General features: G+C 64.6%; 59 protein-coding genes, 1 tRNA gene and 1 riboswitch (1 of these 61 only partly in view). Of the genes, 40 read left to right on the forward strand and 20 right to left on the reverse strand.

All coding sequences use genetic code 11. The features are described 5' to 3' along the window. Nucleotides 1-255: 255 nt before the first annotated feature. From dgoD to RSO41_RS14705, 3 genes are read left to right on the forward strand one after another with little or no spacing between them, the layout of a single operon-like run. Entirely contained in the window at nucleotides 256-1404 is a 1149-nt protein-coding gene (gene dgoD / locus RSO41_RS14695; protein ID WP_315619915.1) for a galactonate dehydratase, read from the forward strand. A 10-nt stretch (nucleotides 1405-1414) separates the two neighbouring features. Further along, a complete protein-coding gene (locus RSO41_RS14700) occupies nucleotides 1415-2074 on the forward strand; it encodes a 2-dehydro-3-deoxy-6-phosphogalactonate aldolase (protein ID WP_315619916.1) in 660 nt (219 codons plus the stop codon). Next, complete coding sequence (locus tag RSO41_RS14705; RefSeq protein ID WP_315619917.1) at nucleotides 2071-2973, forward strand: 2-dehydro-3-deoxygalactonokinase; 903 nt, start codon at nucleotides 2071-2073, stop codon at nucleotides 2971-2973. Before RSO41_RS14700 ends, RSO41_RS14705 begins: the two co-directional genes overlap by 4 nt. A gap of 105 nt (nucleotides 2974-3078) precedes the next feature. On the opposite strand, the gene RSO41_RS14710 is transcribed toward RSO41_RS14705, so the two are convergent. The 6 genes from RSO41_RS14710 to RSO41_RS14735 form a co-directional block, all read right to left on the reverse strand. After that, a complete protein-coding gene (locus tag RSO41_RS14710) occupies nucleotides 3079-3591 on the reverse strand; it encodes a gluconokinase (RefSeq protein WP_315619918.1) in 513 nt (170 codons plus the stop codon). Nucleotides 3592-3700: 109 nt separating this feature from the next. After that, a complete protein-coding gene (locus tag RSO41_RS14715) occupies nucleotides 3701-4543 on the reverse strand; it encodes a nitrilase-related carbon-nitrogen hydrolase (protein WP_315619919.1) in 843 nt (280 codons plus the stop codon). Nucleotides 4544-4704: 161 nt separating this feature from the next. Further along, nucleotides 4705-5586: a glycine betaine ABC transporter substrate-binding protein gene (locus tag RSO41_RS14720; protein WP_315619920.1), complete on the reverse strand. Its 882-nt coding sequence runs from the start codon at nucleotides 5584-5586 to the stop codon at nucleotides 4705-4707. A gap of 69 nt (nucleotides 5587-5655) precedes the next feature. Beyond that, nucleotides 5656-6387 carry an ABC transporter permease gene (locus RSO41_RS14725; protein WP_315619921.1) on the reverse strand — a complete coding sequence of 244 codons (732 nt, stop codon included), beginning with the start codon at nucleotides 6385-6387 and terminating at the stop codon, nucleotides 5656-5658. A 4-nt stretch (nucleotides 6388-6391) separates the two neighbouring features. Next, nucleotides 6392-7552 (reverse strand): ABC transporter ATP-binding protein, encoded by a 1161-nt coding sequence (locus RSO41_RS14730; RefSeq protein ID WP_315619922.1) that lies wholly within the window; start codon nucleotides 7550-7552, stop codon nucleotides 6392-6394. A gap of 44 nt (nucleotides 7553-7596) precedes the next feature. Beyond that, complete coding sequence (locus tag RSO41_RS14735; RefSeq protein WP_315619923.1) at nucleotides 7597-8262, reverse strand: ABC transporter permease; 666 nt, start codon at nucleotides 8260-8262, stop codon at nucleotides 7597-7599. A gap of 380 nt (nucleotides 8263-8642) precedes the next feature. Between RSO41_RS14735 and RSO41_RS14740 the strand changes: the two genes are divergently transcribed. The 7 genes from RSO41_RS14740 to RSO41_RS14770 all read left to right on the forward strand — a co-directional run bounded on the left by RSO41_RS14740 (nucleotide 8643) and on the right by RSO41_RS14770 (nucleotide 15669). Then, the gene (locus RSO41_RS14740) at nucleotides 8643-9104 is read left to right on the forward strand and encodes an SUF system Fe-S cluster assembly regulator (RefSeq protein WP_315619924.1); all 462 of its coding nucleotides are present in this window, start codon (nucleotides 8643-8645) and stop codon (nucleotides 9102-9104) included. A gap of 71 nt (nucleotides 9105-9175) precedes the next feature. Beyond that, entirely contained in the window at nucleotides 9176-10618 is a 1443-nt protein-coding gene (sufB, locus tag RSO41_RS14745; RefSeq protein ID WP_315619925.1) for a Fe-S cluster assembly protein SufB, read from the forward strand. A gap of 250 nt (nucleotides 10619-10868) precedes the next feature. Next, nucleotides 10869-11621, forward strand: coding sequence for a Fe-S cluster assembly ATPase SufC (gene sufC, locus RSO41_RS14750; RefSeq protein WP_149322359.1), 753 nt, complete (start codon nucleotides 10869-10871; stop codon nucleotides 11619-11621). Beyond that, nucleotides 11618-12964, forward strand: coding sequence for a Fe-S cluster assembly protein SufD (gene sufD / locus RSO41_RS14755; protein ID WP_315619926.1), 1347 nt, complete (start codon nucleotides 11618-11620; stop codon nucleotides 12962-12964). Before sufC ends, sufD begins: the two co-directional genes overlap by 4 nt. A 3-nt stretch (nucleotides 12965-12967) precedes the next feature. Continuing rightward, nucleotides 12968-14209 (forward strand): cysteine desulfurase, encoded by a 1242-nt coding sequence (locus RSO41_RS14760; RefSeq protein ID WP_315619927.1) that lies wholly within the window; start codon nucleotides 12968-12970, stop codon nucleotides 14207-14209. A gap of 19 nt (nucleotides 14210-14228) precedes the next feature. After that, nucleotides 14229-14801 carry a putative Fe-S cluster assembly protein SufT gene (gene sufT, locus RSO41_RS14765; RefSeq protein ID WP_315619928.1) on the forward strand — a complete coding sequence of 191 codons (573 nt, stop codon included), beginning with the start codon at nucleotides 14229-14231 and terminating at the stop codon, nucleotides 14799-14801. Between the two features lie 109 nt (nucleotides 14802-14910). Beyond that, nucleotides 14911-15669: a vancomycin high temperature exclusion protein gene (locus RSO41_RS14770; protein WP_315619930.1), complete on the forward strand. Its 759-nt coding sequence runs from the start codon at nucleotides 14911-14913 to the stop codon at nucleotides 15667-15669. On the opposite strand, the gene RSO41_RS14775 is transcribed toward RSO41_RS14770, so the two are convergent. From RSO41_RS14775 to RSO41_RS14790, 4 genes are all read right to left on the reverse strand, one after another. After that, nucleotides 15590-16036: a hypothetical protein gene (locus tag RSO41_RS14775; RefSeq protein ID WP_315619931.1), complete on the reverse strand. Its 447-nt coding sequence runs from the start codon at nucleotides 16034-16036 to the stop codon at nucleotides 15590-15592. The two genes, RSO41_RS14770 and RSO41_RS14775, sit on opposite strands and share 80 nt — an antisense overlap. Nucleotides 16037-16124: 88 nt before the next feature. Then, a complete protein-coding gene (gene rimK / locus RSO41_RS14780; protein WP_315619932.1) occupies nucleotides 16125-17033 on the reverse strand; it encodes a 30S ribosomal protein S6--L-glutamate ligase in 909 nt (302 codons plus the stop codon). A 40-nt stretch (nucleotides 17034-17073) separates the two neighbouring features. Further along, nucleotides 17074-17511 (reverse strand): ATP-dependent zinc protease, encoded by a 438-nt coding sequence (locus RSO41_RS14785; RefSeq protein WP_315619933.1) that lies wholly within the window; start codon nucleotides 17509-17511, stop codon nucleotides 17074-17076. Between the two features lie 22 nt (nucleotides 17512-17533). Next, a complete protein-coding gene (locus tag RSO41_RS14790) occupies nucleotides 17534-18559 on the reverse strand; it encodes a DUF3549 family protein (RefSeq protein WP_315619934.1) in 1026 nt (341 codons plus the stop codon). Nucleotides 18560-18892: 333 nt separating this feature from the next. On the opposite strand from RSO41_RS14790, the gene RSO41_RS14795 reads away from it, so the two are divergent. From RSO41_RS14795 to RSO41_RS14815, 5 genes are all read left to right on the forward strand, one after another. Then, entirely contained in the window at nucleotides 18893-19669 is a 777-nt protein-coding gene (locus tag RSO41_RS14795; protein ID WP_315619935.1) for an amino acid ABC transporter substrate-binding protein, read from the forward strand. 18 nt (nucleotides 19670-19687) lie between these two features. After that, nucleotides 19688-20362: an amino acid ABC transporter permease gene (locus RSO41_RS14800; RefSeq protein WP_315619936.1), complete on the forward strand. Its 675-nt coding sequence runs from the start codon at nucleotides 19688-19690 to the stop codon at nucleotides 20360-20362. Further along, nucleotides 20359-21117: an amino acid ABC transporter ATP-binding protein gene (locus RSO41_RS14805; protein ID WP_315619938.1), complete on the forward strand. Its 759-nt coding sequence runs from the start codon at nucleotides 20359-20361 to the stop codon at nucleotides 21115-21117. The genes RSO41_RS14800 and RSO41_RS14805 overlap by 4 nt, the downstream gene beginning before the upstream one ends. Before the next feature lie 67 nt (nucleotides 21118-21184). Beyond that, entirely contained in the window at nucleotides 21185-21517 is a 333-nt protein-coding gene (locus RSO41_RS14810) for a YqcC family protein (protein ID WP_315619939.1), read from the forward strand. A 5-nt stretch (nucleotides 21518-21522) separates the two neighbouring features. Continuing rightward, the gene (locus tag RSO41_RS14815) at nucleotides 21523-22023 is read left to right on the forward strand and encodes a gamma-glutamylcyclotransferase family protein (RefSeq protein WP_315619940.1); all 501 of its coding nucleotides are present in this window, start codon (nucleotides 21523-21525) and stop codon (nucleotides 22021-22023) included. A 120-nt stretch (nucleotides 22024-22143) separates the two neighbouring features. On the opposite strand, the gene RSO41_RS14820 is transcribed toward RSO41_RS14815, so the two are convergent. Further along, complete coding sequence (locus tag RSO41_RS14820; protein ID WP_315619941.1) at nucleotides 22144-22737, reverse strand: OmpW/AlkL family protein; 594 nt, start codon at nucleotides 22735-22737, stop codon at nucleotides 22144-22146. 270 nt (nucleotides 22738-23007) lie between these two features. Between RSO41_RS14820 and RSO41_RS14825 the strand changes: the two genes are divergently transcribed. Then, nucleotides 23008-23301 (forward strand): hypothetical protein, encoded by a 294-nt coding sequence (locus RSO41_RS14825; protein ID WP_315619942.1) that lies wholly within the window; start codon nucleotides 23008-23010, stop codon nucleotides 23299-23301. A gap of 55 nt (nucleotides 23302-23356) precedes the next feature. On the opposite strand, the gene putP is transcribed toward RSO41_RS14825, so the two are convergent. The 8 genes from putP to RSO41_RS14865 all read right to left on the reverse strand — a co-directional run bounded on the left by putP (nucleotide 23357) and on the right by RSO41_RS14865 (nucleotide 32243). Further along, nucleotides 23357-24847, reverse strand: a complete 1491-nt coding sequence (gene putP, locus RSO41_RS14830) for a sodium/proline symporter PutP (protein WP_315619943.1) — start codon at nucleotides 24845-24847, stop codon at nucleotides 23357-23359. 17 nt (nucleotides 24848-24864) lie between these two features. Next, entirely contained in the window at nucleotides 24865-24987 is a 123-nt protein-coding gene (locus tag RSO41_RS14835) for a hypothetical protein (protein WP_315619944.1), read from the reverse strand. A 160-nt stretch (nucleotides 24988-25147) separates the two neighbouring features. Next, nucleotides 25148-26635, reverse strand: coding sequence for a Na+/H+ antiporter NhaC (gene nhaC, locus RSO41_RS14840; protein ID WP_315619945.1), 1488 nt, complete (start codon nucleotides 26633-26635; stop codon nucleotides 25148-25150). 180 nt (nucleotides 26636-26815) lie between these two features. Further along, nucleotides 26816-30007 (reverse strand): bifunctional proline dehydrogenase/L-glutamate gamma-semialdehyde dehydrogenase PutA, encoded by a 3192-nt coding sequence (gene putA / locus RSO41_RS14845; protein ID WP_315619946.1) that lies wholly within the window; start codon nucleotides 30005-30007, stop codon nucleotides 26816-26818. Between the two features lie 187 nt (nucleotides 30008-30194). Next, a complete protein-coding gene (locus RSO41_RS14850) occupies nucleotides 30195-30995 on the reverse strand; it encodes an AraC family transcriptional regulator (protein WP_315619947.1) in 801 nt (266 codons plus the stop codon). 66 nt (nucleotides 30996-31061) lie between these two features. After that, nucleotides 31062-31433, reverse strand: a complete 372-nt coding sequence (locus tag RSO41_RS14855) for a hypothetical protein (protein ID WP_315619948.1) — start codon at nucleotides 31431-31433, stop codon at nucleotides 31062-31064. Between the two features lie 40 nt (nucleotides 31434-31473). Next, nucleotides 31474-31547: transfer RNA gene (locus tag RSO41_RS14860), tRNA-Gly, on the reverse strand. Nucleotides 31548-31835: 288 nt separating this feature from the next. Next, nucleotides 31836-32243, reverse strand: a complete 408-nt coding sequence (locus tag RSO41_RS14865) for a CBS domain-containing protein (protein ID WP_315619949.1) — start codon at nucleotides 32241-32243, stop codon at nucleotides 31836-31838. Between the two features lie 247 nt (nucleotides 32244-32490). Between RSO41_RS14865 and RSO41_RS14870 the strand changes: the two genes are divergently transcribed. The 9 genes from RSO41_RS14870 (at nucleotide 32491) to RSO41_RS14910 (ending at nucleotide 39919) form a co-directional block, all read left to right on the forward strand. Then, nucleotides 32491-33051, forward strand: coding sequence for a YqaE/Pmp3 family membrane protein (locus tag RSO41_RS14870; RefSeq protein ID WP_315619950.1), 561 nt, complete (start codon nucleotides 32491-32493; stop codon nucleotides 33049-33051). A gap of 141 nt (nucleotides 33052-33192) precedes the next feature. After that, the gene (locus tag RSO41_RS14875; protein WP_315619951.1) at nucleotides 33193-34059 is read left to right on the forward strand and encodes a carboxylate/amino acid/amine transporter; all 867 of its coding nucleotides are present in this window, start codon (nucleotides 33193-33195) and stop codon (nucleotides 34057-34059) included. A gap of 63 nt (nucleotides 34060-34122) precedes the next feature. Next, a complete protein-coding gene (locus tag RSO41_RS14880; RefSeq protein ID WP_315619952.1) occupies nucleotides 34123-35019 on the forward strand; it encodes an NAD(+) kinase in 897 nt (298 codons plus the stop codon). 1 nt (nucleotide 35020) lies between these two features. After that, the gene (locus RSO41_RS14885) at nucleotides 35021-36025 is read left to right on the forward strand and encodes a metallophosphoesterase (RefSeq protein WP_315619953.1); all 1005 of its coding nucleotides are present in this window, start codon (nucleotides 35021-35023) and stop codon (nucleotides 36023-36025) included. Between the two features lie 177 nt (nucleotides 36026-36202). Continuing rightward, a complete protein-coding gene (locus RSO41_RS14890; RefSeq protein ID WP_315619954.1) occupies nucleotides 36203-37051 on the forward strand; it encodes a rhomboid family intramembrane serine protease in 849 nt (282 codons plus the stop codon). 93 nt (nucleotides 37052-37144) lie between these two features. Then, the gene (locus tag RSO41_RS14895) at nucleotides 37145-37429 is read left to right on the forward strand and encodes a YeaC family protein (protein ID WP_315619955.1); all 285 of its coding nucleotides are present in this window, start codon (nucleotides 37145-37147) and stop codon (nucleotides 37427-37429) included. Next, nucleotides 37413-38258 carry a DUF2797 domain-containing protein gene (locus tag RSO41_RS14900; RefSeq protein WP_315619956.1) on the forward strand — a complete coding sequence of 282 codons (846 nt, stop codon included), beginning with the start codon at nucleotides 37413-37415 and terminating at the stop codon, nucleotides 38256-38258. Before RSO41_RS14895 ends, RSO41_RS14900 begins: the two co-directional genes overlap by 17 nt. A 53-nt stretch (nucleotides 38259-38311) precedes the next feature. Further along, nucleotides 38312-38998: a glutathione S-transferase family protein gene (locus RSO41_RS14905; RefSeq protein WP_315619957.1), complete on the forward strand. Its 687-nt coding sequence runs from the start codon at nucleotides 38312-38314 to the stop codon at nucleotides 38996-38998. Nucleotides 38999-39025: 27 nt separating this feature from the next. Then, nucleotides 39026-39919 carry a protein phosphatase 2C domain-containing protein gene (locus tag RSO41_RS14910; protein WP_315619958.1) on the forward strand — a complete coding sequence of 298 codons (894 nt, stop codon included), beginning with the start codon at nucleotides 39026-39028 and terminating at the stop codon, nucleotides 39917-39919. A 21-nt stretch (nucleotides 39920-39940) separates the two neighbouring features. Here the strand turns inward: RSO41_RS14910 and RSO41_RS14915 are convergent, their stop codons facing one another. Continuing rightward, nucleotides 39941-40999 carry a PA0069 family radical SAM protein gene (locus RSO41_RS14915; protein WP_315619959.1) on the reverse strand — a complete coding sequence of 353 codons (1059 nt, stop codon included), beginning with the start codon at nucleotides 40997-40999 and terminating at the stop codon, nucleotides 39941-39943. Between the two features lie 137 nt (nucleotides 41000-41136). Between RSO41_RS14915 and RSO41_RS14920 the strand changes: the two genes are divergently transcribed. The 15 genes from RSO41_RS14920 to RSO41_RS14990 all read left to right on the forward strand — a co-directional run. Then, complete coding sequence (locus RSO41_RS14920; protein ID WP_315619960.1) at nucleotides 41137-42738, forward strand: glucan biosynthesis protein D; 1602 nt, start codon at nucleotides 41137-41139, stop codon at nucleotides 42736-42738. 143 nt (nucleotides 42739-42881) lie between these two features. After that, nucleotides 42882-43919: a nicotinate-nucleotide--dimethylbenzimidazole phosphoribosyltransferase gene (cobT, locus tag RSO41_RS14925; protein WP_315620009.1), complete on the forward strand. Its 1038-nt coding sequence runs from the start codon at nucleotides 42882-42884 to the stop codon at nucleotides 43917-43919. Beyond that, the gene (locus RSO41_RS14930) at nucleotides 43919-44704 is read left to right on the forward strand and encodes an adenosylcobinamide amidohydrolase (RefSeq protein WP_315619961.1); all 786 of its coding nucleotides are present in this window, start codon (nucleotides 43919-43921) and stop codon (nucleotides 44702-44704) included. Before cobT ends, RSO41_RS14930 begins: the two co-directional genes overlap by 1 nt. Further along, nucleotides 44701-45681, forward strand: coding sequence for an adenosylcobinamide-phosphate synthase CbiB (gene cbiB, locus RSO41_RS14935; RefSeq protein WP_315619962.1), 981 nt, complete (start codon nucleotides 44701-44703; stop codon nucleotides 45679-45681). Before RSO41_RS14930 ends, cbiB begins: the two co-directional genes overlap by 4 nt. Next, entirely contained in the window at nucleotides 45678-46784 is a 1107-nt protein-coding gene (cobD, locus tag RSO41_RS14940; RefSeq protein ID WP_315619963.1) for a threonine-phosphate decarboxylase CobD, read from the forward strand. The genes cbiB and cobD overlap by 4 nt, the downstream gene beginning before the upstream one ends. After that, a complete protein-coding gene (locus tag RSO41_RS14945; protein ID WP_315619964.1) occupies nucleotides 46781-47317 on the forward strand; it encodes a bifunctional adenosylcobinamide kinase/adenosylcobinamide-phosphate guanylyltransferase in 537 nt (178 codons plus the stop codon). The genes cobD and RSO41_RS14945 overlap by 4 nt, the downstream gene beginning before the upstream one ends. Further along, a complete protein-coding gene (cobS, locus tag RSO41_RS14950; RefSeq protein WP_315619965.1) occupies nucleotides 47314-48072 on the forward strand; it encodes an adenosylcobinamide-GDP ribazoletransferase in 759 nt (252 codons plus the stop codon). Before RSO41_RS14945 ends, cobS begins: the two co-directional genes overlap by 4 nt. 31 nt (nucleotides 48073-48103) lie before the next feature. Then, nucleotides 48104-48760 carry a histidine phosphatase family protein gene (locus RSO41_RS14955; RefSeq protein WP_315619966.1) on the forward strand — a complete coding sequence of 219 codons (657 nt, stop codon included), beginning with the start codon at nucleotides 48104-48106 and terminating at the stop codon, nucleotides 48758-48760. Continuing rightward, nucleotides 48712-49134, forward strand: a complete 423-nt coding sequence (locus RSO41_RS14960; RefSeq protein ID WP_315619967.1) for a bifunctional adenosylcobinamide kinase/adenosylcobinamide-phosphate guanylyltransferase — start codon at nucleotides 48712-48714, stop codon at nucleotides 49132-49134. Before RSO41_RS14955 ends, RSO41_RS14960 begins: the two co-directional genes overlap by 49 nt. A 69-nt stretch (nucleotides 49135-49203) precedes the next feature. After that, nucleotides 49204-49424, forward strand: a riboswitch (cobalamin riboswitch). Nucleotides 49425-49550: 126 nt separating this feature from the next. Beyond that, entirely contained in the window at nucleotides 49551-51380 is a 1830-nt protein-coding gene (locus RSO41_RS14965) for a TonB-dependent receptor domain-containing protein (protein ID WP_315619968.1), read from the forward strand. 84 nt (nucleotides 51381-51464) lie between these two features. Then, nucleotides 51465-52340, forward strand: a complete 876-nt coding sequence (locus RSO41_RS14970) for a cobalamin-binding protein (RefSeq protein ID WP_410000342.1) — start codon at nucleotides 51465-51467, stop codon at nucleotides 52338-52340. After that, entirely contained in the window at nucleotides 52327-53325 is a 999-nt protein-coding gene (locus RSO41_RS14975) for an iron ABC transporter permease (RefSeq protein WP_315619971.1), read from the forward strand. Before RSO41_RS14970 ends, RSO41_RS14975 begins: the two co-directional genes overlap by 14 nt. Further along, the gene (locus RSO41_RS14980) at nucleotides 53325-54116 is read left to right on the forward strand and encodes an ABC transporter ATP-binding protein (RefSeq protein WP_315619972.1); all 792 of its coding nucleotides are present in this window, start codon (nucleotides 53325-53327) and stop codon (nucleotides 54114-54116) included. Before RSO41_RS14975 ends, RSO41_RS14980 begins: the two co-directional genes overlap by 1 nt. Continuing rightward, nucleotides 54113-54718 carry a cob(I)yrinic acid a,c-diamide adenosyltransferase gene (gene cobO / locus RSO41_RS14985; protein WP_315619974.1) on the forward strand — a complete coding sequence of 202 codons (606 nt, stop codon included), beginning with the start codon at nucleotides 54113-54115 and terminating at the stop codon, nucleotides 54716-54718. Before RSO41_RS14980 ends, cobO begins: the two co-directional genes overlap by 4 nt. 3 nt (nucleotides 54719-54721) lie before the next feature. Then, nucleotides 54722-54777, forward strand: the 5' end (the start) of a protein-coding gene (locus tag RSO41_RS14990; protein ID WP_315619975.1) for a cobyric acid synthase. Its footprint extends 1399 nt past the window's final position; the window shows 56 of its 1455 coding nt (coding positions 1-56); the start codon lies at nucleotides 54722-54724; its stop codon lies beyond the right edge, outside the window.

Below are 54777 nucleotides of genomic sequence, written 5' to 3' on the forward strand. Positions count from 1 at the left end.
GCCGTTCATCGCCCTGCAGCTGTGCGTGCTGTTCGCGCTGTTGTTCTGGCCGAACCTGGCGATGTGGCTGGTGGGGTGATTGGCATGGCTGCGCAGGCGAATGACGTCGTTATTCGGTGCTCGAAATCCTCACATACCGCTCAGTATGCTCCGGTTTCTGTGCGCCGAATGCCTTGTCCTTCGCTCTGCTCGCCGATGCCTGAAACGACGGTGCGGTATCGGCCCGCTTTTCGACGTGACAATGGATAGTGTTCTATGAAAATTACCCGACTCAAGACCTGGCAGGTGCCGCCGCGCTGGTTGTTCCTCAAGATCGAAACCGATGAAGGTGCCTATGGCTGGGGCGAACCCGTGGTCGAGGGGCGTGCGGCCACTGTCGAGGCGGCGGTGCATGAGTTGTCCGACTATCTGGTCGGCCAGGACCCGCATCGCATCGAGCATCTGTGGAACACGCTGTACCGTGCTGGCTTCTATCGCGGCGGGCCGATCCTGATGAGTGCCATCGCCGGTATCGACCAGGCGCTGTGGGATCTGAAGGGACGAGATCTCGGCGTGCCCGTCCATCAGCTGCTGGGTGGACGAGTCCGCGACCGGATGCGCATGTACGCCTGGACCGGCGGCGACCGTCCGCAGGATGTGGGAGCGGGTGCCAGGGCGCTGGTCGATCAGGGCTTCACGGCTTTCAAGATGAACGGGACGCCGGAGCTGGCGATCGTCGACTCGCATCGCAAGGTCGACGAGGCGGTGGCGCGGGTCGCCGAGGCCCGGGATGCCGTCGGTCCCGATGTGGGCATCGGCATCGATTTCCATGGCCGCGTTCACCGGCCGATGGCCAAGGCGCTGCTGCGCGAACTGGAGCCCTATCACCCGATGTTCGTCGAGGAACCGGTGGCTCCGGAGCACCTGCCGTGCCTGGCGAACATCGCCGGTGGGCTGGGCTATCCGCTGGCCACCGGTGAGCGGCTGCACACCCGCTTCGAGTTCCGCGACCTGTTGGCGCAGGGCATGATCGATGTGGTCCAGCCGGACCTCTCGCACTGCGGCGGCATCAGCGAGGGCATGAAGATCGCCAGCCTGGCGTCCTGCCACGATGTGGCGCTGGCGCCGCACTGTCCGCTGGGGCCGCTGACGCTGGCGGCTTCGCTGCATGTGGATGCGGTGAATCACAATGCCTTCATTCAGGAGCAGAGCATGGGGATTCACTATAACCGCGACAATGACGTGCTCGACTATCTGGTCGATACGTCGGCGCTGGCCATCGAGGACGGATTCTGCGCGATTCCCGAGGGGCCCGGTCTTGGGGTAGAAATCGACGAGGCCTTCGTCGAGGAGCGGTCGAAGGTCGGCCATCGCTGGCGCAATCCGGTATGGACCCACGAGGACGGCTCGATCGCGGAGTGGTGAAGAGGGCAACATGAACGAGACACAACGCAAGACGCTGGACGAGTCTCTGGAGACGCTGCCGCTGGTGGCGATCCTGCGCGGTATCACGCCCGAGGAAGTAGAGGGCGTGTGCGAGGCGCTGGTTGGCGCCGGTTTCCGGATGATCGAAATTCCGCTCAACTCGCCGCGTTCCTGGGAGAGTATCGAACGGGCAGTGGCGCATTGCCCGGCGTCGGTGCTGGTCGGGGCGGGTACCGTGCTGGACGGCGCCGATGCCGAGCGGCTGGCACGGCTCGGCGCTCCCCTCATGGTCACGCCCAACAGTGACGCTGACGTGATCCGCGCCGGCGTCGATCATGGGCTGGCCCCCATGATCGGTTGCATGACGCCCACCGAGGCATTGTCCGCGGTGCGCAGCGGTGCCCGGGCGCTCAAGCTGTTTCCCGCGGCTCGGCTCGGCACCGGGTACTTCAAGGATATCAACGCCATTCTGCCGTCGGATCTGCCGGTGCTGGCGGTGGGCGGTATCGAGCGCGGCAACATGGCCGAGTGGCATGCCGTGGGCGTGCGTGGTTTCGGTTTCGGCAGCAACCTCTACAAGCCCGGTCGCGGCAACGACGAGATCGCCGATATCGCCGCCGACCTGGTCGCCGAGTGGCACCGGCTCGAGGGTCGGGGGAGCGAGGGATGAGCGAGCGGCTGATCGCCATCGACTGGGGCACCAGTAATTTCCGCGCCTTCCTGGTCGATCGGGCAAGCGGCGAGTGTCTCGACAGCCATCGCTCGGATGCCGGTCTGAGGTCGCTGTCCAGTGAGGAATTCCCGCACTACTGCGAGGCTCAGGTCGGAGGCTGGCGCGAGGGTGACCGAGTGCCGGTCTATCTGTCCGGCATGGTCGGTTCGGCCCGAGGCTGGTGCGAGGCGCCGCAACTGAACGTGCCGGCTTCCGCCGCGGAGCTTGCCGCTGGATTGATGGCGGCACCCGGGCTGTCCAATGCCTGGATCGTGCCGGGGCTCAAGGTGATACGCGACGATCACGTCGATGTGATGCGTGGCGAAGAAGTCCAGGCCTTCGGCGCGCTGGCCTTGCGTGAAGTGACCTCGGGGCTGTGCTGCCTGCCAGGCACGCACAGCAAGTGGGTGCATCTGGAAGGGGAACGTCTGACCGACTTCACCACCGTCATGACCGGTGAACTCTTCCATGCCGTGCGCTTTCACACACTGCCCGGTGAGCCTGCCCGGGAACGCGCCGCGTTCGACGAGGTGGGCTTTCGCCAGGGGCTTCACGCCGCGACGCATCCCGATGGGCCGCTGCATGCGATTTTTGAGGCACGCAGTCGACACTTGTATGCCGGCTTGTCTGCCGAGGCGGTCGGGGGCTTCATTTCCGGCGTGCTGATCGGTAGCGAGGTGCTTTCACAGCGCAAGAGATGGCAGGACACTTCGGTGACATTGATCGGTTCGACTTCCTTGAATTCCCTGTATCGAATGGCGCTTGAGTGGGCCGGGGGAAGCGTCGTTGAAATATCGAGTGACGATGCGACCCTTGCCGGGCTTTGTGCATTGGCGAAGCGCCATGAGGAGCGTTGATCAATGATATGGAAATCGTAAGAGCGTTATCTGTCATGAAAGAAAAAAGGCGGCCTTTTCAGGTCGCCTTTTCGATCGGTGATGACGTCGTATCCAGCCTCAACTCTACCTCGTGTCGAGGTGTTCCAGAAAGGCATTGACGATATCGCGAGGCGTGTCGCGGATATCGCCGCGGAATGCCTCGTCGCGGGAGGGGGCTTCCAGAGTGGCAAGCTGGCTGTCCAGCATGTGGGAACCGGTGAAGAAGTGTTCACTTCGCCGCTCTAGCCGGCTCATCAGAACATCCCGGTCGCCATGCAGGTAGAGGATATCCAGCCTGGGGGTGGCGGTGCGAAGCTGGTCGCGGTAACGATGTTTCAATGCCGAGCAGCCGATCACCAGAGATATGTTCTTTGCCTGGTACTCCCGATAGAGATCAGCGAGAGTTGCCAGCCAGGCTTCCCGATCACCATCATTGAGGGGCTGGCCACGCGACATCTTGGCAATATTTCCGGGGCTGTGATAGTCGTCACCATCGAGAAAGGTCGCATCCATGGCGGCTGCCACCTGGCGGCCGACATGTGACTTTCCCGAACCGGAAACTCCCATTACCAGAATGCTTTTCGCCTTGGTTTTCATGCGGAAATCGCTTTGTTTTCGAGCCTTTGAACAGGCCCGATTCTAGCACCTTTTTCAGTGGCAATGGGAGCCATTGTCGAGGCTGGAGTCGGCCGCTTTCAGGATGTCGTCAGCGGTGGCCGGCCATCAGATCGCGGATAAGGGGCGTGTCGGCATCACGGTGTGTGGGGAGCTCGAAGCGAGCCTTGGCGATGGCGGTGCGTGACAGGTGCGCTTCGATCAGGGTTTCACGGTCGTCTGCCTCGGCGAGCGGCTCACCCCTCGGGCCGAGGATGCGCGAGCCGCCCCAGAAGTGGCTGGCGCCTTCGGGACCGAATCGATTGGCCATGATCACCGGCGTGCCATAGGTCATGGCGTAGAAACGCACGTTCAGGGCCCAGTTCTGCTCGTTGGAGAAGTCGTCACTGACGATGCCCGAGGCCGAGTTGATCGGGGCGCACAGGATGGTGGGGCGGGGCAGCAGGGCGGCATGGACGAGCGCCGGATTCCACAGGTCGGCGCAGATCAGCTGGGTGGCTGACCAGCCCGGGCGCACGGGGGTGTGGGTGAGGGCATCGCCATGCGTGAACCACTTGCCTTCCTCGAGGCCACCGTAAGTGGGCAGGTTGAGTTTGCGATGCACGGCGACCAGTTCGCCATGCTGCATGATGGCCAGGGCGTTGTAGTACTCGCCGGGGCTTGCCTCCTCGACGAAGCCGACCACCGTCTGGATATCGCCGACGGCTCGGGCCAGGCGCATCAGGCGAGGGTCCTCCAGCGGCATGGCGACGCGCATGACATCGGCACCGAGTCCATAGCCGGTCAGCGACAGTTCGGGAAAGACCAGCAGCTCAATACCGGCCCGGCTGGCCTCTTCGAGGCACTCGAGATGGCGCTCGAGGTTGGCGTCGACCGCACCGAGCTCGGCGTTGATCTGGGCGGCGGCAACGTGGAGATCGTCCTGGTAGTGCATCCTGACCTCAATGGCGTCTGGCGGGGCATGACGATGATGCTCCCGGCACGGCCGGGAGGCGACAAACTCTGTCGTGTCGGCCGTGCCGATGGAAACATTCGGTGGCCCACCGCCAGCCGTACAGGGGGATACGGGGCCACGCCGCTTGACCCCGAGACAGCTTACCGCAGGTCGTTGTCGGCCAGGAAGTCGGCCGCGACATCCTCGATGGTCTCGCGTTCCACGTCGACCCGGGCGTTCAGGGTCGCCATGGTCTGGTCGTCGAGCAGCGAGGAGAGCGCGTTCATCTGCTCGGCGAGGTCGGGGTGGGCGTCCAGCGCCTCTTGACGGACCACCGGGGTCAGGGCATAAGCCGGGAAGAAGTTCTGGTCGTCCTCCAATACCTGGAAATCGAAGGCGGGAATGCGGCCATCGGTGGCGAACACCAGGCCGACGTCGACCTGGCCGTCGCGTAAGGCCTGATAGACCAGCCCTGAATCCATGCGCTTGACGTCGCCGCGGCCCACCCGGAAGTCATAGGCTTGTTGCAGCGGGCGCCAGCCATCTTCACGGGCGTAGAACTCGGCGTTCATGGCGAACGACAGTTCCTTGCCGTCATTGACGGCCTCGGCCAGCCTGGAAAGCGAGTCGATGCCGGTTTCCTCGACGCTTTCCTCGCGCATGGCCAGGGCGTAGGTGTTGTTGGCCTCGGAGGGTTCCAGCCACACCAGGCCCTTCTCGCCGTCGAGCGCCTTGACGCGCTGATAGGTTTCGTCCGGGGACAAGGACTCCGTGACGTCGTTGTAGTTGATCAGCGAGGTGCCGGTGTATTCCCAGTAGAGGTCGATCTGGCCGTTTTCTTGGGCCTGGCGCAGCACGGCCGACCCCATGCCGGCGCGACTTTCCACCTCGTGACCCAGCCCCTCGAGGTACTGGGCGGTCATGCTGGCGAGAATCTGTTGTTCGGTGAAGTTCTTGCCGCCGACCACGATTTCCTGGGCCTGGGCGCCGGCCATGGTGCCCGCCAGGGCCAGGCCGGTAAGTGTCGTCATCAAACGCTTCATGAAGTTCTCCTTTGGGGGACGGTGACGAAGCCGCCATCCGGCCGCCCCGTCATGGGCTTGCGGGGTGGCTCAGGCGCGGGAGGGGTTGACCCCGCGTGGCACCACGACAAAGGCGATGATGGCAATCAGGGCGTCGACCACGATCGCCAGCAAAGCCGTGGGAATGGCCCCGGACAGCATCATTACCGGGTCGTAGAGATCGATGCCGGTGAAGATCAACTCGCCGAGCCCGCCGGCGCCTATCAGGAAGGCCAGCGGCACGGTGCCGACATTGATCGTCAAGGCGGTGCGGATACCGGCGAAGATCACATAGAGCGCATTGGGGAGTTCTACCTTGAACAGGCGTTGCGTCGGTGACATGCCGATCCCTGCGGCGGCCTCCATCAAGGCCGGCGAGACCCCCTTGAGGCCGGCATAGGTATTGCGGGTGATCGGCAGCAGGGTGGCCACGAACAGGCCGAATACGGCCGGTACAATGCCGATGCCTAGAAAGCTCATCGACAGGGCCAGTACCGCCAGCGTCGGAATGGTGGTGCCGACGTTGAGGACCTGCATCAGGGACTCGGCCGCTCGTGCCATGCTGGGCCGGGACAGCACCACGCCCAGTGGAATGGCCACCAGGATGGCCAGGCCGCCGGAAAGTGTGGTCAGCCACAGGTGTTGCGCGGCCAGGTACTGCACGTCCGGCAGATAGAAGATGAAATCGTCGATGACCCCGCTGGACTGACTCCATACGCCAGTGAAGAAGATGACGGCGAGCAGCAGCAGGCGCAGGACACCTTTCAGACTCTGTATGGGCATCGGCTCACTCCTCGGTCGCGGCGTCGGACGGTCGTTCGTCGCTCGAGCGGGGGCGGAAACGCGAGCCCAGGTGACGGGTCATGGCACGTTGAGTGATCTGGCCGCAGACGCGTCCTTGTTGGTCCACGCAGGGCAGCCAGGTGGTGTCCTGGGCGAACATCAGCGAGGCGACCTTGCGCAGATCATCGTCCAGCGACACCGTGTCCGGCACGCTCTGGAAGTGGTCTCGGCAATAGCCTCTGGTGGTGCGCGCCAGGGCGCGTGTGATCAGGCCGACCGGCTGGCGCTTGTCGTTGGTCATCAGGATGGAGTTCTGATAGCCGAAATCGTCGATACGTGCCAGGGCCGTCTCCAGGGTGTCGCCGGGGGATACCGTGCCGATCTCGTCGCTGACCACGTCGCGCACCTGGACCAGGTTGAGGCGCTTCAATGCGCGGTCCTCGCCGAGGAAGGACTCGACGAAGGCATCGCGGGGAGCCGCCAGCAGGTCATCGGGTGATGAGTGCTGGACGAGTTTGCCCTCGCGGAAGACCGCGACGCTGTCGCCCATCTTGATCGCCTCGTCGATGTCATGGCTGACGAACATGATGGTCTTCTTGAGTTCCTGCTGCATCTTGAGGAACTCGTCCTGGATCACCGCCCGGTTGATCGGGTCGATGGCACCGAAGGGCTCGTCCATCAGCATGACCGGCGGGTCCGCAGCCAGTGCCCGGGCCACGCCGATGCGCTGCTGTTGGCCACCGGAAAGCTCGCTAGGATAGCGCTTGAGAAAGGCATCGGGGTCGAGGGCGATCATCGCCATCAGCTCGCGGGCCCGTTCCCGGTACCTCGCCTTGTCCCAGCCGAGCAGCCTGGGCACCACCGAAATGTTCTCTTCGATGGTCATGTTGGGAAACAGGCCGATCTGCTGGATGACATAGCCGATGTTGCGGCGCAGGTCCTGAGTATCCAGGCCGGTGGTGTCTTCGCCGTTGATGAAGACCTTTCCCGAGGTGGGCCGGATGATGCGGTTGATCATCTTCAGGGTGGTGGTCTTGCCGCAGCCGGAGGGGCCGAGCAGAATGCAGATCTCCCCGGCCGGGACCTCCATGTTGATGTGGTCGGCGGCGGTCACGGCCCCCTTGGGCGTGTCGAAGACCTTGGTCAGGTTATCCAGTCGAATCATTTACGGTTCCTTGAGCGATGAGCCGGGTGACGACGGTCGAGGGGTCAAACCGTCTCGGCGGCGCGTTCCATACCCAGGGGTGTCAGGCGTTTCTGCAACGCCAGCAGCCCGTAGTCGACGATGATCGCCAGCAGGCTGACCGCCACGGCGCCGACGATCAGCTGGCGCGGGTCGGACTGGGAAATTCCGCGGCTGATGAAGGTCCCGAGGCCGCCGGCACCGATATAGGCGGCGATGGCCATCACCCCGATGTTGAGCACCACGGCGGTGCGTACACCGGCCATGATCACCGGCACCGCCAGCGGAATCTCGACCATGCGAAGGCGCTGGTTCTGGCTCATGCCGATGCCGCGAGCCGCCTCGCGCAGTGCCGGGTCGACATTGTTGATGGCGGTATAGGTGTTGCGGATGATCGGCAACTGCGAGTAGAGCAGCACGGCGATCACTGCCGGCAGATAGCCGATGCCCTGGCCGATCAGCGACAGGACCGGAATCATGATCCCGAACAGCGCGATAGAGGGAATCGTGACGATGATGGAGGCGGCGTAGAGCACGGTCCTGGCCAGGCGCTCGTTCTTGGTGATGGCGATACCGATGGGGACGCCGGTAATGGTGGCGATGCCCACGGCCACGCCCACCAGAGCAATGTGCTCGAGGGTTCTCGAAGCCAGCAGATCGAGGTTGTCCAGTGCGTATTGCAACAGTTCCAAAGGCGTTCTCCTTGCGGCGACGAGTTCCGGTCAAGCATAGACCCGGCGCGCGTTGACGGCGTGTCATCGGCGGCACCGAAGGCGTGATGCCGGGCGTGTGTCATGAAGGCGTAGCTTAGCAAAGCGTTGTTTTTCCGTGGATGACGATGCGCAATGGCGGGAATTGCGAGCCGTGATGCATGACGACGAGCGACGAGAGGCATGATGATAGCTGTTGGTAATGAGAATGATTGGCTTTTTTGATGCTATCGGTAGTGAACGTGTCGCTAACCGACCGATTCTTGCTCGGTAACGTCCGGTGAGGCTTCACATCGAAACCATACAGGACTAAAATGGTCCGCAATCGATCACCTGAGGGGAAGGCCCCGGGGAGTCAGGCAGTGTTGAAGCTTTCCAGACTGACCGATTATGCGGCGGTGGTGATGGCCCAAATCGCCCGACATCCCGAGCAGCCGCATGCGGCGGCCGAACTTGCCGAGGCGGTGTCGCTGCCGCATCCGACGGTCAGCAAGACCCTGAAGATGCTGGTGCGCGCCGGACTTCTGGAATCCCGCCGTGGCGCTCAGGGTGGCTATTCCCTGGCGCGGCCGGCCTCGCACATTTCCGCCAGCGATATTATCTCGGCCATCGAGGGGCCGGTGGCGATGACCGAATGCAGCCAGGCGGAAGGCGACTGTGATCTGGTGGCGGTCTGTGGCGTGTCGGACAACTGGCAGCGGGTGTCACTGGCGGTACGCGCCCTGCTCGACAGCGTGACCCTGGCGCATCTGGCCGATACCACACCGATCAAGCTGCCCGTTCAGCTACCCATACAGAGCGTGAGCCTGGCCGCCGAGGCCTGACCACCCGCGACTTCAATACCCGAGGCGAGCCCCGCTCGCCGACCCAATCAGCCCGGGGAGGGGACAACATCATGGCAAGTCAGGAAATGGAAGAGCTCGTCCGTCGCGAATACAAGGAAGGGTTCGTGACCGACATCGAGAGCGAGACGGTACCGCCGGGTCTGGACGAAGACACCATCGCCTTCATCTCCAGAAAGAAAGGCGAGCCGGACTGGATGCTGGAGTGGCGCCTCAAAGCCTACCACCAGTGGTTGAAGATGACGTCCCCCTCCTGGGCGCATCTGGATTATCCGCCCATCGACTATCAGGCGATTTCCTACTACAGCGCGCCCAAGCGCGACGAGGACAAGCCCCAGAGCCTCGACGAGGTCGATCCCAAGCTGCTCGAAACCTATGAAAAGCTGGGCATTCCGCTGCACGAGCGGGCCGCGCTGGCCGGCGTGGCGGTGGACGCGGTGTTCGACTCGGTCTCGGTGACCACGACGTTCAAGGAAAAGCTGCATGAAGCCGGTGTGATCTTCTGCTCCATCTCCGAGGCGATTCGCGATTATCCAGAGCTGGTCCAGGAGTACCTCGGCAGCGTGGTACCCCAGGGCGACAACTATTTCGCCGCGCTCAACTCGGCGGTCTTCACCGACGGTTCCTTCGTCTTCGTGCCGGAGGGCGTGACCTGCCCCATGGAGCTGTCGACCTATTTCCGGATCAACGCTGCCAATACCGGCCAGTTTGAGCGGACCCTGATCATCTGCGAGAGCCGTGCCGAGGTGTCGTATCTCGAAGGCTGCACCGCGCCGCAGCGTGACGAGAACCAGTTGCATGCCGCCGTGGTGGAACTGGTGGCGCTGGATGACGCCAAGATCAAGTATTCCACCGTGCAGAACTGGTATCCCGGCGACGAGGATGGCAAGGGCGGCATCTACAACTTCGTCACCAAGCGCGGTGACTGCCGGGGCGATCGCTCCCACATCAGCTGGACTCAGGTCGAGACTGGTTCGGCGATCACCTGGAAGTATCCGTCCTGCATGTTGCGCGGCAAGGACAGCGTCGGCGAATTCTACTCGGTGGCGGTGACCAATGGCCGCCAGCAGGCTGACACCGGCACCAAGATGATCCATATCGGCGAAGGCACTCGTTCCACCATCGTCTCCAAGGGCATCGCCGCTGGTCGCTCCGACCAGTCCTACCGTGGTCTGGTCAAGGTTGGTCCCCGCGCCAAGGGAGCGCGCAATTTCACCCAGTGCGACTCCTTGCTGATCGGTGATACCTGTGGTGCCCATACCTTCCCGTATCAGGAAATCGGCAACAGTTCCGCCAAGGTGGAACACGAGGCGACCACCTCGAAGATCGGCGAGGACCAGCTGTTCTATTGCCAGAGCCGCGGGATCGGCGAGGAAGATGCGGTGAACATGATCGTCAACGGCTTCTGCAAGGATGTCTTCCAGGAGCTGCCGATGGAGTTTGCCGTGGAGGCCGAGGCGCTCTTGAACGTGACCCTGGAAGGCGCTGTGGGTTAAGAAACGGCTGCGCGACGCCTGCACGGCGTTGGAAGCAGGCTCGAGAATGCTCATTTACGATCGTAAACTCCGCTTCTCTCACCCGCTTCCGCCTTGTTCAGGCGCCGCTCGCGCGTTTCTCCGGCTGCGCGAATGAGGTCAAAACATTAGAGGCGTCGCGCCTGCGGCTCATGACGCGTCCAGAGCGCGCTGGAAACGAATCAACTTATGCGAGCCGCCGCGGCGGCTGATAGCTCAAAAGGTAGTCAACATGCTCGAAGTCAAGGATCTGCACGTCACGGTCGAGGGGTCCGAGATCCTCAAGGGCCTGAACCTGACCATCGGTGCCGGTGAAGTCCACGCCCTCATGGGTCCCAACGGGGCCGGCAAGTCCACGCTCTCTGCCGTCATCGCCGGCAAGGACGGTTATGAGGTGACGAGCGGGTCGATCACCTTCGAGGGGCGGGACGTGCTGGAGATGGAAATCGAGGAGCGTGCCCAGGCGGGCCTGCTGCTGGGTTTCCAATATCCGGTGGAGATCCCCGGTGTGAAGAATATCTATCTGCTCAAGGCCGCCCTCAACGCCCAGCGTGCCGCACGGGGCGAGGACGAGATACCGGCACCGGAATTCATGAAGCTGGTCAAGGAGAAGGTCGGCTTCATGAAGATGGATGCCAGCTTCCTCCAGCGTGCCGTCAACGAAGGGTTCTCCGGCGGCGAGAAGAAACGCAACGAGATTCTGCAGATGCTGGTCCTGCAGCCGAAACTCGCCATGCTCGACGAGATCGACTCCGGTCTCGACATCGATGCCATGAAAGTGGTGGCCGATGGCGTCAATTCACTGCGAGGCGAGGACAAGGGCATCCTGTTGGTGACCCACTATCAGCGTCTGCTGGATTACATCGTGCCCGACCATGTCCATGTGCTGGTCGATGGTCGCATCGTCAAGAGCGGCGATGCCGACCTGGCGCGTGAGCTCGAATCCCGTGGCTATGACTGGGTCGTGGAGGACTCTGCTGCATGAGTGATGAACAGCGCTTTCTCGACCGCCTGGCCGAGCGTAATGCCCAGCGCGGGGACGAGCCGACCTGGATCGCCGCGCGTCGCCAGGCGGGGGCGGCACGTTTCGAGGCACTCGGCTTTCCGCATCGCCGCATCGAAGAGTGGAAATACACCAACGTGCGAGACATCGCCCGGGGGGATTTTGCCCTGGCCACCGATGCCGACTTCTCGCCGGCCACCGCGGCGGCCTTGACGCTGCCGCTGGATGCCTATCGGCTGACCTTCGTCGATGGTGTGTTCGCGCCGGCGTTGTCGGATCTCGGGTCGCTGCCCGAGGGCGTGCAGGTGATGCCGCTGTCGCGTGCCCTGGAAGAGAATCACGAGGCCGTAGGCGGGCCGCTCGGTCGCCTCACCGGCGTCGACTTCTCGTCCTTCGCGGCACTCAATACCGCCTTCATGGAAGAGGGTGCGGTGGTACGGTTGGCTCCACGGACCGTGGTGGACAAGCCGATCGTGCTGCAATTCCTGTCACGGGCCGGGCAGCAGGAGGTGATGAGCCATCCGCGTATCCTGGTCGAGGCCGGCGGGCGTAGCGAGGCCACTCTGATCGAGCACCACGTGGGCGATGCCGAGGCGGCCAACTTCACCAACCTGGTGGAGGAGATCATCCTCGAACGTGGTGCCATCCTGAGCCACTACAAGCTTCAGGAGGCGCCGCTCAAGGATCGCCACATTGCCAGCATTCACGTCGAGCAGGCTCGCGACAGCCGTTATGTCTCCTTCAACCTCAACCTGGGGGGCGGCCTGGTGCGCAACGACCTGGTCAGCGACCTCAATGGCGAGGGGGCCGAGGCGATCTACAATGGTCTGTTCTACGGCCAGGGCCGTCAGCACGTGGACAACCACACCCTGGTCAATCACAACGCGCCCCGGACGTTCTCCAGGGAAAACTACAAGGGCATCCTCGATGATCGCGCCCATGGCGTGTTCAACGGCAAGGTGATCGTCAAGCGTGATAGCCAGCAGATCGAGGCCGACCAGAGCAATGCCAACCTGCTGCTCTCGGATCGTGCCGAGATCGACACCAAGCCGGAGCTCGAGATCTACGCCGATGACGTCAAGTGTGCCCATGGCGCGACGACCGGCCAGCTCGACGAGGAGGCCGTCTTTGCCCTGCGTACGCGTGGCATCGACGAACAGACTGCCCGTGGGCTGTTGACGCTGGCGTTTGCCGGCGAGGTCATGGATCGGGTCGACCTGGATGCGGTGTCCGAGCGGGTCGAGCTGACCGTGGCCGGCAAGCTGCCGGAGCGCTTCAACCTGGCCGGCCTGGTGGAAACCGCTTCGGCCTTCAACGAGGGGTGAGTCATGGCCGATTTCAGTGATCTCCAGCTGGACGTAGCCCGGGTCCGCCGTGATTTTCCGATCCTCGATCGCGAGGTGCATGGCAAGCCACTGGTCTATCTCGACAATGCGGCGACCTGCCAGACGCCGCGTCAGGTCATCGAGGTCTTCGACGACTACTACCGGCGCTACAACGCCAATATCCATCGTGGCCTGCACACCCTGGCCGATGAGGCCACCGCGGCCTTCGAAGGGACTCGGGAGACGGTGAGAGCCTTTCTGGGAGCCGCCGAGGCTCGGGAGATCGTCTTCACGCGCGGCACGACCGAGGCAATCAACCTGGTGGCCGGCAGCTGGGGGCGAGCCAATCTCGGTCCCGGCGACGAGGTCCTGATATCTCGCCTGGAGCATCACTCCAATATTGTGCCCTGGCAACTGCTGGCCGGCGAGCTGGGGTTTGCCATCAAGGTGATTCCGGTGGACGAGCGTGGCGTGCTGGACCAGGCTGCCTATCGCGACCTGATCGGCGAGCGCACCCGGCTGGTGGCGGTGAATCACATCTCCAACGCGTTGGGGACGGTCAACCCGGTGGCCGAGATGGCGCGCCTGGCCCATGAACATGATGCGTTGATCATGGTCGACGGCGCCCAGGCCGCGCCGCACCAGCCCATCGATGTCCAGGCCCTCGGTGTCGATTTCTACGCCTTCTCCGGCCACAAGGTCTATGGCCCCACCGGTGTCGGGGTCCTGTACGGCCGCGCCGATCTGCTCGAGGCCATGGCACCCTGGCAGGGCGGTGGCGAGATGATCAAGACCGTCTCCTTCGAGACGCCCACGACCTTTGCCGACATTCCCCACAAGTTCGAAGCGGGAACGCCGGCGATCGCCGAGGTGATCGCGCTGGGGCGCGCCCTGGCGTGGGTGAACGAGATCGGCCTGGAGCTGATCCAGGCCTGGGAGACGCGTCTGCTCGAGCATGCCACAGAGGGCGTGGCCTCGATCGATGGCCTGCGCATCCTCGGCACGTCGCCCGACAAGGCGGCCGTACTGTCTTTCGTCGTCGATGGTGCTCATGCCCAGGACATCGGACTGCTGATCGATCAGTTGGGCGTGGCGATACGCACTGGACACCACTGTGCCCAGCCGTTGTTGTCGCACTTCGGAGTCGATGCCACTTGCCGTGCCTCCTTCGCTGCCTATAACACGCCCGAGGAAATCGACATCTTCGTCGAGGGGCTCGAACGGGTCGTGGGCATGCTGCGTTGAGAGGAAGTCGAGGAGCGATATGAGTGATATCGACGTACTGTCCGGCGTGACCAAGGGACAGGTGTTGCCACTTCAGCGTGACGTGGAAGCGATCTCCATTCCCTTCGGCAAGACGGAAACGTTGGCCGAAGACAACGAGGTCACGGTCATGCAGGCCAAGGGCGGTACCGTCAGTGTGGGGTTCGAGGGGCGCATGTACCTGATCGAAGGTAGCGAGCTGGATGCCCTGGGGCTCGATGCAGTGCCGCGGCCGACCCTGCCGGAAGACGCCTCGGAAGAGGATATCGAGGCGTTCGTCTGGGATCAGCTGCGAACCTGCTTCGATCCGGAGATCCCGGTCAATATCGTTGAACTGGGATTGGTCTATGGTTGTCGTATCGAGCGCTTGATTACCGGCGAGCGACTCGTCACCATCCGTATGACGCTGACCGCACCGGGTTGCGGCATGGGCGATGTGATTGCCGCCGATGCGCGCAACAAGATTCTGGGGGCTCCTCAGATCAGCAAGGTGCATACCGAGATCGTCTTCGATCCGCCCTGGCGTCGCGAGATGATGAGCGACGAGGCCAAGCTCGAGCTCGGCATGTTTTGAGCTCGGCATGTTCCGAGGATGTGCCGACATCGTCCATGCGCTGCATCGAACGCCACAGTGTCGGCGAGCCGAGGCGATGCCCTAGTCGTCGCCATGACCGAGGAAATCGATGCCCTCGCTACCGTGGAAAACCTTCCGGATCCTGTTGATGTCGCTGGGCGGGGGCACCCTGCTGGCGATCCTGCTGTTTCTGGCTGCCAACCTGTGGATGCTGACGAACACCCGCAGCCGTATCGAGCTCGAGGTATCTCAGTGCCGGCCCGAGCGGGTCGGTATCGTCTTCGGTACATCGCACTGGACCCGCAGCGGCGCGCGGAACCCCCATTTCGAGGGGCGCATGCGAGCGGCGGCGAGCCTGGTGCATGACGGGCGGGTCGAACATCTGTTGCTGTCGGGTGACAACAGCACGCGCTACTACAACGAGCCGGTGACCATGTGGAAGGATCTGCGCGGTCGCGACATCCCGGATGCGGTCATGACGCTCGATTATGCCGGTTTCAGTACCTTCGATACCCTTGCCCGGGCCCGTGACGTCTTCGCGGTGAAACGCGCTCTACTGGTCACCCAGGCCTGGCATCTGCCCAGGGCCCTGTTCATTGCCGATGCCCTGGGTATCGAGGCACGAGGCTGCGCGGCACCGGAGCGGCCATCGGAGGGCACCCTGCGACTGAGGGCGCGGGAGTGGGTCGCGCGAGTGGCGACACTGGGGGATCTCTACGTTTGGGGCCGCGAGCCGCATTTTCTGGGGCCGGTGGAGCCCCTGGAAATCATGCCGCGTCGCGGTCCGGTCAACGCTTATGACGCTGCTTCTGCAGGCGGTACAGCTCGCGAATCAGCGAACGGCAGTTCCGCCAACATTCCTCGATGACCGGCTCGATGGCATCGGGCAGCGGATGAGTGAGCAGGGTCGAGAGTGCCTGCATCAACACCCGCTCCTGTTCGAGCAGCTCGTTGATCAGGACCTGACTGTCATTGCCGACGAAGCTCTTCAGTCGACTCCATAACCACATGTAGTCGTCACGTTCGACGTCGGCATCGCGGGGGAGAAGGTCGAGGTGACGTCGGGCCAGTGACTGCAGCTCGCGCATCAGCCTGCCACGTTCCTCGAAATGGGGCTCGAGTGCGTCGCGCAGGGTCGGCCGCAAACGCTCGAGGTTATCCTGGAAATAGTCGATGCTGTCGGCCAGCGCTTCGAGGGCACTGTCCATCGCCACCTGGCGATTATCAAGAAACATGCGCGTTCACCTCCTCCGGTGACGCAGATTGTGGGGGTGTCGTGGTACTTTTGCCACCCCCATTTACCATTAAATCCTCTTTTCGGGATTAGCCTTTAGGCTTGGGGGGTGTCTTGCGTTTCGGTGCCGAGCTTTTTTCCAGGTGATCGATGATCTGTCCGGCAATGTCCTTGCCGGTAGCGCTCTCGATGCCGCGCAGTCCCGGCGATGAGTTCACTTCCATGATCACCGGCCCGTGGTTGGAGCGCAGCAGGTCGACGCCGGCCACCTTCAGGCCCATGGCCTTGGCGGCCCGTATTGCCGTGGAACGTTCCTCGGGCGTGATGCGAATGATGCTGGCGCTGCCGCCGCGGTGCAGGTTGGAGCGAAATTCGCCATCGGCGGCCTGGCGTTTCATGGAGGCCACGACCTTGTCGCCGATGACCAGGCAGCGGATGTCGGCGCCCTTGGCCTCCTTGATGTATTCCTGGACCATGATATTGGCCTTCATGCCCATGAAGGCCTGGATCACCGACTCGGCAGCCTGGTTGGTCTCGGCCAGCACCACGCCGATCCCCTGGGTGCCCTCCAGCAACTTGATGACCAGGGGGGCGCCGCGGACCATGGTGATCAGGTCCGGGATATCGTCGGGCGAATGGGCGAAGCCGGTCACCGGCAGGCCGATGCCCTTGCGCGAGAGTAGCTGCAACGAACGCAGCTTGTCACGCGAACGGGTGATCGAGACGCTGTCGTTGAGCACCTGGGTTCCCATCATCTCGAACTGACGAAGCACCGCGCAGCCGTAGAAGGTGATGGAGGCACCGATACGGGGAATCACCGCGTCGAAGGGCTCGAGTTCCTGCCCCTTGTAGTGAATAGAGGGATGATGAGAGGCAATGCTCATGTAGCACCGCAGGGTGTCGACGACCCGAGCGCTATGGCCGCGGGCCTCGGCGGCCTCCATCAGGCGACGCGTGGAGTAGAGATTGCGATTACGTGACAGCAACGCGATGTGCATGGTGGATTCTCCGTTATCCGGTGCGGAGAGAGGGTGAGCCTCAGGGCTCACCATGCAGAAAACCGGCGCCGGGCGCCACCAGTAGCCGTCGCAGGGCGCGTCGGCCCAGCAGCATGGGGTGTCGCATGTCGCGTCGGTCGGTAAGGGTCAACTCGACCGGGAATTCCAGTTCGCCCAGTTGCATCAGTGTGCGGATGACGTAACGCCACTCGGCCTGACCATTGGAACTGGTGACCCGACGCCGATCATGGAGCGGCAGACATTGTTCGTGGGCCGGGCTGGCCGGGCCTCCACCGCGCGTGGTGAATCGTACCCAGGGGTGGTTGTCATGCTCGAAGGTTTCGATGTCCTCGGCGTGGAGTGCCGATGTGCGGGCGCCGGTGTCGGCCTTGGCGCACAGTGTCAGGTTCAGCGCTGGCAGGGTGACCATCTCGCGGCGGCCGATGACCGCCTTGGCCTGGTAGGGCAGCTCCTTCATGGCGCTTGGTGCCTCCTGTGGATCAACGGGAAAGGCCGGCCAGGCGGCGACCGATGGCGGATGTCGGCTCGGCGTCGCGCAGCGTCATCAATACGGGCAGGCGCAGGCGAGGGATCAGCGCCAGGTCGCGTGCTACGGCGGTGAAGTCGGCCCGAGGTTCGTCCGCCAGGCGGGCCAGGAAGCGCGGGAGTCGCTCTCCATCTTCCAGGTGACGCCAGCCACGCCCTGCCATGGCGGCCAACAGGTCGGGGCCACAGCTCGTCGCGTCGGCCAGAAGGGCATCGTACCAGTCGCCGGCTCGCGTGCCATCGGCACCGCTGACGGCGCGCACGCAGGCGCAGAAACCTTCGATATCGCCAGCCTCGGCGGCCTGCTCACCGCGTTGGCGGAGCGCGTCGGCGAGGCTGTCGTCAATGCCGACATGTTCCAGACAGTAACATAGCGATACCAGGACCTCATCGGGCAGAGACGCGAGTGTGTCAGCCAGCCGGTGCTGCTGGTCAGCGTCCATGCGCGACACGAAGTCGGCGAGCCCTTGAAGGCCAAGGGCCCGCCAGTCGAGCGTCTGCTGCCCCTCCAGGTAGGCTTCCGCCGGTTCCAGGTGCTGGCTCGCCGGGCGGCCGAGGTCGTGGCTCGCCCGGGCGTGCAGCATGGCCAGAAAGGTCGTTGAAGGTGTGAAGGCGAGGGGGTTGTCCTTCATCAGGTTGTCGATCTCGCGACTTTCCTCACGGCCGAGCCCCTGGACATTGCGGCCCAGGGTTTCCAGCAGGCGCTGCAGGAAGGCATCCCGGGGGGCCGGGTCGAGCTTGCCCTGTTCATCCAGCGGCAGAGCCAGGAACCAGATGAGGGGGTCGTCGAGATCTCCCACCCGGAACACCATCGCCAGCCTGGCCTGCGCTTGCCAGGGAATCGGCCAGGGGCGCTCGTCGTTTTCAAGGCCGCGCAAGGCGTCGCGCGGACAGGGTTCGACACGACGGCCAAGATGATAGAGCCTCACCTCGGCACCGGTGCGGACGAAGAAGTCATGTAGGCTGTCGATCGATTGCATGCGGTCCCCCTGGCTCGAAGCGTGCACTTTACATCGACACCCGAATTCTGTCAGCCAACGCTGCATTGGGGATTCGGGGATTGATCATTCATTGATCAATGGCTCGGAAAGCCCATGAGGTCTCGGCAGGCGCGACCTGTTCAGTGGTTATCCACAGGGACGTTCAGGTCTTCTGTGCATGACATGACTGTGTCACGAGGCTATGACAGGCATAATCAACGGCTATTGGCCGCCGTGAGGGATTTTTCCTACGGTTTGTGTCAAAATGGAATATAGATCAAGGCTTCTTATTCCTGAATTCTCTTTGTGACGTGTAATGACAGGAGGCTCATCATGTTGCGCTTTCCAGGCTTGGTACGAAACATCGCTCTGACCCTGATTCCCGTTGGTGCCATCGCTTTCGCCGGGACTCTCCAGGCCGAGGACGAACCTCTCAAGGTCGGCATGTCCGGCGGCTATTTCCCCTTCACCTTCGTCGAACAGGACACCCTCAAGGGGTTCGAGGTCGATGTGATGGAGGCCGTGGCCGAGGAAATGAATACCGAGGTGTCGTTCGTGACCGCCAACTTCTCCGGACTCTTCGGCATGCTCGAGTCCGGGCGCATCGACACCATCGCCAACCAGATCACGATTACCGAAGAGCGTCAGGCCAAGTATGTCTTCACCGAACCCTATGTCTACGATGGTGCTCAGGTCGTGGTCAAGGAGGGCAACGAAGCGGTCTCCGGCGTCGAGGATCTGCGTGGCAAAAGTGTAGCGGTGAACCTGGGCTCCAACTATGAACAACTGTTGCGTGAGCTGCCCTATGCCGACGAGATCGATATTCGTACCTACGAGAGCAATATCGAGCAGGACACCGCCCTGGGCCGTGTCGATGCCTTCGTCATGGACCGGGTGAGTGCCAGCCAGGTGATCAAGGAGAAGCCGTTGCCGCTCGAGCTGGCCGGCAAGCCTTTCTCGGAAATCCGCAATGCGTTGCCGTTCCGCGATACCGAAGAGGACCGCGCACTGCGCGACCGGGTCGGCAAGGCGCTCGCCGCCTTGCGTGAGGATGGCACTCTGACGGACATCTCCGAGCGCTGGTTCGGCACCGATATCACCCGTCCCTGATCCGGCGCTGCTTTCATCATGAGCGTTCTCGATTTCGACTACATGCTGGGGCTGGTACCCATCCTGTTGAGTTATCTGCCGCTGACCCTCGAGATGGCGGCGGCCGGGATGGTGCTGGCTCTGGCCCTGGCCTGCGGGCTGGCGGTGATCCGGGTGCTGAGGATTCCGGGGTTGAACGCGGCGACGATGCTGTTCATCTCCTTCTTTCGCGGTACCCCGCTGCTGGTGCAACTCTTCCTGTTTTATTACGGTCTGCCGCAACTGCTGGCTTTCCTGACCCAGATCAATGGTGTTACGGCCACCATCATGGGGCTGACGCTGCACTTTTCTGCCTATATGGCAGAGTCGATCCGGGCCGCCATCGTCGGTGTCGATCGCAGCCAGACCGAAGCCGCGCTGTCCATCGGCATGACCAACGGACAGTTGATGCGGCGCATCGTGCTGCCTCAGGCGACCCGGGTCGCGGTACCTACCCTGATGAACTACTTCATCGACATGATCAAGGCCACTTCACTGGCCTTTACCCTGGGCGTCACCGAACTGATGGGGGCGACCCAGAAGGAAGCGGCCGGCAGTTTTCTGTATTTCGAGGCCTTTCTCACTGTGGCGGTGATCTACTGGATCATTGTCGAGTTGCTGGCCTGGGGCCAGCGCCGGCTGGAGACACGGCTCAACAAGGCGTATCGCAGATGATCAAGATAGCCAACCTGGTCAAGCGGTTCGGTGGCGCACCCGTGCTCGACGGTATCGATCTCGCCATCGAGCGAGGCGAGATCATTGTGGTAATCGGCCCGTCGGGTACCGGCAAGTCGACCCTGCTGCGCTGCCTGAACTTCCTCGAGACCCCGGACGCCGGGCAGTTGACCCTGGGGGACCTGAAGATCGACGTCACCCGTGCCAGTCGGGCCGACATCCTGGCGGCGCGACGACGCACGGCCTTCGTCTTCCAGAACTATGCACTGTTCGCCAACAAGACCGCATTGGAGAACATCGCCGAGGGATTGATCGTGGTCAATCGCTGGTCGAAGGAGAAGGCGCACGCCCGGGCCCGGGAGATTCTCGAGCGCATCGGGCTGGCCGACAAGGCGGATGCCTACCCGGCATCGCTCTCCGGAGGACAGCAGCAGCGTGTGGGAATCGGTCGTGCCATGGCGGCACAGGCCGATATCATTCTCTTCGACGAGCCGACGTCATCGCTCGACCCGGAGTGGGTCGAGGAGGTTCTGGCCCTGATGAAGCAGTTGGCCACCGAGCGTCAGACCATGCTGGTGGTGACCCATGAAATGGGGTTTGCCCGGGATGTGGCCGATAGAGTGGTGTTCATGGAAGGCGGTCATATCGTCGAACAGGGCCCACCTTCGCGGTTGTTCAATGCCCCCGAGGACCCGCGTACCCGCGACTTCCTGCGCAAGGTGCTGGCCGGCCAACCGGCGCCTCAAGGGCTTTGAGCACGGGGTAGCCCGAGGCGGCGAGTCACGGGATAATGACGCCATTGATCGATTGGAGAGATGACCCATGACCGTTCACGAGGAACTCGATGCCGCGCTTCGCGAACTCGAGTCCACCATGAGGGCCGCCAACCTCTGGCGCGTGGAGCGCCCCGAGCCGACGGCCTTCAACAGCTCTCAGCCGTTCTGCATCGATACGATGAGCCTGCCGCAATGGTTGCGTTTCGTGTTCATCGCCCGGCTCGACGCCCTGGTCGAGACGGAAAGCCCCATGCCCGCGAACTGTGACGTGGCCCCGGCGGTGGAGGCGTATCTGACTCAGGAAGGCGCACGCAACAGCGATCGTATCCTGATGGGCAAGGCTGTCGAACGTATCGACACTCTCGTCACCGAGAACTGAGCGCCATGCCGTATTATTTCGCCTATGGCAGTAACATGAATCCGGCGCGTGTCGAGGCCCGTATTGGCGGTACGCGACGTGCCTTGCCGGGCGTGCTGGTCGATCATGTTCTGCGATTCGACAAGGTATCGAAGGTACCCGGCATCAGCCACGCCAACGTGACTCCCCGGAGAGGGGAGTGTGTCGAAGGGGCGCTCTTCGAACTGATGTCTCCCGAACAGATCCATGCCATGGATCCTTTCGAGGGGCATCCCGACGAATATTGTCGATACCGCCTGCCCATCGAGACCGCCGAAGGCGCCATCGAGGCCTGGGTGTACATCGCCACACCGGGAACCACCGCCGAGGCATTGCGTCCCGCCCACGAATATCTCGAACATCTATTGCGTGGCCGGGCGTTCCTCTCCGCCGCGTACCACGCCCGGCTGACCGAGGTTCCGGCGGTTGCAGGTCTGGATGACGAGACCCTCGCGGCTCTCGGGTTGTCGCGGCACCACCCGCGCTGAGCAAGTGCCATTGATCGTGCAGGAATGACGAGGCCCTCCATCTGGAGGGCCTCGCTGGTTCGAGTACAGAAAAAGCGACGCCGGGCATGGCCCGGCGTCGTGGTCTGGTGATGATGGTGCTCAGAAGCGGTAGGTCAGGCCACCCCCGACGGTGAGCGGGTCGAGCTCGACATTGCCGACCTGCTGACCCTGCATGTCCACGTCGCTATCCACATCGGCGTAGTTGGCGAAGGCACCGATCATGAAGCGGTCGGTCAGGGCCAGATCCACGCCCACCTGGCCGGCGGCGCCGTAGGAATGGTCGAGATCCATGCCGCTCACCGACTCGTTGGAAAAGTGCGTGTAGTTGAGGCCGACCCCTGCGTAGGGCTGGACCCGCGAGTCCGTACCGCCCAGCGGATAGTAGTTGGCCATCAGGTTGACCGGGGTGCGGTCGAAACTGCCGCCGGTCATGTCATGCTCCACGGCTTCGGTACCGTTGAGCTCGATCCCCAGCTTGTCGGTAAACAGGTAGCCGAAACCATAGGCGATGCCTTGTTCATCGGAAACATTGATGTCCTGGTTGGCGATCTCGCCGTTATCGCTCTTCACGTCGGACTTGGAATAGCCGCCGCGTACATAGATGTCGCCTGCCTGGTAGGCCATGGCGGCCTGGGTGGCGAAGAGGCCGGCAGCGGCGAGGGCGGCGGCAGAAATCAGTCGAGTCGCTTTCATGGGGAGTCCTCCCTGTGGTGTTTCGGATGCTGACGCTGGTATGTCCTACTGCGTCGTCCGCATCGTTCAAGGAGAATTATAGAAAACAGTGTTTCTAAACGTCTTGTAAAGAATTCCTATGGTGTCGATTGCAATATATGGGGCAATTCAATGGAACTTTTTGCTACTGATAGCAATAAGCGACACTTCTTGTACAATGTTTGCACATTGTTCGCCAACTGGCCTGGAATCGTCTTCACTGGAAGTGTGACATCGGCGCTGGAGGCGACCATGACGGATCGGCCCCTGATCTCTCGAGTGCACCTCGATACCGGTGCGTTGCTGTTGGCAGCCGGTCTTTCGGCCTGGTTGCTGTGGCGGCCCGAATTGATACAAGGGCTGCCATTCGCTCTGCGGCTTCCCCTTGTGGCCCTGGGAGTCTGGGCGCTGGGAGCGACGTTCGCGCGTCCACTGGTCGGGGGGATAGAGAGGGGCCGGTTGGAGAAACTGGTCAATGGTCCCTGGAGCCAGAGGGCCTTGTGGGGGTTTGCCCTGGTGTTGATCGGGCGTGCTTGGCTGACCTGATGGGCAGCAAAAGGGCTCCCGCAGGAGCCCCTTTACGACGTTGCGTTGCGCGCTCTCAGCGAGAGATTTGCTTGTACTCACCCGCGTCGGCCGTCACGCTGCTCACCACCAGGATGGCAATGAAAGCGGCGATGAAGCCTGGGATGATCTCGTAGACACCGGGCCCACCCATGAAGGAGCCGTTCCAGCCCAGTGAAATCCAGATCATGACGGTGGCGGCACCCACGACCATGCCCGCGATGGCGCCAGCACCATTGGTACGCGGCCACATCAGCGACAGGATGATCAGCGGGCCGAACGCCGCGCCAAAGCCTGCCCAGGCGTTACTGACCAGCGCCAGAACCTGAGAGTCGGGGTCGGAGGCGATCACTGCTGCCACCAGGCCAACCAACACGACGCTCACGCGTCCGATGAGGACACACTCCTTCTCCGGCGCTTCCTTGCGCAGGAACAGACGGTAGAAATCTTCGGTGAGTGAAGACGAGGATACCAGCAATTGACTGGAAATCGTGCTCATCACCGCCGCCAGCAGTGCCGCGAAGAGGAAGCCAGTGATCAAGGGGTGGAACAGCAGGTCCGCGAGGATGATGAAGATGGTTTCCGGATCCTGGATATCCATGCCATTGCGCACCGCGTAAGCGCGACCGAAGATGCCGAGTGACACGGCGCCGATCAGGGAGATGAGCATCCAGCCCATGCCGATGTTGCGCGCTGTCGGTACGTCTTTCAGGTTACGGATCGCCATGAATCGCACGATGATATGTGGCTGGCCGAAATAGCCCAGCCCCCAGGTCACCGCCGAAAGCCAGCCGATGAAGGTGAGTCCATCCGTCCAGCTCAATAGCGTGGGATCGACTTCATTCAGGGTCTGCGATGCCTGCGAGAAGCCGCCACCCCCTTCGCCGAAGAGCACCACCGCCGGCATGATGATCAGTGCCAGCATCATGATGCAGCCTTGCACAAAGTCCGTCATGCTCACCGCGAGGAAGCCACCCACCACGGTATAGACGAGTACCACGCCCAGCGTGATGATGATGCCCGCGGCGTAGTCACTGAGGCCACCGAAGTTGAAGATGCCGGCAAACGCACTCTCGAACAGCTTGCCGCCCGCCACCAGGCCGGAGGCAGTGTAGACGGCGAAGAAGATGACGATGACGACGGCCGACACGGTACGCAGTGACGTCGCTCGAGTCGGGAATCGGTTGGCCAGGAAGGACGGAATGGTAATGGCATTACCATAATGAACCGTCTGTTCCCGGAGACGCGGAGCGACCAGCGTCCAGTTGAAGAACGCGCCCACCAGCAGGCCGATGCCTATCCAGGCAGAGCCCAGCCCCGAAGCGAAGAGGGCTCCCGGCAGGCCCAGCAGCAACCAGCCGCTCATGTCCGAAGCGCCGGCCGAAAGCGCCGCTACCTTCGGGCTGAGGGAGCGCCCTCCCAGCATGTAATCCTCGGATGAGGACGTGGAGGTGCGCATAGCATAAACGCCGATGGCGATCATGAGCAGAAAGTAACCGATCAGACTAATCCAGACACCAATAGCCATGATGAAGCGTCTCCAGTTTATTGGCTCCGAGAAATCTCGGGCAGGTTGTTGTCACGCGCGCAGGCCCGATAGCCGTTGGCGAGCATCGCGATAGGGGAGAGTTCGAGCCTGCAACCGGCAGGGCGTGTGTTGTCGATCATGCGTGCTCCTTGCGTCTTGAACTTGTCATTAGAGAAGGAAAAGGCTTTATGTCAAGAAATCCCTTGCCTTCTTTAATGACACGAAATGCTTTCCGGTATGAAAACCAACAGTCCAGTAGAGAATATCTCCACCGAACTGTTGAAAGCAAAGCGTCACTGGTTATACATAATTTCCTTCAGGGTCCAGGCGTGGTTCTTCATCTGCATCCCACTTGGCTTTTTCGGCATCGGTTGCCTTGGGCGAGAACCAGCCTAGATTGGCATAGAAAATACCGATGAAGGGGGCCGTCCAGCAGGCAAAGGCCAGTGGTATGTAAAGCAGGTTTTCGAAGTTGCCATTGCCGATGTTCAAGGACAGAGCCGTGATGACGAAGGCCCCGCCCGCATTCCATGGAACAAGTGGGGATACGAGGGTTCCGCCTTCTTCGATTGCCCTCGACAGGTTCAGGGTCGAGTAGCCCATGCCTCGGTAGACTGGGGCATACATGCGTCCTGGCAAGGCGACTGACAGATAGGGGTCACCGGCGACGGTATTGGTGGCCACCGACGTCAGGACGGCAGATGTCTGGATGCTGGCGAATGTCTTGAAGCGCGAAATGATGACGCTGATTACGGCTTCCAGGCAGCCGGTGCGCTCCAGTGCGCCGCCAAAGCCGAGCGCGAGCAGGACCAGCGAGATGGTCCACATCATCGACTGGATGCCACCGCTATTGAGCAGGGTGTCGATTTCGTCGACGCCGGTACTGATGGAGTAACCCGAATTGCCGAAGGTGAAAAGGTCATGCAGGCCGACACCCTGGAACAGCATGGCCATGACCCCCCCGGCGACAGCACCGGCGAACAGTGATGGAATCGGTGGTTTCTTCGTCACGGCCAGGCCGATGACCAGTAGTGCGGGCAGCAGCAGCCAGGGAGAAATCCAGAAGGCCTCATCGAGTGCCGACGTGATGGCGTTGATGCTCTCGAAGGAGGTCTGGGTGGAATCGATCACCGTGAAGCCTGCCACCAGATAGATGACCAATGCGAGCAGCATGGCCGGAATGGTGGTCGGCATCATGTTCTTGATGTGGTCGAAGACGTTGGTGCCGGTGACGGCCGGTGCCAGGTTGGTGGTATCGGAAAGCGGGGATATCTTGTCACCGAAGAAGGCACCGGAGACCACAGCCCCGGCGGTCCAGTAGGCCGGAATGCCGAAGCCCGCGCCGATCCCCATCAGGGCCAGGCCGACCGTGCCTACCGTGCCCCATGAGGTACCCAGGGAGACGGACACGACCGAGCAGAGAATCATGGCAGCGGCGAGGAATATCTCGGGGGACAGTACCTTGAGGCCGTAGTAGATCAGGGTCGGCACCGTACCACTGGCGATCCAGACACCGACGATGATGCCGACGATGATCAGTACAGACACCGAGGGAAGCGAGACATTGATGACGTGGAAGATACCCTTCTCGATATTTGGCCAGCCATGGCCAAGATAGATGCCGAGAATACCGGTCAGTGCAATGCCGATGGATAGCGGAATGTGGGGAGTGAAATCTCCAAAATAAAAAAGCTGGACCGCCAGTACGGCGAGGGTTCCCAATATGGGAATGAGGGCAAGCCCCAGTCCTGGCTTGCGTATGGAATCCAGTTGCGCGGTGTCTTCCATGAAGGCCTCCAGTTGTGCTGATTATTACAAGACCATTGTGGATATGAACCCCGGTCGTTCGGGGATCTGCCCAGGAGCGGCAGGTGCCGCTTCTCAGGGTGCGGTAGGGGGTGGCACACCAGTATTGTACTTGGTTTCCGGTATGCCACGCCCTGCGTCAGGGGCGATCGAAAATCCGCTTCAGTCATCTCCCATGGCGAGTAGCGATGCGTTGCCACCCAGGGCGGCGGTGTTGATGGTTACCGTCTTCTCGGTGGCGAACCTCAACAGGTAGTGCGGGCCGCCGGCCTTGGGGCCGGTGCCGGAAAGGCCCTGGCCGCCGAAGGGGTGAACGCCCACCACGGCACCGATGATGTCGCGATTGACGTAGACATTGCCGACGCGAATCCGGCGGGCGATTTCCTCGGCGAAGGATTCATTGCGGCTGTGCACGCCGAAGGTCAAGCCATAGCCACGGCCGTTGATCGAATCGATGACGCTGTCCAGGTCCTGGGACTTGTAGCGCACGATGTGCAGGATCGGCCCGAACTGCTCACGTTCGAGTGCCTCGATGCCATCGATCTGGAAGGCCGTCGGGGCGATAAAGGTTCCGTCGGCGGTATGCGCGGCGTCGAGCGTCGTTTCCGCGATCAGGCGGCCCTCGCCCTTGAGCTTGTCGATATGCGCCTGGAGGTTCTGGCGGGCGTCCTCGTCGATCACCGGGCCCACATCGGTGCCCAGGTCACGTGGGTCGCCTACGTGGAGCTCGGCCATGGCGCCCTTGAGGATCTCGATGACGCGGTCGGCCACGTCGTCCTGCAGGTACAGCACGCGCAGGGCAGAACAGCGCTGGCCGGCGCTCTGGAAGGCCGAGTGGATGACGTCGTTCACGACCTGCTCGGGCAGGGCAGTGGAGTCGACGATCATGGCGTTCATGCCCCCGGTTTCGGCCACCAGGGTCGGAAGAGGGGCATTCTCGCGTTCGGTCAGGGAGCGATTGATGACCTGTGCGGTATCGGTACCGCCGGTGAAGACCACGCCGGTGATGCGGGGGTCGCCAGTCAGCACGCTGCCCACGGTGGGACCATCGCCGGGCAGCAGTTGGACCACGTCTCGGGGCATGCCGGCCTGGTGAAGGAGTTCGACGACCCGGTGGGCGATGATGGAGGTCTGCTCCGCCGGCTTGGCCAGGACGGTGTTGCCGGCCACGGCGGCGGCCACCATCTGTCCGCAGAAGATCGCCACCGGGAAGTTCCATGGACTGATCGCCGCGAAGACGCCCTTGCCGCTCATCACCAGCTCATTGGACTCACCGGTCGGCCCTGGCAGCTTGATCGGCTCACCGAAGATCTCTTCGGCCTTGGCGGCATAGTAGCGGCAGAAGTCCACGGCCTCGCGAATCTCGTCGACACCGTCGGTGAGCAGTTTGCCGCCCTCGCGGGAGCACAAGGCCATCAATTCGGCCATGTGCTCTTCCAGCAGTTCAGCGAAGCGTCGCAGGATGGCGGCGCGGTCGGCGACCGGGGTGGTATCCCAGCGTGGGAAGGCGGCCCAGGCGGCGTCCACGGCGCGCTCTGCCTGTTCCTTGCTGGTCCAGAGCACGTTGCCGACCGTCATGCGGTGGTCATGGGGGCTGGTGACGTCATGCACCAGGCTTGGATCGGTGGCGACATCGAAAGCCAGCAGCGGGCGCGCTTCATAGGCGGTATCCATGCACTCTCGCATGGCGCGCATCAGCGGATCGTAATGGCTGCGGATGTTGAGGTTGACGCCCCGGGAGTTGAGACGCTTCTCGCCATAGATATCCCGCGGCAGGGGGATATGCTGATTGGCAAGTCTGTCGTGCTGGCGCAGCGTTTCCACGGGGTGCACGCATAGCGACTCGACGGGCACCTTGGGATCGACCAGCTGGTGCACGAAGGACGAGTTGGCGCCGTTTTCGAGCAAGCGACGGACCAGGTAGGGCAGCAGGTCCTTGTGAGCGCCCACCGGGGCGTAGATACGGCAGTAAGTCCCCTGGGGGGCTCGCTTGAGCGCGGAAGCGTAGAGGGCCTCGCCCATGCCATGCAGGCGCTGGAACTCGAAGGCGCGATCGGCCTCGTTGGCCACCTCGAGGATGGTGCTGATGGTATGGGCGTTATGGGTGGCGAACTGCGGGAAGATCCGCCCCCGGGTCCCCTCGGAGAGCAGAAAGCGTGCGCACACGAGGTAGGCGACATCGGTGGCCGCCTTGCGTGTGTAGACGGGATAGCCCTCGACGCCGAGCTGTTGCGACTCCTTGATCTCGGTATCCCAGTAGGCACCCTTGACCAGGCGCAGCGGGATTTCATCGCCCTGCGTTTCGGCCAGACGGTTGATGTAATGCAATACCGGAAGGGCGCGCTTGGCGTAGGCCTGGATGACCAGGCCGAAATGCCCCCAGCCACGGCAGACGTCATGCTCGTAGACCGCACGGAATACTTCGAGGGAGAGCTCCAGGCGGTCGACTTCCTCGGCATCGATGGTCACGGCGACATCGCGCTCGCGTGCCATGGTGACAAGCTCGAGAGTGCTGGCGACGAGCTCATCGAGGACCTGTTCGCGACGGCCGAATTCGTAGCGTGGATGCAGTGCGGAAAGCTTGATGGAGATCGACGGTGGAGGCGTCTTGTCCGACAGCCGGGTGCTGGTCTTGCCGACACGGTCGATGGCGTTGGCGTAGTCGTCGAAATAGCGCTTGGCGTCGTCGCGGGTGCGGGCGGCCTCCCCCAGCATGTCGTAGGAGTAGGTATAGCCCTTGTCGAATAACGGCCTGGATCGCTTGAGCGCCTCGTCGATGTCGCGCCCCAGCACGAACTGCTTGCCCATGACCTTCATCGCCTCGACCATGGCCCGGCGGATCACCGGTTCCCCCATGCGGTTGACCATCTTGTTGATGAAGCCGGAGGGGCGGCCCTCCTGCGGCTTGTCCATGGTCACCACGCGGCCGGTCATCAAGAGTCCCCAGGTGGAGGCGTTGACCATCCAGGATTCGCTCTGGCCCAGGTAGGACTTCCAGTCGGCGGGGCCGAGCTTGTCCTCGATCAAGGCGTCGGCAGTGGCCTTGTCGGGAATGCGCAGCATGGCTTCCGCGAGGCACATCAGCATCAGGCCTTCATGGGTATCCAGGCTGTACTGCTGGAGGAGCTCGTCGATGGTGTCCACCGCGGTGTCCATCTCGCGGATTTCGCGCACCAATTCTGCCGTCTTGTCGGCAATACGCGCGAAGTCGCGCTCGTCGGTATCGAGCGCCCTGATCAGTTCTTCGACATAGGCCTCCTCGTCCACCACATAGTGGTCGCTGATACTGGCGAAAAGCGTGTCGAGTTCCTGGCGCCAGGTGGCGTTATCCAGCATGTCGTTGGCGTTGAGCATGAATCTTCCCCGGTCTGAAGCCCGTCGTCACAATAGGTGTTCCGCTCCGCCGGCATCGGCTCGCCAGCGGACCAAGGGCATCTTATGAGGGTAGGGGGCATCATCGGGCTCTGCTTGCCGAATCCACGGATGGATTTGACGATTTCAATGTTGTTAATGGAATATGACGGGATGGTTAGCCTTTCGTCTAACCTTGCAGTGCGGGTGCACCGAGGGGGCGGGCTGATGTGGTCCGCACTCGGCTCGGCGGATGGCCGAAGGTGCGGCGGAAGGCTCGGGAGAACGCGCTCTGGTTGGCGAAGCCGGTCAGGGCGGCGATCTCCGACAGGGGCAGGTGGCTTTCGCGCAGCAGACGCTCCGAGGTATCGAGGCGTCGGCGCAATACGTACTGCCAGGGCGAAAGACCGGTCTGCTCGCGGAAGCGCGCGGTGAAGTGGGTCTCGCTCAGGCAGGCTTCGGCCGCCAGGTCGGCGACTCGCAGGGGGGTTCCCAGGTGATGGTCGATGAAGCGGTCGAGGGCGGCAAGATCGAGGTGGCGACCCCGGGCGGGAGCTTCCTGGGCCAGGCGAGCATGCAGGGAGCCGAGCAGCGTCGTGGCCAGGCGTTCCTGTTGCAGGGGGCTCAGGCGGCCCTGTTGAGAGAGCAGGCCGAGTTCGTGCACCACGAAGTCGAGGTAGCGCTCCAGAGGGGCGTCCAGCGAGAAGAAGCGGGGTGCATCGAACAGACGCACCAGTTCGTGCTGATGGCCGGTCAGCGAGAGGGCGTCTTCCGGTAGGTCGAGAATCAGCTGGTGATTGTCGCCGGTGCCGGCGTAGTAGTGAACATGATTGGCCGGCACGATGCAGCCGGACAGGGCCGAGATGGAGCCGCCCAGCCCTTCGATCTCGAATTCCGCCTGACCACGCAACCCGATCACGATCTGATGGAAGTCATGGGCGTGATGGTGAACGGCGGTATCTAGCGGTGTCTGGCGGATCGCGCTGGTCATCGCGGGCCTCCGGCGGGACGAGTCCGTGGCATGCATCTGCCATGATACCGGATCCAGCGTTGACACTCATTCCTGCTCCCGCTCACGTTTGAGTCGCGTGTGCGCCGCCAGGTGATCGCGCAGGGCGGAAAGTTCCGCCTGACCCTCGGTATCGAGCAGTGGCTTGCCGCGCGCCACGCGCCAATGTCGGCCGTGTTCGTCCATCAGGTGCCTGGCACGGCGGCGAACACTCTCCAGATATTCGTCATGGCGAATCGGGTAACCGATGAGGGCGTTCCACTCGGTTTCGCCGACGCGATTCTCGAGTGCCTTGTCGAACAAGGTCAGCAGGTGCTCGGGCTCGGTGCGATAGCGTGGGGTATGGGATAGCAGCAGGATGAGAGCCATGCCGCCGAAGATCAGCATGCAGACGGCGAAGACAGTCAGGAACAGGGCCATGGAACGCTCGGGGCCGGCAGACGGCGCGACGGCTCGAAATTGGAGCGGGTGAAGGGAATCGAACCCTCGTCTTAAGCTTGGGAAGCTTCTGCTCTACCATTGAGCTACACCCGCGAGGTTTCCCAGTATATCCAGAGGGTTAATGATTACAACCCCACAGGTCGGGCCGCCTTTTCCCAGGGGCGACAGCAGGTCCAGGAAAAAAATGGTGAACGCGGCGAACTTTTTCTCTCTGCGTTGTCTCATCAAGCACAGGCAACATCATCATCGCGATGGCAGTCGCTAGCAATGTTGCACTGGCTTGCATCATCGATCCTTGCCGCCCCATCCGCTGGGGCGGCTTTTTTTTGAGTCTTTCGTCGAGGTCGGCGCCGACGCACACCGGGTGGCCGGCTTCAAGGCTCAGCTGTGACGCATGCGTAGAAGGGCGTTGAGCACGTCGCGGCGGGTGACGATACCGACCAGACGGGTCTGCTCGGTGACCGGGTAGATCTTGGGTTTGGCTCCCAGCATTTCCTGGGCCAGGTCGATGATGCTCTTGTTGGGCGTGACGGACAGCACTTCATGGCGCATCAGCTCTCTGACCAGAGGCGGTTCATCGTTGAGATAGGCACTTTCCAGTACCTTGCCGAGGACATCCTGCTCGGAGATGAAGCCGATCAGGTGGTCGTGCTCGTCGACGACGGGGGCCCCGGGCAGTCGGTGCAGCGACAATCCTTCGGCCAGGGTGGACACCGAGGTCTTGCCGGAGACCCGGTAGCAGTCGCGGGACATGATCTCGCGAACGATGGTGGGGGCCTTCTTGGGCATGGCGGTTCTCCTTGTGCCGACAGTGGTGAGCCTCGCCCGTGCTGGCATCCGATGGAATCGGGACGGCTGGCATTCGCCGATAACGTCGAGTGACCCGGATGCTCTGGGGTTGCCTCGGCTTCAGCATAGTCGACTTGCGCGAGATGCCGCTGCCCGTGATCGGAACCCGTGTCGGGCTGAACGACTCCAATATGGCACAATGGATCCATCATTCGTTCGTGCCCGATCACCGTTGGAGATGCCCATCATGGATGCCCGTGAATACCTGGCCCGCAAGGGCCTGGATGGAGAACGTGACAAGGAGCGCCCCAACACGCTTGAAGAAAAGGCCTGGTATCGTGCTCGCGAGTCCGGCGACCATCGCCCCAAGGCCGGGACGCCCCATGACTGGGAGGATTGGGAGCGCTATCACGAGACGCTGGCGGAAGGGGCCGATGCCCTGGAGCAGAAGATCGATCATGAGGCGCATCAACGGGCCCTGGATCATGAGCAGCCGTCGGAAGGAAGGGAGGTCGGCGAGGGCGCGCGCTCGGGCAGTGGTGTGGAGCATTTTACGCCGCCGGCCTCCGCTCCTGAAAAGACGGTGCCAACCGCCGCCCATGAGGCCGAGTCACGGCGCTCGGCTTCGGGAGCCACGCGTCCCGAGCCCTTTGCCGCGATGGTGATTCTGGCCGTGCTGATGCCGCCCCTGGCGATGGTCCTGGCCGGTGCCGGGGGGCGTCGGGTGCTCCTGTCGCTGGTCCTGATGCTGCTTGGCTGGATTCCGGGATCGGTCTATGCGGTGTTCTGGCTCCTGAAGCATTATTAACCCCTCCCCGACCTCGACCGATGCGCTCGGCCTCGGCATCGCCCGGAGACTTGCCGGTTGGGTGAGGCGGGGGTGAGCTTGGCAGTGGAGCGGACGCGCGTATAATCACCGTCAACCCTTTATATAAACAGGAGTTGACCATTGGGCTATCTCGTCGGTGTCACCGTTCTCTGGGCCTTTTCGTTCTCGCTGATCGGTGTCTACCTGGCCGGGCAGGTGGACAGTTACTTCGCGGTGATGATTCGCATCGTCCTGGCGGCACTGGTCTTCTTGCCGGTGCTGCGGCCGCGTTTGCTGCGGGGGCGGCAGCGACTGGCGCTGATGGCCCTGGGAGCCGTGCAACTCGGCGTGATGTACATCTTCTTCTACCAGTCCTTCCTGCTGCTGTCGGTCCCGGAAGTGCTGCTGTTCACCGTCCTCACGCCGCTTTATATCGCGCTGCTCGACGATGCACTGTTCCGACGCTTCACACCCTTTCACCTGCTCACCGCGGCGTTGGCGGTGCTGGGCGCCGTGGTGATCCGCTACAAGGGACTCACCGACGATTACTGGCTGGGGTTTCTGGTCGTGCAGGGCGCCAACCTGTGCTTCGCGCTGGGTCAGGTCGGTTATCGCCGGTTGTCCGCGGGGTTGCCTGATACGTTGCCGAGGCTGTCGGTCTTCGGCTGGTTCTATCTGGGAGCGGTGGCCGTAGCCGTGCCGGCTTTCCTGGTACTGGGCAACACGACAGCCCTGCCCACCACAGGCCTGCAGTGGGGCGTACTGGCCTGGCTGGGCCTGGTGGCCTCCGGGGTAGGGTACTTCCTCTGGAACCTCGGTGCCGTGCGGGTCGACGCTGGTGCGCTGGCGGTCATGAATAACGCCCTGGTGCCTGCGGGTCTGCTGGTCAACCTGCTGATCTGGAATCGCGAGGCCGATCTGATGCGGCTGGCGCTGGGCGGTGCGATCATCATTGCCTCGTTGGCGCTCAATGACTGGTGGCAGCGTCGCGCGGTCCGGACCGCCTGAGGCGGTTTGCCCCCCTTGGGCAGTGTCGCCATAATGGTTCGTCGCGAAGCGAAGGACCCGCGCATGCAAGCCTTCAAGAACCACGCTTTTAAGAACATAGGACTGATCGGCCGGCTGGGCAGCGCCAAGGTGGTCGAGACCCTGAAGCGCCTGAGCCGCTTTCTCGATGCCGCCGGCTACCACGTCATCATCGAGGATCGGACCGCCACGGTACTGCTCGACCACGGCCATCCGGAGGCCAGCCGCCGTCTGCTCGGCGAGCTGTGCGACCTGGTGATCGTGGTCGGTGGTGACGGCAGCCTGCTGGGTGCTGCCCGTACCCTGTGCCATAGCGGGACCCTGGTGCTCGGCGTGAACCGAGGCCGCCTGGGGTTTCTCACCGATATTTCTCCGGACGAACTCGAGGAGCGTGTCGGAGAGGTGCTGGAGGGGCGCTACGAGGTCGAGGAGCGTTTCCTGCTCGATGCCGAGCTCTATCGCGACGACACCCTGATGGGCAATGGCGACTCCCTCAACGAGGTGGTCCTGCATCCCGGCAAGGCAGTACGCATGATCGAGTTCGAGCTGTTCATCGATGGTCATTTCGTGCACAGCCAGCGAAGCGATGGCCTGATTATCGCCACGCCCACGGGGTCGACAGCCTATGCCCTGTCCGGTGGCGGCCCGATCATGCATCCCAGGCTGGATGCGATCACTCTGGTGCCGATGTTTCCCCATACCTTGTCGAGTCGACCAATCGTCATCGATGCGGCCAGCGAGATCCGCATCCACATCGGCGAGACCAACCAGACGTATCCGCATATCAGTTGCGACGGCCAGACACGCGCCGTGGCCAAGCCTGATGATGTTCTGGTGATCCGTCGCAAGCCGCAGCGGGTCCAGCTGGTACATCCGCTGGGTCATAATTTCTACGAGGTCCTGCGCAGCAAGCTGGGCTGGAGCAACCGTCTGGGAGACTGAGGTGAGCATAAGCGGTGCCCTCGAGGGCTACGACCTGATCGGTGACGTGCATGGTTGCGGCGCCACCCTGGCCACGCTGCTCGAGCGCCTCGGTTACCGTCAGCGGGGTGGTGTCTATCGCCATCCGCGCCGCAAGGCAATCTTTCTCGGAGATCTCATCGATCGAGGGCCGCGCATCCGTCTGGCGGTTTCCATCGCGCGTCGCATGGTCGAGGCGGGCGAGGCGTCTATCGTGCTCGGCAACCATGAAGTCAACGCGCTTGCCTATTGCCACCGCGCGCCGGCGGGGACCGAGCGTGAGTGGCTTCGCGCGCATACCCCTCGACACAATCGCATCGTTCAGGAAACCCTGGCGCAATATCGCGACTACCCCGGAGAGTGGGAGCAGGTGCTGGGGTGGTTTCTGGATATCCCGCTGTGCCTGGAATTCGACGGGCTACGGGTCGTGCATGCCTGCTGGGATCAGGCATTGATCGATGAACTGCGTGGGCGGCGCCCGGATGCCCGTATCGATCTGGACTTCCTCACCGAGGCGATGCGCTCCGGCACGCGGGCGTCACTGATTCTCGATCGCCTGACTCGGGGCAGCCACCTGCCCCTGCCCGAGGGCATGCATATCCACTCTGGAGATGGTTTCACCCGGCGCAGCTTTCGTACTCACTTCTGGGCCAGGGATCCGCATACCTGGGGGGATGTGGTCTTTCAGCCGGACAACCTGCCGGATGATCTGGAGTCCCGCGCATTGAGCGATGAGGAGCGCTCGACGCTGAGCTACTATGGCCCGGATCAACTGCCATTGTTCATTGGCCATTACTGGTGCGAGGGCGTTCCCGCGTTGCCCGCGCCGAATATCGCCTGCCTGGACTACAGTGCCGTCAAGTTCGGTCGCCTGGTCGCCTATCGCTGGAGCGGTGAGGCGCGCCTCGATGCTGATCGTTTCGTCTGGGTCAGCGTGGCCCACGAGGAGCGTATCCGGTCGATGCCGCGGGAGATCGATGTCGAATGATACATTTTGTTACACAAAAAGATGGTCCATGACTGAACTCACCTCCACCTCGCCAATCAGAGTAGGTGTTCCCTTGAATGATCCCTTGCTCTTGTCCGGTGGCCCCCTCCGCCGGACTTTTCTTTTTGCGCGCTTTTCCTGTCCCCATGATATCGGTGTTCGTGCCCCGGAGGTGTCATGTATCGGGTAATCCTGTTGCCTCGCGATGCCGATCTGCGCGAGTTGCGTCAGGCACTCTGGGCGCATCGCATCGGGCATCGCATCACCGAAGAGGATGACGGTCAGGTCCTGTGGCTGGTCGACCCGTCCCAGCAGGAAGCGTTACGTGGACTGCTGGCGCAATGGCAGCGTGGCGAGCCTTTGATGCCCGAGGGTGGCAGGGCGCGTGGCAGCAGCGGCACCCAGTGGCTGGCGCCGTTTCGACGTGCCCCGGTCACGTCCCTGGCGCTGGGAGGCTGCCTGCTGGTGTTCGTCGCCACCTGGCTGTTCGGTGATTGGGCAGTTGCCGCCTTGACCATTGCGCCGGTGGGCATCGTCGACGGACAACCGGCGCCGGGCAGTCTCGGTCAGGGGCTGGCCAGCGGCCAGGTATGGCGATTGCTGTCGCCGATCTTTCTGCACTTCGGCTGGATGCACCTGATCTTCAACATGCTCTGGCTGTGGTTCTTTGGGCGGCAGGTCGAGGCGATCCATGGAGGCAGGCGGATGCTGACGCTGCTGCTGCTGTCGGGCATCGGTGGCAATCTGGCGCAATACGCCACCGGCACGGTGCTGTTCGGCGGCATGTCCGGGGTCGACTTCGCGCTGCTGGGCTATGTTTGGCTGATGTCGAGGCGACGTCCCGACAGTGGCTTCTTCGTCCCCCAGATGCTGGTGGTGTTCATGCTGGCCTGGATGGTCTTCACCATGACCGATGTCGCTGCCTTGTTCGGTTTCGGCAATGTCGCCAACGAGGCGCACCTCGGCGGTCTGGTCGTGGGGCTGGTGTTGGGCTGGTATCATTCGGCACGCACCAGAAGATCCTGATACGCGGCGGCGACCGTCGACGTTGTCTTGTCGAGTGCACCGCGAGCCGACGACGTTCCATACTCCGATTCATTTCTTTCGAGAGACTCCGCCATGAGCGATATGACCTTCGAGCGCATGATCCAGCAGATGACGCCGGCCATCTACGAGAGCCTCAAGCAGGCGGTGTCGCTGCGCAAGTGGCCGGATGGTCGCTTTCTCACCGCCGAACAGACCGAGCTCTGCCTCGAGGCGGTGATGCGCTATGAGGTGGAGAACGGTGTGCCCGAGGATCAACGCGTCGGTTATCTGGAGCGTCGCACCTGCGGCGCCGACAGCGGCGGCGGGAATGTGGCACCGGAGCTGGCCGGTCTGGGCAAGGATGTCGGTCGTGACTGAAACCCTGGCGCGGGGCTGCCTGGCCAAGATGGCCGTCGAACCCGACGATACCGCCCGCTATACCCTGCGCGCCGGCGATGATCGCTTGCCGCTCGACGCTCTGCTGGGCGAGCCTGTTCGGCTCGCCTGGACCGGTGCCATCGCCTGTACGCACTGCGGCCGTGCGACCCGCAAGAGCTTCGGGCAGGGGCACTGCTATCCGTGCTTCAAGCGACTCGCGCGTTGCGATACCTGCATCATGAAACCGGAGCTGTGCCACTATTTCCAGGGAACCTGTCGTGAGCCTGAATGGGGCGAACGGCACTGCTTTCAGCCCCATATCGTCTACTTGGCCAATGCTTCCGGCCTCAAGGTCGGCATCACTCGCGTCACCCAGGTGCCGACCCGCTGGCTCGATCAGGGTGCCGTCCAGGCGTTGCCGATTCTCGAGGTTGATACGCGGCAACAGTCTGGTTTCGTCGAGGTGCTGTTCAAGGACGAGGTCTCGGATCGCACCAACTGGCGCGCCATGCTCAAGGGCGAAACACCGGCGCTTGACCTGACGGCTGAGCGAGACCGCCTGCTCGAACGTCTCGCCCCCGGACTCGCCGAGCTTCGCGAGCGCTTCGGTGCCGATGCCATCCGTACACTTGACGCAGCCCCCCGCCACTTCACGTACCCGGTGCTCGAGTATCCCACCAAGGTCGCCTCGCACAACCTCGACAAGACCCCCGAGGTAGCAGGTCGGTTGATGGGCATCAAGGGACAGTACCTGATGCTGGACAGCGGGGTGATCAATTTGCGCAAGTTCACCGGCTATGAGGTCGTGGTGAGCCATGGCGCCGCGTGATGGACTGTGTCAGCGTTGAGGTCTCGTGCCGTGATATCAAGGAGAGAAAACGGATGTACCGCCTGCATATTGCCAACAAGAATTATTCATCCTGGTCGCTGCGTCCCTGGGTACTCATGCGTCATCTAGGGATCCCCTTCGAGGAACGGCTCACCCCTTTCGATACCGGCTCGAGCTGGCGCAGCTTCCGCGCCTTTTCCCCTACCGGCAAGGTGCCGTGCCTGGAGGACCGTGACCGGGCCATCTGGGAGTCGCTGGCGATCGTCGAGTACCTGGCCGAGCGTCACGAGGGTGTCTGGCCGCGGGACGAGTCCGCGAGGGCCTGGGCGCGTTCGGCCAGTGCCGAGATGCATGCCGGCTTCGGGGCTCTTCGTGACGAGTGCCCGATGAACTGCGCCGCACGGGTGCGGCTAGCGTCGCCCTCGACCGCTCTGGGGCATGAGCTGCAGCGTCTCGACGAACTGTGGCAGCAGGGTAAGTCCCGTTTCGGTGGTCCCTTCCTCGCCGGCTCTGAGTTCAGCGCCGTGGACGCCTTCTTCGCGCCTGTCGCGTTTCGTGTACGCGGCTTCGGCCTCGAACTTGGCGACGCTTCGAAGGTCTATGTCGATACACTCCTCGAGCTGCCGGCGATGCGACAATGGGACGCCGACGCCGTGGCCGAACCCTGGCGGGAGCCCGGGCACGAGGATGATCTGCTGGCACGCGGCACTCTGCTTGAGGATCGCCGCGGGAACGATTGACGACGAGAGGGACAGGGAGGAAGCCGAATGGCGGTGTCGAATCGTGAGGGGCGGGACGCGGGCCGCCTCGAGTTCCGCGTCGTCGATCAGTTGACAGATCCCGACGGGGACGCCAATGCCGACTGGCTCGGTGTTGCCCGGGACTGCGTGCTCTGGATGGACGGCGCCGCGCCGATCAATGCCGGACGGACTCGCAGCGAGTATCCCAGTGACGCGGCCTGGTTGGTGCGACGCTTCGTGGGCCACTTCCTGGCCAGCGTTGACCCGGCATGGCGCACCCGGGCACTGGTCATCGATATTCAGGACCGCCTGGCGGTGGAGTATGACGCGCTGGATCCGGCCGGCGATGTCGAACGAGCCGATCTTCCCTTCGCCTGCTTCGGCGCCGCGCGCCTGGTCGATGATACGCTGGAGGTCACGGGAGCCGGCGATTGCGTGCTGCTCTACGAAACCGACGAGGGGAGGCTGGCCAGCTTCGGTCACAGTGCGGTCGGTGGGCTCGAGCAGAAGGCGGTGTCGTCCCTGTGCGAGGCTAAGGCACGGTCCGGAGCAAGCCATGACGCGGCCCTTCAATCGGCCCTTCCGCATATCCTCGGCAACCAGGCGCAGCGCAATCGGCGTTTCGGCTACGACGTCGTCGAGCCCATCGGCGATCTCTCCATCGAACTGGAGCGTGTCTTGATGCCCGCGCGCCCGGGGCGTCGCCTGCTCGCCATGAGCGATGGCTTCTATCGGGCTGTCGATACCTATCATCTCTTCACTCACGAGCAACTCTTCGACGCCGCCTTCGACGGCGGATTGCGCGATATACTCGCGCGCCTGCGCGCCGCCGAGGCGGAAGATCCGGAAGCGAACGCCCATCCCCGGCTCAAGCTGCAGGACGATGCCACCGCCGTTGCCTTCATGGTGGAAGCGTATTGAGGTGTTGTTTCCGGAGCCGTTTCAAGACGTGAACAGGTCCCCCTGGGCGCCGGGCGGCCGAAAGGCCGACGTGTCCAGGGCGACGTCGCCCGGAAAGCCCAGGCGTCGATGGCACTTGGCGAAGCGCTGGGCGAGCAGTTCGGCGAACACCCCCTCACCGCGCATCCGGTGGCCGAAACGAGTATCGTAATCGGCGCCGCCTCGGCATTGGCGAATCAGGCTCATGACCTTGTCAGCCCGCTCCGGGTAATGGGTCCTCAACCAGTCCTCGAACAGGGGAGCGACTTCACGGGGCAGGCGTAGCAACATCCAGGAGGCACTGATGGCGCCGGCCGTTCGGGCCTCTTCCAGCAGGCGTTCCATGTCGTGGTCGGTGAGACCGGGGATTACCGGCGAGATCAGGGTGCCGACCGGTACACCGGCTTTCGAGAGGGTGCGGATGACCTTGAGCCGTGCCTCGGGAGAGGCCGTGCGAGGCTCGAGGGTACGCTTCAGCTCACGGTCCAGGCTGGTCAGGCTGATCATGACCCGTACCAGACGACGCTCGGCCAGCCCTTCCAGCAGGTCGAGATCCCGCAGGATCAAGGCACCCTTGGTCACCAGCGTCACTGGATGACGATGCTTCAACAGCGTCTTCAGCACGCGCCGTGTCGTTCCCTGCTCGGCCTCTAGGGGCTGGTAAGCGTCGGTATTGCCGGACAGGTTGATCGGGCGACACACATAGCCCGGCTTGGCCAGTTCCTCCTCGAGTCGCTCGACCAGGCCGTGGCGGGCGATCAGCCGCGTCTCGAAGTCGAGCCCTGGGGAGAGGTCCCAGTAGGCGTGGCTGGGGCGTGCATAGCAGTAGATGCAGCCGTGTTCGCAGCCCCGGTAGGGGTTGAGGGAGCGGTCGAAGGGCAGGTCCGGCGAACGGTTCCAGGACAGGGCACTGCGTGACGTTTCGGTGCTGACCCGGGTGGCCAGGCGTTCCGGCACGGCCTCCTGCCACCAGCCGTCGTCGACGATCTCGCTGTGGGTCGGCGCGAAGCGATTGTGAGGATCGAAGGTCGCGCCGCGTCCCCGGCGCGCGCCGTGGTTCATGGGCGCTCGAGAGGCCATGGTGAAACCTTTTTACTGTATTTATATGCAGTATAGAGCGCTGTGGCACGATGGCAACCAGGGAACTCGAGTGGCTGCCTGGCGTTCCACAGGCACGGCAGGCAAACAAGGAACCTGACATGAAGCGACGCGATTTCCTGAAGATGACGGGCGCGCTCGGCGGCAGCGGGCTGCTGCCGATATCCACTCTGTTGGCGGCCACGGAAAAGGCCGAGCGCGGCGCCGGCGAGCTCTTCGACTATGCCTGGCTCAAGGGGTTGGCCCGAGCGCTATCCACCCAGCCGCCGCGCGAGCCCGCCATCGAGTTGCCCGAGCCGATCCGGGGCCTCGACTGGGACGCCTACCAGGCGATCCGCTACCGGCCCGATCGAGCCTTGTGGGCCGATGATCCCGGAACGGATTTCCGCGCCCAGCTGTTCCACCTGGGGCTCCATTACCGAACGCCGGTGCGCATCTACGAGGTCGTCGAGGGCCGCGCCCATGAGCTTGCCTACGAGGCCGACCGCTTCGATTTCGGCGCGTCCGGCGTCGAGGCTCAGCGCCTGCCCGACGACCTGGGCTACGCCGGGTTCCGGCTCCATCACCGCGACGACTGGCAGCGCGATATCGCCGCCTTCCTGGGTGCCAGCTATTTCCGGGCGGTGAGCGATTCCCTGCAGTACGGCATGTCGGCTCGCGGGCTGGCCATCGACACGGCCACTGCGACCGGTGAGGAGGAATTCCCCGACTTCACCCGCTTCTGGCTGGAACGCCCCGAGGGCGGCGAGGCGCACGTCATCGTCCATGCGCTGCTCGAATCCGCCAGTGTCACCGGCGCCTACCGGTTCGTGATCGCCGAGGACGACGGCGTGGTCATGGACATCGATGCCGCCCTCTATCCGCGTCGCACCATCGAGCGCCTCGGGGTGGCGCCGTTGACCAGCATGTACATGGTCGGCGAGAACGACCGGGACGCGGACTGGGACTGGCGGCCGGAGATCCACGACTCCGATGGCCTGTCGATCCATTCGGATAACGGCGAATGGCTATGGCGGCCGCTCGCCAATCCCGACCGGCTGCGCTTCAACGCCTTCGGCGAACGGGCACCCCGCGGCTTCGGGCTGCTGCAGCGGGATCGTGACTTCGACCATTACCAGGACGATGGCGTTTACTACGACCGGCGCCCCGGCGTCTGGATCGAGCCGAAGGGCGACTGGGGCGAAGGATCGATCCAACTGGTCGAACTGCCGACCCTCGACGAGACCTTCGACAACATCGTCGCCTTCTGGAACCCGGCCAGGCCCGCGGAGCCGGGCGAGGAGCTGCTATTCGGCTATCGGCTCAGCTGGTGCGACACGCCGCCCGTGCAGCCGCCGCTGGCGCGCTGCGTGGCGACCCGCACCGGGCTCGGCGGCGTGGTCGGGCAGCGTCGCGAGTATTACAGCCGGCGCTTCGTGGTCGACTTCGCGGGTGGGCCGCTGCCGCTGGGCGAGGACGCCGAGGTCGAGCCCGTCATCGACGCCTCCGACGGACGGGTCGAGATCACCTCGGCCCGCCCCCTGGACGCCATCGAGGGGTACCGCGCCAGGTTCGATGTGGTCCCGCCCGACGAGGGCACCGAGCCCATCACCCTGCGGCTCTACCTGAAACAGGGCGATCGGCCGTTGACCGAGACTTGGCTCTACGAGTGGACGCCGCCGCCCGCGGAGGAGCGCAAGCTGCGCAACCCCGGGCACCTGTAGGTCGTCGTTCTCGCGGAGGACGGCACACGATGGCGGTGGCTCGCTTCGACAATGTGGCGCGGGGAGGGCCACCGCCATCCCGGGGCCTCTGGTAGGATGGGCGCCTTGCCAAGGATGCCCGGAGACGCCCCGTGACCGATGTCATGTCGCCCATTCCCGCCCCCGACGCCGCCTGCGCCGGGCGCGTGAGTCGCTACCTCGACACCCTGACCAAGCCCCCCGGCAGCCTGGGGCGGCTGGAGTCCCTGGCGGTGAGCCTGGCGGCGATCACCGGCGAGGATTTCCCTCGCGTCACCCCGCCCGGCGTGGTGGTGTTCGCCGCCGACCACGGCGTGGCGGCAGAGGGCGTCTCGGCCTTTCCCCAGTCGGTGACCGCCCAGATGGTGGCCAACTTCGTCGCCGGCGGGGCGGCCATCAATGCCTTCGCGCGGCGCATCGGCGCGCGGCTCGAGGTGGTCGATGTGGGCGTGGCGGGGGAGCTGCCCCATGATGGCGTCGTCCACGATCGCGTTCGCTCCGGCACCGCCAACCTGGCCCGCGAGGACGCCATGACCCGCGACCAGGCCCTGGCCGCCATCGCCGCCGGGCGTCGCGCCGCCGAGCGGGCCGCGGCGTCGGGCTGTCGCTGCCTGATCGCCGGCGAGATGGGCATCGCCAACACCACCGCCAGCAGCGCCATGCTGGCGGCGCTGACCGGTGTGCCCGTCGCCGAGCTGGTCGGCCCCGGCACCGGCGTGGCCGGCGAGGCGCTGGTCCACAAGCGCGCGGTGATCGAGGCGGCCCTGGCCGAGCGCGCGCCCGATCCCGCCGATCCCCTGGACGTGCTGGCCAGGCTGGGCGGGCTGGAGATCGCCGCCATGGCCGGGGCCTATCTGGAGGCGGCGGCCAGGCGCCTGCCGGTACTGGTCGACGGCTTCATCGCCACGGTGGCCGCGCTGACGGCCTGCCGGCTCGACCCGGCGCTGCGTCCCTACCTGATCTTCGGCCATCGCTCCCACGAGCCCGGCCACGCCCACGCCCTGGCGGCGCTGGACGCCGAGCCGCTGCTGGCCATGGAACTGTGCCTGGGCGAGGGCAGCGGCGCGGCCCTGGCCTTCCCGCTGCTTGAGGCGGCCACGGCGATGCTCGCCGAGATGGCCACCTTCGACGCCGCCGGCGTCGACGACCGCGAGGGGCCTTGATGCCGATGAATGCCCCATTGCGTCACGCCCTTCGCCATGACCCTTGCCGGAACCACGGTCCGGTCTCTCGGGCGCTGGCCTTCGGCGACGGCCTGAGCCTCGTCGCCGAGGCCGGCTGCCTGCACTTTCGGTCTCCCGAGCCGCTGCGCACCCTCAGCAACGCCCTGGTCGGCGAGGGGCTCGGCTGGGCCCGGGACTTTTGCAACTTACACGTCGACAGGGGCTACGATGGCCGAACCCCGGCGGACGACCTGCGCGGCTGGCTCGCCGCGCGCGGCCTGATGGAGACCAGAGGCGAGGGCCGGGCCGAAGAAAGGGACGAGGTCGTGGCGATGATGACCGCGGTGCCGCTGGCGCGCCTGGCGCTGGTGCCGGCTGACGTCGACGACGTGGAGGGCAAGCCTCGGGTGCTGGCGGCGGTCACCGCCGGGGTGGGCAACGCCGTGGACATCACCGCCCCGGCGAGCGGGGATCCGCGACCGGTCGTGGGCACCATCAACGCCCTGGTGTTCGTCGATGGCCATCTCACCGACGGCGCCCTGGTCAACGCCGCGCTCTCTGCCACCGAGGCCAAGGTCCAGGCCCTGGCCGCCAGCGGGGTACGCGACCCCGAGCACGGCACCCTGGCCACCGGCACCTCCACCGACTGCCTGGCCATCGCCGCCACCCAGCGCGGTGAGCCGACGCCCTACGCCGGCTCGGGCACCCGCCTCGGCCGGGCCATCGGCGCCGCCGTCTATCGCGCCGTGCGCGCGTCCCTGGCGGCGGGGGAGGGCGCGCCATGACGCTGGACCCGCTGTCCTGGGAGCTGCTGGCGCTGATCGCCGCGGCGCTGGCCATCGACCTGGCGCTGGGCGACCCGTCCTGGCTGCCCCATCCGGTGGTGGGCATCGGCCGGATCATCGCGTGGCTCGAGCGGGGCTGGAATCACGGTCCCGCCGAGGCCCGTCGTCGACGCGGCGTCTGGCTGGCGGTGGTGGTGCCCCTCGGCACCTGGGCCCTGGCCTGGGGCCTGCTGACGGCGCTGGCCTGGGTGTCCCCCGGCCTGGCGATCGCCGCCGAGTTGGCGCTGCTGGCCACCACCTTCGCCACCCGCGGGCTCGCCGAAGCGGCCCGGGCGGTGGCCGAGCCGCTGCACCGCGGCGACCTGTCGGCGGCGCGGCGGGCCCTGGGCAGGATCGTCGGCCGCGACACCGAGGCGCTGGACGAATCGGGGCTGGCCCGCGGGGCGGTGGAGACCGTGGCCGAGAACACCGTGGACGGCATCACCGCGCCGCTGTGCTGGGCGCTGCTCGGCGGCGCGCCCCTGGCGCTGGCCTACAAGGCGGTCAATACCCTGGATTCCATGGTCGGCTATCGCAGCCCGCGCTTCGAGGACTTCGGCCGCGCCTCGGCGCGCCTTGACGATGCCGTCAACTGGCTGCCGGCGCGGCTGACGGTATGGGCCATGTGGATCGCCGCGCGCCTTGTGGTCGGCGGTCGCACCAAGGGCGCGCTGGCCGCGACCCGCCGCGAGGCACCGCGTCATCCGAGCCCCAACGCCGGCTGGCCGGAGGCGATGGTGGCGCACCTGCTGGGCGTTCGGCTCGGCGGGCTCAACCACTACGGCGGGCGCCCCTCGCATCGCGCCACCCTCGGGCGCGCCCTGGAGCCGCTGGTGGTCGCCCATATCGAGCGCGCCATCCGCCATATGCACGGCGGCTGGCTGGGCGTGCTGGCGCTGATGGTGCCCCTGGTGCTGCTACGGGAGTGGCTGATATGACGGCCGATATGAAGGCAGGTTCAGTAACGCAGAGCGCCCCGGACTGGCCGGCCCACGGCGGGCGCATCGCGCCGCTGCTGGCGCGCTTCGGGCTGCCCGCCGATCATCCGGTGATCGACTTCAGCGCCAACCTCAATCCGCTGGGGCCGCCGCCCTGGCTCGGGCAATGGCTGGCCGGATCCGGCGAGTCGCTGGCCCGCTACCCGGACCCGGACGACGACCGGGCGCGCCGGGCCATCGCCGACCACGACGGCGTGGCCCCCGAGCGGGTGCTGGTCACCAACGGTGGCATCGAGGCGATCCATCTGGCCGCCGCGCAGCATGCCGGCGGCCGTGCCCTGGTGATCGAGCCCACCTTCAGCGAGTACGCCCTGGCCTGTGGCCGGCACGGCATCAATGTCGAGCGGCTGGGGCTGGAGGCCCCGGCGTTCCGACCCGACCTCGCGGCCGCCGAGGCGGCCCTGGCCGGCGTCGATATCGCCTTTGTGTGTCGGCCCAACAACCCCACCGGCACGCTGATGCCCCGCGCCGACGTCGAGCGGCTGCTGGAACGCGCCCGCGAGACCGGCACCACCCTGGTGGTGGACGAGGCCTTCGTCGACTTCACCGAAGACGACGAACGGCTCACGCCGCTGCTCGACCGGGCGCCGAACCTGCTGCTGCTGCGCTCCTTGACCAAGCGCTTCGACGTGCCGGGGCTGCGGCTCGGCTACCTGCTCGGCGCCCCGGAGGCGGTCGAGCGGCTCGCCGCGCTGCAGATGCCGTGGAGCGTCAACGCCCTGGCCCGGGGGCTGGTGGCGCCGCTGCTCGCGGATGAGGACTATCTGTCCCGCACGCGGGCCTGGCTCTCGGCCGAGCGCGATTTTCCCGCGCGAGTGCGTGCGCTGGGCTATACGGTGCCGGAGACCCAGGCCAACTTCCTGCTGCTGCGCGGAGAGGAGGGGGCCGACGCGCTGTTCGCCTACCTGCTCGAGCGTGGCCTGTTGGCCCGCCACACCCACGGCTTCCCCGGCCTCGATGGCGCCTGGCTGCGCCTGGCGCTGCGTGCAAACGAGGACAACGCCCGGCTGCTCGAGACCCTGGCGGCCTGGAGGCGGTCATGATCGCTTTCGTCTCCGGCGGGGCGCGCTCCGGCAAGAGCGGTGTGGCCGAGGCGCTCGTCGGCGAATGGCAGGCAGCGCGCGGCGGCGAGCGCTACTATCTGGCCACGGCCCGGGCCGGCGACGACGAAATGGCCGCGCGGATCGCTCGCCATCGGCGCGAGCGCGGCGAGGCCTGGGTCACCCTCGAACCGCCGCTGGCCTTCGCCGAGGCGCTCGCCACGATCCCCTCGGGCAGCACGGTGCTGCTCGACTGCCTGACCGTCTGGGCCAGTCGGGTGATGTTCGAGGCCGGCCTGGCGGAGACCGAGGGGAGGGCGATGCTGGCCCGCGGGCTCACCGAGGCGCGCCGCCGCAACCTCGCCCTGGCAGTGGTCTCCAACGACCTCAACGAGGACGTGCCGCCTCGCGACGCCCTGGTATGGCGCTATCTGGCCTTTCTGCAGGTCCTGCATCGCGACCTGGCCGCGGAGGCGGACCGGGTAATCGAGGTGGTGGCCGGGCGCGCCATCGGCTGGAAAGGAGAATTGCCATGAAGGACGCGGGCTTCGGCGCGCTGCTGGCCATCCAGTTCCTGACCCGGCTGCCGGTGCCGCTTTCCTGCCCCTGGACGCCGGCCACCCGGCGCTGGGCGGCGCGGGCCTATCCACTGGTCGGCGCCCTGGTCGGCGCGATCCTGGCCGTCGTCGGCACGCTGCTCGAGGGGCTCGTGCCGTTGCCGCTGATGGCCCTGGCGCTGCTCAGCCTGTGGGTGGCACTGACCGGCGGGCTGCACCTCGACGGCCTGATGGACCTGGCCGACGCCCTGGGCAGCAATGCGCCACTGGAAAAGCGCTGGGCGATCATGAAGGACCCGCAGGTCGGCAGCTTCGGGATGCTGGCGCTGGTCTTCCAGCTGGCCTGGAAGGCGGCGCTGTTGTGGGCGCTGCTGGCCGCCGGGGCGAGCCCCTGGTGGCTGGTGCCGGTGGTGGCGCTGGGCCGGCTGGCCGCGGTCGGCCTGTTGGTGACCCAGCCCGCCGCCCGCGCCGAGGGCCTGGCCCACGCCTGGCAGCAGAGCCTCGGCGTGCGCGACCTGACCCTGGCTTCGCTGCCGGCGCTGGCGTGTCTCTTTTTCGTACCCGGGCTGGGCTGGTGGCTGGCCGGCCTGGCGGGTTTCGTCATCATCTACGGCCGGGCGGTGCGCCGGGCCTTCGGCGGCATCAACGGCGATATCGTCGGCGCCGCCATCGAGGGAGGAGAACTATGGTTGCTGCTGATCGCCTGGAGCTGGTGGTCGTTCGTCATGGCCTGACGAGTTGGGCCTGTGAAGAGGGGGAACGTCGATGAGTGATGGGGAGCGCCGTCTGGACGTGGTGATCGTTCGTCATGGCCTGACGAGTTGGAATCTGGAACGTCGCTACCAGGGCCATCGCGACATTCCGCTGCTGCTGCCGGACGCCGAGCCGGACCTGGACCGGCTTCGCGAGGCGCTGGCCGATGTGACCTTCGACGCCGTGCACTGCAGCGACCTGACGCGCTGTCGCCAGACCCTGGCCCATGTGCTGGAGGGCAGGGAGCGCGATGGCCTGTCGACCCCGGAGCCTCGGCCCGATGTACGGCTGCGCGAGCTGCACTTTGGTGACTACGAGGGCCAGACCTGGGCCGAGCTGAAGGATGATCCCGGCTATCGGGCCTGGGTCGACAGCCGGGGCAGGCGGACCATCCCTGGTGGCGAGTCCGCCGATGACCTGTGGGCGCGGCTCTCGGCGTGGCTGGAGGAGGTGCTGGCCGAGGCGCAGGCGGCGGGTCATCGCCGCGTGCTGGCGGTGAGTCACGGCGGCGCCATCCGCGAGCTGCGCCGGCGCCTGGAGAACGCGGATTTCTGGGACGGCGTGGTCGGCCAGGCCCAGGGGCGGTGTTTCACGTTCACACGCGAGGAGGACGGCTGGTCATGCAGCTCTTCATCGGCGGTGCCTGCGCCGGCAAGCGCGACCTCGTAGCCGCCCGTTTCCCCGATGCCGCCTGGTCTCGGGTCGACGAGGCCGGGCTCGAAGGTTGGGGGCATGCCCTGCGTCCGGGAACGGTGCGGGTGCTGACCGGCTGGGCGGGCTGGCTGAAGAAAGCCTTGGCTGACGAACCCGACGACGACCGCCTGCGCGCGCGGCTGGTCGCGGCGCTCGACACCCTGAGGAACGCCGAGCGCGAGGCGAGGGGAGAGGTCGTGCTGATCCTGCCCGAGATGGGGCGCGGCATTGTGCCCATGGACGCGGCGGACCGGCGCCTGCGCGACCTGGCCGGCTGGCTGGCCCAGGACGCCGCCGCCCGCGCCGAATCGGTCTGGTATGTGCGCCATGGGCTGGCGCGCCGGCTGTAGCAAGCCGACGTGCGTTGACGCCCCGTCGCGCGGTTGCTAGCTTACGCGCACTCTCAGGTGACCCGGGAGCCTTGCAGACAGGCTCCAGGCCTGTTGCGACAGGCCGGGTTGAAACGGGAAGTCGGTGACGCCCGCTCAGCGAGTCAGTCCGACGCTGCCCCCGCAACGGTGATCGAGTCACGCACCGCCACATGCCACTGTGCCGAGACGGCATGGGAAGGCGGCGGTGTGGAGGCGCTTTAGCGCCTCGCTCGTCAGCCCGGAGACCGGCCTGTGAGCGCATGCCAGGACGCGGTGGGCGAACCTCGGGCAGGGCGACTCGCCGATGTCATGTCGATCTTCCCCTCCCATGTCCCGCGTCCGGCCTTTCAAGGGTTCATTGCCGCACGGGTGCGTGCGGTTCCGGGACGACGATCATGACAACTTCGCTTTCTTTCCGTTGGGGCCTGGCTTCCCTTTGCCTGGGGGCGTCACCGCTTCTCCATGCCGCTCCGAATGCGGCCGACACCGAGACCGATACCGAGCAGCAGCTCGACCCGATGGTGGTGTCCGCCACGCTCGCGCCACGCACGGCCAGCCGGTCGCTGTCCTCGGTTTCGGTCATCGACGAGGAGGCGCTGCGCCGTCAGGATGCCGTCGATATCACCGATGTTCTGAAGGCTCAGCCCGGCGTGGACATCTCGTCCAACGGCCGTTATGGCAAGGCCAGCAGCGTCTATCTGCGCGGTACCGGCAGCGAATCCACCCTGATGATGATCGATGGCATTCGGCTGCGTTCGGCCACCCTGGGCAGCCCGGCCTGGCAGTTTCTCGATCCACGCTTGTTCGAGCGTGTCGAGATCGTGCGGGGGCCGCTGGGCAGTCTCTATGGCGCCGACGCGGTGGGCGGCGTCGTGCAGCTTTTCACTCCCGAGGGCGAACTCGGCGACCCCGAACCCAGCATCACCCTGGGCGGCGGCTCGCATGACAGTCGCCGGGTTTCCGCGAGCCTGACCGGCGGTGCCGACGGCACGCGCTATGCCGTCTCGGCCAGCCATTTCGGCACCGAGGGCGCCGAGATCATCGACGGCGAGGGCGACAAGGGCTACGACAACACCAGCGGTTTCGCGCGGCTGTCGCACCGGTTCGACAGCGGTGCCGAGGTCGGTCTGCTGGCCCTGCGGGCCCGGGGCAATACCGAGTATGTCGGCGGCGATTCCGACTATGTGCAGCAGGTGGCCGGTGTCTATGGCGAGCTGCCCGTCACCGATGACTGGCGCAGCCGCCTGACACTGAGCGAGGCGCGTGACGAAAGCGAGAGCCACGAGAGCTTCGGCGATTCCGTCTTCGATACGCGCACGCGTACCGCTCGCTGGGAGAACACCCTGACCGTCGGGCCGCACGAGTGGGTCGCCGGTGCCGAGGTCAGCCGTGACGAGGTCACCGGCACCACCGACTATGTCGAGGATAGTCGCGACAACGCGGCTGTCTTCGGCCAGGCGTTGCTTGATTTCTCGCCGTTCTCCGTCCAGGCGGGACTGCGCTACGACGACAACGATGCCTTCGGCGAGGACGTCACGGGGAGCCTGGCGCTAGGGGTTGCCCTGGATGACCATCACACCCTGCGCGCCAGTTACGGCACGGCCTTTCGGGCGCCGACCTTCAACGAACTCTACTACCCCGGCTATGGTAACCCCGATCTCGATCCAGAGCGTTCCGAGAGCGTGGAGCTCGGGGTGCGCGGTCAGTTCGAGCGCGGTTTCTGGGACCTGGCCCTCTACCAGACCGATATCGACGACATGATCGGCAGTGCCGTCTTCGACGGTGTCAGTGCCCCCTACAATGTCGACGAGGCCCGCATTCGTGGCCTGGAACTCTCCACCGGCGCGGAAGTGCTGGACTGGAGCCTGCGCGCCGCCCTGACCTATACCGACCCCGAGGACCGCAAGACTGACAACCGGTTGAGGCGCCGGGCCACCCAGAGCCTGCGTTTCGATGCCGATCGCGAGCTGGGCGACTGGACGCTCGGCGGGACGGTCATCGCCCAGAATCATCGCTACAACGATGCCGGCAACGAGGAACGGCTGTCAGGCTATGGCATCGTCAACCTGCGGGCCGGCTGGCGCTTCGCACCGCAGTGGTCGGCGCGTCTGACGCTGGAGAACGTGTTCGATCGTGAATACGCCACTGCCCGTGACTACCTGGGTCGCGATTACATCGATGCCGGGCGGGCGGCTTTCCTCAGCGTGCGCTTCGGTGCCCAGTAGCGTTTTTGCGCGGCATCCTGCTCCCGGCCGGACGTGTCGGCAGCGCGATATCATGATCCTCATGCTCGGGGAGACGAGGTGCGCTTGAGATATCTGCTGTATGGGTTGGGGCTGCTGGCACTGGCCGGCCCCTTGCGAGCCGACCCCTGTGTGACCGACGACGCGGGGCGCGAGGTCTGCCTGGAGGCGCCGGCGCAGCGCATCGTGGCGCTCTCGCCGGGGGTGACCGAGTTGCTCTACGCCGCCGGCGCCGGTGAGCGGTTGGTGGGCGCGGTCAGCTTCAGTGACTATCCTCCCCAGGCCGATGACCTTCCCCGGGTGGGCAGCTACGATCGCCTGGATCTCGAGGCGATGCTGGCCCTGTCGCCGGATCTGGTGGTGGCCTGGTCTGGCGGCAATCCCGAGCAGCAGCTCGAGCGTCTGCCGACGCTCGGCGTGCCGGTCTTCTTCTCCGATGCCGACGATTTCGCTTCCATCGCGTCGAACCTGGAACGTTTCGCTACGCTCGCCGGCACCGAGGCGGAAGGCCGACGAGCCGCCGAGCGGTTGCGCGACGAGGTTGCCGAGTTGCGAACGCGTTACGCCGAGGCCGATCCGGTACCGGTCTTCTATCAGGTCTGGGAATCGCCCTTGATGACCGTCAACGGCGAGCACTGGATCAGCCAGGCGCTGGCACTGTGCGGCGGCGTCAACCTCTTCGCCGAGCAGTCGTCGCTGGTGCCGCGCATCGGCCGCGAGGCGGTGCTGACCCGGGATCCGGAAGCGATCATCACCGGCGGGATGGGCAAGGCCGATTCCACCTGGCTGGAGGCCTGGCATGATTTCCCGGACATGACCGCGGTACATCGCGGCAATCTCTTCTTCGTCAATCCTGACCTGGTGCAGCGCGCCACGCCCCGACTGGTGCAGGGAACCCGAGACATCTGTCGTCATCTGGAGGTGGTGCGTGAGCGGCGCTGAATCCGGGCGTCGGGAGAGGGCGAGACGCGCTGGCCCTCTGGCGTGGCTGGTGCTGGCAGCGCTGCTTTCCCAGGTGCTGGCGGTGTCCCTGGGCAGCGTAGCCGTGCCCGTAGACGCCTTGTGGTCGGTACTGAGCGGTGGCGGTGAGCCACTGCATCAGACACTGGTACTCGAGCTTCGCTTGCCACGCTCTCTGGCCGCTTTCGGAACCGGCGCGTTACTGGCTCTGGCCGGGGCCCTGATGCAGGTATTGTTGCGCAACCCGCTGGCGGATCCCTACGTGCTCGGGCTCTCCGGCGGTGCCTCGGTGGCTGCCTTGCTGGCAATGCTCGCGGGGCTCGGTGCCACCCTGGTCGCCGGCTCGGCCTTCGTCGGCGCGCTGGCGTCCACCCTGACCGTCTTCGGCCTGGCCCATGGCACGGGGAGCTGGACACCGACCCGGATGCTGCTCACCGGGGTGGTGATGGCGGCGGGCTGGGGCGCGCTGATCAGCTTCCTGCTGGCGGTGAGCCCTGTCGAACAGCTTCCCGGCATGCTCTATTGGTTGATGGGCGACCTGGCCTATGCGGGAACGCCCTGGCCGGTGCTGGTGGTGGCCGTGCTCAGCCTTGCGGTGGTGACGCCGCTGGGACGAACGCTCAATGTACTGGCGCGTGGTGGCATGCAGGCGGCGGCTCTCGGGGTCGCCGTTCGTCGCATGGAGTGGATGCTCTATCTGGTCGCCAGCCTGTTGACGGCCGTGGCCGTGACGACGGCCGGCAGCGTCGGTTTCGTCGGTTTGATGGTCCCGCACATGCTGAGGCTGAAGCTGGGTACCGATCAGCGGATCATTCTGCCGGCCAGCCTGCTGGCGGGAGGAACCCTGCTGACACTGGCGGACACCCTGGCGCGCACCATGATGGCGCCTCAGCAGCTCCCCGTAGGGGTCATCACCGCCTTGCTGGGTGTGCCGAGTTTTCTCTATCTGCTCTATCGGAGTCGCTGATGGCGAGCCTCGAGACGCGCGGCTTGATCGTGGATGTGCCGGGACGTGCCTCGGGGCGTCCCCTCGATCTGCACATGAAACCCGGAGAGCGGTGGGGCGTACTGGGGCCCAATGGTGCCGGCAAGACGACCTTGCTGCATACGCTGGCGGGGCTGAGAACGCCCCGGGCCGGCGAGGTACGGCTCAATGATCGCGAGCTGTCGCGCTGGCGGCGTCGCGAGATGGCCCGGTGGATGGGGGTGGTCTTTCAGGAGCGTCATGATGAGTTTCCCGCTACCGTCATGGAAACCGCGCTGATCGGTCGACATCCCTACCTGTCGCCCTGGCAGCGGGAAGGGGAATCGGACATGGTGCTGGCCCGTGATGCGCTCCGGCGCCTCGATCTTGGCCACCTGGCGCCACGGCTGGTATCGACGCTTTCTGGTGGCGAGCGCCAGCGCGTCAGCCTGGCCACGGTGCTGACTCAGGCACCGAACTGGTGGCTCGCCGATGAACCGACCAACCATCTCGATCTTCACCATCAGGTCGCGATCATGCGTCTGCTCGAGGTACAGGCCAACGCCGGTTGTGGCGTGGTGATGTGCCTGCATGATCTCAATCTGGCGGCGCGCTGGTGCAGTCACCTGCTGTTGCTGTATCCCGATGGCGAGGCCTGCTGGGGGCCGGCGTCCGAGATGCTGGTGCCCGATGCCCTGGCGCGCCTCTACGATCAACCCTTGACGACCGTGGAAGTGGACGGGCTCCCCGTCTTCGTGCCGCGGTCCCGTCCCGTTGCCGGAGATGCTTCATGACGACCCTCGACCCCGAACGCCATGCCCGCCGCATGGCCCACAAGCAACGCATCATGAACGAGCGGATCGCCGCCGCCGACAAGGAACAGGGCGTGCTGCTGGTGCTCACCGGCCCCGGCAAGGGCAAGAGCAGTTCCGGTTTCGGCATGCTCGCCCGGGCCCTGGGCCATGGCATGAAGGTCGGCGTGGTGCAGTTCATCAAGGGCGCCTTCAGCACAGGCGAAGAGGCGTTCTTCCGCGACCTGCCGGGGGTGGACTATCACGTCATGGGCGAGGGCTACACCTGGGACACCCAGGATCGCGAGCGCGATATCCGCGCCGCCGAGGCCGCCTGGGCAGAGGCCCGACGCATGCTCGACGACCCGAACTATGCGCTGGTGCTGCTCGACGAACTCAACATCGCCCTGCGCCACGGCTACCTGGAACTCGACCGGGTGCTCGATGATCTCCAGGGCCGCCCGGCGATGCAGCATGCGGTGGTCACCGGCCGTCACGCCCCCGAGGCGCTGATCGAGCTGGCCGATACCGTGACCGAGATGAAGGTAGTCAAGCACGCCTTCAAGGAGCAGGGCATCAAGGCCCAGAAGGGTGTGGAACTCTAGCCAATGGGTACCTTGATGATCCAGGGCACCACCTCGGATGCCGGCAAGAGCACGGTGGT

Source organism: Halomonas sp. I1 (genome assembly GCF_032334135.1).
In the GTDB taxonomy this organism is placed as follows: Bacteria; Pseudomonadota; Gammaproteobacteria; order Pseudomonadales; family Halomonadaceae; genus Halomonas.

Excerpts from the sequence above, each read along its gene's own strand:
- dgoD (WP_315619915.1), top strand. The coding sequence starts at position 256 with ATGAAAATTACCCGACTCAAGACCTGGCAGGTGCCGCCGCGCTGGTTG.
- RSO41_RS14700 (WP_315619916.1), top strand. The coding sequence starts at position 1,415 with ATGAACGAGACACAACGCAAGACGCTGGACGAGTCTCTGGAGACGCTG.
- RSO41_RS14705 (WP_315619917.1), top strand. The coding sequence starts at position 2,071 with ATGAGCGAGCGGCTGATCGCCATCGACTGGGGCACCAGTAATTTCCGC.
- RSO41_RS14710 (WP_315619918.1), bottom strand. The coding sequence starts at position 3,591 with ATGAAAACCAAGGCGAAAAGCATTCTGGTAATGGGAGTTTCCGGTTCG.
- RSO41_RS14715 (WP_315619919.1), bottom strand. The coding sequence starts at position 4,543 with ATGCACTACCAGGACGATCTCCACGTTGCCGCCGCCCAGATCAACGCC.
- RSO41_RS14720 (WP_315619920.1), bottom strand. The coding sequence starts at position 5,586 with ATGAAGCGTTTGATGACGACACTTACCGGCCTGGCCCTGGCGGGCACC.
- RSO41_RS14725 (WP_315619921.1), bottom strand. The coding sequence starts at position 6,387 with ATGCCCATACAGAGTCTGAAAGGTGTCCTGCGCCTGCTGCTGCTCGCC.
- RSO41_RS14730 (WP_315619922.1), bottom strand. The coding sequence starts at position 7,552 with ATGATTCGACTGGATAACCTGACCAAGGTCTTCGACACGCCCAAGGGG.
- sufB (WP_315619925.1), top strand. The coding sequence starts at position 9,176 with ATGGCAAGTCAGGAAATGGAAGAGCTCGTCCGTCGCGAATACAAGGAA.
- sufC (WP_149322359.1), top strand. The coding sequence starts at position 10,869 with ATGCTCGAAGTCAAGGATCTGCACGTCACGGTCGAGGGGTCCGAGATC.
- sufD (WP_315619926.1), top strand. The coding sequence starts at position 11,618 with ATGAGTGATGAACAGCGCTTTCTCGACCGCCTGGCCGAGCGTAATGCC.
- RSO41_RS14760 (WP_315619927.1), top strand. The coding sequence starts at position 12,968 with ATGGCCGATTTCAGTGATCTCCAGCTGGACGTAGCCCGGGTCCGCCGT.
- sufT (WP_315619928.1), top strand. The coding sequence starts at position 14,229 with ATGAGTGATATCGACGTACTGTCCGGCGTGACCAAGGGACAGGTGTTG.
- RSO41_RS14770 (WP_315619930.1), top strand. The coding sequence starts at position 14,911 with ATGCCCTCGCTACCGTGGAAAACCTTCCGGATCCTGTTGATGTCGCTG.
- RSO41_RS14775 (WP_315619931.1), bottom strand. The coding sequence starts at position 16,036 with ATGTTTCTTGATAATCGCCAGGTGGCGATGGACAGTGCCCTCGAAGCG.
- rimK (WP_315619932.1), bottom strand. The coding sequence starts at position 17,033 with ATGCACATCGCGTTGCTGTCACGTAATCGCAATCTCTACTCCACGCGT.
- RSO41_RS14785 (WP_315619933.1), bottom strand. The coding sequence starts at position 17,511 with ATGAAGGAGCTGCCCTACCAGGCCAAGGCGGTCATCGGCCGCCGCGAG.
- RSO41_RS14790 (WP_315619934.1), bottom strand. The coding sequence starts at position 18,559 with ATGCAATCGATCGACAGCCTACATGACTTCTTCGTCCGCACCGGTGCC.
- RSO41_RS14795 (WP_315619935.1), top strand. The coding sequence starts at position 18,893 with ATGTTGCGCTTTCCAGGCTTGGTACGAAACATCGCTCTGACCCTGATT.
- RSO41_RS14800 (WP_315619936.1), top strand. The coding sequence starts at position 19,688 with ATGAGCGTTCTCGATTTCGACTACATGCTGGGGCTGGTACCCATCCTG.
- RSO41_RS14805 (WP_315619938.1), top strand. The coding sequence starts at position 20,359 with ATGATCAAGATAGCCAACCTGGTCAAGCGGTTCGGTGGCGCACCCGTG.
- RSO41_RS14810 (WP_315619939.1), top strand. The coding sequence starts at position 21,185 with ATGACCGTTCACGAGGAACTCGATGCCGCGCTTCGCGAACTCGAGTCC.
- RSO41_RS14815 (WP_315619940.1), top strand. The coding sequence starts at position 21,523 with ATGCCGTATTATTTCGCCTATGGCAGTAACATGAATCCGGCGCGTGTC.
- RSO41_RS14820 (WP_315619941.1), bottom strand. The coding sequence starts at position 22,737 with ATGAAAGCGACTCGACTGATTTCTGCCGCCGCCCTCGCCGCTGCCGGC.
- RSO41_RS14825 (WP_315619942.1), top strand. The coding sequence starts at position 23,008 with ATGACGGATCGGCCCCTGATCTCTCGAGTGCACCTCGATACCGGTGCG.
- putP (WP_315619943.1), bottom strand. The coding sequence starts at position 24,847 with ATGGCTATTGGTGTCTGGATTAGTCTGATCGGTTACTTTCTGCTCATG.
- RSO41_RS14835 (WP_315619944.1), bottom strand. The coding sequence starts at position 24,987 with ATGATCGACAACACACGCCCTGCCGGTTGCAGGCTCGAACTCTCCCCT.
- nhaC (WP_315619945.1), bottom strand. The coding sequence starts at position 26,635 with ATGGAAGACACCGCGCAACTGGATTCCATACGCAAGCCAGGACTGGGG.
- putA (WP_315619946.1), bottom strand. The coding sequence starts at position 30,007 with ATGCTCAACGCCAACGACATGCTGGATAACGCCACCTGGCGCCAGGAA.
- RSO41_RS14850 (WP_315619947.1), bottom strand. The coding sequence starts at position 30,995 with ATGACCAGCGCGATCCGCCAGACACCGCTAGATACCGCCGTTCACCAT.
- RSO41_RS14855 (WP_315619948.1), bottom strand. The coding sequence starts at position 31,433 with ATGGCCCTGTTCCTGACTGTCTTCGCCGTCTGCATGCTGATCTTCGGC.
- RSO41_RS14865 (WP_315619949.1), bottom strand. The coding sequence starts at position 32,243 with ATGCCCAAGAAGGCCCCCACCATCGTTCGCGAGATCATGTCCCGCGAC.
- RSO41_RS14870 (WP_315619950.1), top strand. The coding sequence starts at position 32,491 with ATGGATGCCCGTGAATACCTGGCCCGCAAGGGCCTGGATGGAGAACGT.
- RSO41_RS14880 (WP_315619952.1), top strand. The coding sequence starts at position 34,123 with ATGCAAGCCTTCAAGAACCACGCTTTTAAGAACATAGGACTGATCGGC.
- RSO41_RS14890 (WP_315619954.1), top strand. The coding sequence starts at position 36,203 with ATGTATCGGGTAATCCTGTTGCCTCGCGATGCCGATCTGCGCGAGTTG.
- RSO41_RS14895 (WP_315619955.1), top strand. The coding sequence starts at position 37,145 with ATGAGCGATATGACCTTCGAGCGCATGATCCAGCAGATGACGCCGGCC.
- RSO41_RS14900 (WP_315619956.1), top strand. The coding sequence starts at position 37,413 with ATGTCGGTCGTGACTGAAACCCTGGCGCGGGGCTGCCTGGCCAAGATG.
- RSO41_RS14905 (WP_315619957.1), top strand. The coding sequence starts at position 38,312 with ATGTACCGCCTGCATATTGCCAACAAGAATTATTCATCCTGGTCGCTG.
- RSO41_RS14910 (WP_315619958.1), top strand. The coding sequence starts at position 39,026 with ATGGCGGTGTCGAATCGTGAGGGGCGGGACGCGGGCCGCCTCGAGTTC.
- RSO41_RS14915 (WP_315619959.1), bottom strand. The coding sequence starts at position 40,999 with ATGAACCACGGCGCGCGCCGGGGACGCGGCGCGACCTTCGATCCTCAC.
- RSO41_RS14920 (WP_315619960.1), top strand. The coding sequence starts at position 41,137 with ATGAAGCGACGCGATTTCCTGAAGATGACGGGCGCGCTCGGCGGCAGC.
- cobT (WP_315620009.1), top strand. The coding sequence starts at position 42,882 with ATGTCGCCCATTCCCGCCCCCGACGCCGCCTGCGCCGGGCGCGTGAGT.
- RSO41_RS14930 (WP_315619961.1), top strand. The coding sequence starts at position 43,919 with ATGCCGATGAATGCCCCATTGCGTCACGCCCTTCGCCATGACCCTTGC.
- cbiB (WP_315619962.1), top strand. The coding sequence starts at position 44,701 with ATGACGCTGGACCCGCTGTCCTGGGAGCTGCTGGCGCTGATCGCCGCG.
- cobD (WP_315619963.1), top strand. The coding sequence starts at position 45,678 with ATGACGGCCGATATGAAGGCAGGTTCAGTAACGCAGAGCGCCCCGGAC.
- RSO41_RS14945 (WP_315619964.1), top strand. The coding sequence starts at position 46,781 with ATGATCGCTTTCGTCTCCGGCGGGGCGCGCTCCGGCAAGAGCGGTGTG.
- cobS (WP_315619965.1), top strand. The coding sequence starts at position 47,314 with ATGAAGGACGCGGGCTTCGGCGCGCTGCTGGCCATCCAGTTCCTGACC.
- RSO41_RS14955 (WP_315619966.1), top strand. The coding sequence starts at position 48,104 with ATGAGTGATGGGGAGCGCCGTCTGGACGTGGTGATCGTTCGTCATGGC.
- RSO41_RS14960 (WP_315619967.1), top strand. The coding sequence starts at position 48,712 with ATGCAGCTCTTCATCGGCGGTGCCTGCGCCGGCAAGCGCGACCTCGTA.
- RSO41_RS14965 (WP_315619968.1), top strand. The coding sequence starts at position 49,551 with ATGACAACTTCGCTTTCTTTCCGTTGGGGCCTGGCTTCCCTTTGCCTG.
- RSO41_RS14980 (WP_315619972.1), top strand. The coding sequence starts at position 53,325 with ATGGCGAGCCTCGAGACGCGCGGCTTGATCGTGGATGTGCCGGGACGT.
- cobO (WP_315619974.1), top strand. The coding sequence starts at position 54,113 with ATGACGACCCTCGACCCCGAACGCCATGCCCGCCGCATGGCCCACAAG.